Source organism: Flexivirga sp. YIM B11880 (genome assembly GCF_058148645.1).
The window spans coordinates 225880-279528 of record NZ_JBMAMH010000004.1 but is presented as its reverse complement, the minus strand read 5'-3'; the positions used below and the strand labels follow the sequence as shown (position 1 = coordinate 279528).

Annotated in this window: 59 protein-coding genes, 1 tRNA gene and 1 pseudogene (2 of these 61 cut by a window edge); 33 read left to right on the top strand and 28 right to left on the bottom strand. The window is 67.7% G+C overall.

Annotated features, from left to right (window positions below):
* Both ACN8HC_RS08995 and ACN8HC_RS08990 read left to right on the top strand, forming a co-directional pair.
* Window positions 1–594: the end of a class II fumarate hydratase gene (locus ACN8HC_RS08995; RefSeq protein ID WP_490074489.1), read on the top strand. 786 nt of this gene lie to the left of the window's left edge; the window shows 594 of its 1380 coding nt (coding positions 787–1380); its start codon lies beyond the left edge, outside the window; its stop codon occupies window positions 592–594.
* Window positions 595–735: 141 nt separating this feature from the next.
* Entirely contained in the window at window positions 736–1767 is a 1032-nt protein-coding gene (locus tag ACN8HC_RS08990) for a magnesium and cobalt transport protein CorA (protein ID WP_490074528.1), read from the top strand.
* 29 nt (window positions 1768–1796) lie between these two features.
* On the opposite strand, the gene ACN8HC_RS08985 is transcribed toward ACN8HC_RS08990, so the two are convergent.
* Window positions 1797–2711 (bottom strand): D-alanyl-D-alanine carboxypeptidase family protein, encoded by a 915-nt coding sequence (locus tag ACN8HC_RS08985; protein ID WP_490074488.1) that lies wholly within the window; start codon window positions 2709–2711, stop codon window positions 1797–1799.
* 76 nt (window positions 2712–2787) lie between these two features.
* A complete protein-coding gene (locus tag ACN8HC_RS08980; protein ID WP_490074487.1) occupies window positions 2788–3108 on the bottom strand; it encodes a rhodanese-like domain-containing protein in 321 nt (106 codons plus the stop codon).
* Window positions 3109–3239: 131 nt separating this feature from the next.
* Between ACN8HC_RS08980 and ACN8HC_RS08975 the strand changes: the two genes are divergently transcribed.
* On the top strand, window positions 3240–4127 hold the full coding sequence (locus tag ACN8HC_RS08975; protein ID WP_490074486.1) for a hypothetical protein: 888 nt from the start codon (window positions 3240–3242) through the stop codon (window positions 4125–4127).
* 128 nt (window positions 4128–4255) lie between these two features.
* On the opposite strand, the gene ACN8HC_RS08970 is transcribed toward ACN8HC_RS08975, so the two are convergent.
* Complete coding sequence (locus tag ACN8HC_RS08970; protein ID WP_490074485.1) at window positions 4256–4675, bottom strand: MarR family winged helix-turn-helix transcriptional regulator; 420 nt, start codon at window positions 4673–4675, stop codon at window positions 4256–4258.
* Window positions 4676–4782: 107 nt separating this feature from the next.
* Between ACN8HC_RS08970 and ACN8HC_RS08965 the strand changes: the two genes are divergently transcribed.
* Window positions 4783–6624, top strand: coding sequence for a chloride channel protein (locus tag ACN8HC_RS08965; protein ID WP_490074484.1), 1842 nt, complete (start codon window positions 4783–4785; stop codon window positions 6622–6624).
* Window positions 6625–6714: 90 nt separating this feature from the next.
* Here ACN8HC_RS08965 and ACN8HC_RS08960 read toward each other — a convergent pair whose 3' ends face one another.
* From ACN8HC_RS08960 to ACN8HC_RS08950, 3 genes are read right to left on the bottom strand one after another with little or no spacing between them, the layout of a single operon-like run.
* The gene (locus ACN8HC_RS08960; RefSeq protein WP_490074483.1) at window positions 6715–7833 is read right to left on the bottom strand and encodes an ABC transporter substrate-binding protein; all 1119 of its coding nucleotides are present in this window, start codon (window positions 7831–7833) and stop codon (window positions 6715–6717) included.
* 56 nt (window positions 7834–7889) lie between these two features.
* On the bottom strand, window positions 7890–8780 hold the full coding sequence (locus tag ACN8HC_RS08955) for an ABC transporter permease (RefSeq protein ID WP_490074482.1): 891 nt from the start codon (window positions 8778–8780) through the stop codon (window positions 7890–7892).
* On the bottom strand, window positions 8777–9625 hold the full coding sequence (locus ACN8HC_RS08950) for an ABC transporter ATP-binding protein (RefSeq protein ID WP_490074481.1): 849 nt from the start codon (window positions 9623–9625) through the stop codon (window positions 8777–8779). The genes ACN8HC_RS08955 and ACN8HC_RS08950 overlap by 4 nt, the downstream gene beginning before the upstream one ends.
* A 167-nt stretch (window positions 9626–9792) precedes the next feature.
* Here ACN8HC_RS08950 and ACN8HC_RS08945 point away from each other — a divergent pair, with 167 nt between their 5' ends.
* Together ACN8HC_RS08945 and ACN8HC_RS08940 are read left to right on the top strand one after the other, a co-directional pair.
* A complete protein-coding gene (locus ACN8HC_RS08945; RefSeq protein ID WP_490074480.1) occupies window positions 9793–11406 on the top strand; it encodes an ATP-binding protein in 1614 nt (537 codons plus the stop codon).
* On the top strand, window positions 11403–12098 hold the full coding sequence (locus tag ACN8HC_RS08940) for a response regulator transcription factor (RefSeq protein ID WP_490074479.1): 696 nt from the start codon (window positions 11403–11405) through the stop codon (window positions 12096–12098). Before ACN8HC_RS08945 ends, ACN8HC_RS08940 begins: the two co-directional genes overlap by 4 nt.
* Before the next feature lie 22 nt (window positions 12099–12120).
* Here the strand turns inward: ACN8HC_RS08940 and nagB are convergent, their stop codons facing one another.
* From nagB to ACN8HC_RS08925, 3 genes are read right to left on the bottom strand one after another with little or no spacing between them, the layout of a single operon-like run.
* Window positions 12121–12912 carry a glucosamine-6-phosphate deaminase gene (gene nagB, locus ACN8HC_RS08935; protein ID WP_490074527.1) on the bottom strand — a complete coding sequence of 264 codons (792 nt, stop codon included), beginning with the start codon at window positions 12910–12912 and terminating at the stop codon, window positions 12121–12123.
* Between the two features lie 25 nt (window positions 12913–12937).
* A complete protein-coding gene (mmuM, locus tag ACN8HC_RS08930) occupies window positions 12938–13831 on the bottom strand; it encodes a homocysteine S-methyltransferase (RefSeq protein WP_490074478.1) in 894 nt (297 codons plus the stop codon).
* Window positions 13828–14598 (bottom strand): type 1 glutamine amidotransferase, encoded by a 771-nt coding sequence (locus tag ACN8HC_RS08925; RefSeq protein ID WP_490074477.1) that lies wholly within the window; start codon window positions 14596–14598, stop codon window positions 13828–13830. Before ACN8HC_RS08925 ends, mmuM begins: the two co-directional genes overlap by 4 nt.
* A gap of 238 nt (window positions 14599–14836) precedes the next feature.
* On the opposite strand from ACN8HC_RS08925, the gene ACN8HC_RS08920 reads away from it, so the two are divergent.
* On the top strand, window positions 14837–16186 hold the full coding sequence (locus ACN8HC_RS08920; protein WP_490074476.1) for a S53 family peptidase: 1350 nt from the start codon (window positions 14837–14839) through the stop codon (window positions 16184–16186).
* Between the two features lie 85 nt (window positions 16187–16271).
* Here ACN8HC_RS08920 and ACN8HC_RS08915 read toward each other — a convergent pair whose 3' ends face one another.
* Entirely contained in the window at window positions 16272–16427 is a 156-nt protein-coding gene (locus ACN8HC_RS08915; RefSeq protein WP_490074475.1) for a DUF6131 family protein, read from the bottom strand.
* A 226-nt stretch (window positions 16428–16653) separates the two neighbouring features.
* Between ACN8HC_RS08915 and ACN8HC_RS08910 the strand changes: the two genes are divergently transcribed.
* Window positions 16654–17094: a DUF3040 domain-containing protein gene (locus ACN8HC_RS08910; protein ID WP_490074474.1), complete on the top strand. Its 441-nt coding sequence runs from the start codon at window positions 16654–16656 to the stop codon at window positions 17092–17094.
* Window positions 17095–17104: 10 nt separating this feature from the next.
* Here the strand turns inward: ACN8HC_RS08910 and ACN8HC_RS08905 are convergent, their stop codons facing one another.
* A complete protein-coding gene (locus ACN8HC_RS08905; RefSeq protein WP_490074473.1) occupies window positions 17105–17704 on the bottom strand; it encodes a hemerythrin domain-containing protein in 600 nt (199 codons plus the stop codon).
* A gap of 128 nt (window positions 17705–17832) precedes the next feature.
* Between ACN8HC_RS08905 and gntA the strand changes: the two genes are divergently transcribed.
* From gntA to ACN8HC_RS08870, 7 genes are all read left to right on the top strand, one after another.
* Window positions 17833–18570 carry a guanitoxin biosynthesis heme-dependent pre-guanitoxin N-hydroxylase GntA gene (gene gntA / locus ACN8HC_RS08900; protein ID WP_490074472.1) on the top strand — a complete coding sequence of 246 codons (738 nt, stop codon included), beginning with the start codon at window positions 17833–17835 and terminating at the stop codon, window positions 18568–18570.
* Entirely contained in the window at window positions 18570–19163 is a 594-nt protein-coding gene (locus ACN8HC_RS08895; protein WP_490074471.1) for a DUF1989 domain-containing protein, read from the top strand. Before gntA ends, ACN8HC_RS08895 begins: the two co-directional genes overlap by 1 nt.
* Window positions 19163–20179 carry a glycosyltransferase family 2 protein gene (locus tag ACN8HC_RS08890; RefSeq protein WP_490074470.1) on the top strand — a complete coding sequence of 339 codons (1017 nt, stop codon included), beginning with the start codon at window positions 19163–19165 and terminating at the stop codon, window positions 20177–20179. The genes ACN8HC_RS08895 and ACN8HC_RS08890 overlap by 1 nt, the downstream gene beginning before the upstream one ends.
* 98 nt (window positions 20180–20277) lie before the next feature.
* Entirely contained in the window at window positions 20278–20949 is a 672-nt protein-coding gene (locus tag ACN8HC_RS08885; protein WP_490074469.1) for a hypothetical protein, read from the top strand.
* A 41-nt stretch (window positions 20950–20990) separates the two neighbouring features.
* Window positions 20991–21410 (top strand): phage holin family protein, encoded by a 420-nt coding sequence (locus ACN8HC_RS08880; protein WP_490074468.1) that lies wholly within the window; start codon window positions 20991–20993, stop codon window positions 21408–21410.
* On the top strand, window positions 21407–21994 hold the full coding sequence (locus tag ACN8HC_RS08875) for a DUF3618 domain-containing protein (protein WP_490074467.1): 588 nt from the start codon (window positions 21407–21409) through the stop codon (window positions 21992–21994). Before ACN8HC_RS08880 ends, ACN8HC_RS08875 begins: the two co-directional genes overlap by 4 nt.
* Before the next feature lie 58 nt (window positions 21995–22052).
* Window positions 22053–23060, top strand: a complete 1008-nt coding sequence (locus tag ACN8HC_RS08870) for a YihY/virulence factor BrkB family protein (RefSeq protein WP_490074466.1) — start codon at window positions 22053–22055, stop codon at window positions 23058–23060.
* Window positions 23061–23072: 12 nt separating this feature from the next.
* On the opposite strand, the gene ACN8HC_RS08865 is transcribed toward ACN8HC_RS08870, so the two are convergent.
* From ACN8HC_RS08865 to ACN8HC_RS08855, 3 genes are read right to left on the bottom strand one after another with little or no spacing between them, the layout of a single operon-like run.
* Complete coding sequence (locus ACN8HC_RS08865) at window positions 23073–23540, bottom strand: MarR family winged helix-turn-helix transcriptional regulator (RefSeq protein ID WP_490074465.1); 468 nt, start codon at window positions 23538–23540, stop codon at window positions 23073–23075.
* Complete coding sequence (locus tag ACN8HC_RS08860) at window positions 23540–24151, bottom strand: UbiX family flavin prenyltransferase (protein ID WP_490074464.1); 612 nt, start codon at window positions 24149–24151, stop codon at window positions 23540–23542. The genes ACN8HC_RS08865 and ACN8HC_RS08860 overlap by 1 nt, the downstream gene beginning before the upstream one ends.
* A gap of 5 nt (window positions 24152–24156) precedes the next feature.
* Window positions 24157–25116 carry an isochorismatase family protein gene (locus ACN8HC_RS08855; protein ID WP_490074463.1) on the bottom strand — a complete coding sequence of 320 codons (960 nt, stop codon included), beginning with the start codon at window positions 25114–25116 and terminating at the stop codon, window positions 24157–24159.
* On the opposite strand from ACN8HC_RS08855, the gene ACN8HC_RS08850 reads away from it, so the two are divergent.
* The 11 genes from ACN8HC_RS08850 (at window position 25115) to ACN8HC_RS08800 (ending at window position 36384) form a co-directional block, all read left to right on the top strand.
* Window positions 25115–25945, top strand: coding sequence for an ABC transporter ATP-binding protein (locus ACN8HC_RS08850; protein WP_490074462.1), 831 nt, complete (start codon window positions 25115–25117; stop codon window positions 25943–25945). The two genes, ACN8HC_RS08855 and ACN8HC_RS08850, sit on opposite strands and share 2 nt — an antisense overlap.
* A complete protein-coding gene (locus ACN8HC_RS08845; protein ID WP_490074461.1) occupies window positions 25917–26774 on the top strand; it encodes an ABC transporter permease in 858 nt (285 codons plus the stop codon). Before ACN8HC_RS08850 ends, ACN8HC_RS08845 begins: the two co-directional genes overlap by 29 nt.
* Window positions 26775–26803: 29 nt before the next feature.
* A complete protein-coding gene (locus ACN8HC_RS08840; protein ID WP_490074460.1) occupies window positions 26804–27775 on the top strand; it encodes an ABC transporter substrate-binding protein in 972 nt (323 codons plus the stop codon).
* A gap of 2 nt (window positions 27776–27777) precedes the next feature.
* Entirely contained in the window at window positions 27778–29244 is a 1467-nt protein-coding gene (locus ACN8HC_RS08835) for a UbiD family decarboxylase (RefSeq protein ID WP_490074459.1), read from the top strand.
* Window positions 29241–30062, top strand: coding sequence for a GntR family transcriptional regulator (locus tag ACN8HC_RS08830; protein WP_490074458.1), 822 nt, complete (start codon window positions 29241–29243; stop codon window positions 30060–30062). Before ACN8HC_RS08835 ends, ACN8HC_RS08830 begins: the two co-directional genes overlap by 4 nt.
* Complete coding sequence (locus tag ACN8HC_RS08825; RefSeq protein WP_490074457.1) at window positions 30059–31048, top strand: amidohydrolase family protein; 990 nt, start codon at window positions 30059–30061, stop codon at window positions 31046–31048. The genes ACN8HC_RS08830 and ACN8HC_RS08825 overlap by 4 nt, the downstream gene beginning before the upstream one ends.
* Window positions 31045–31863, top strand: a complete 819-nt coding sequence (locus ACN8HC_RS08820; RefSeq protein ID WP_490074456.1) for an alpha/beta fold hydrolase — start codon at window positions 31045–31047, stop codon at window positions 31861–31863. The genes ACN8HC_RS08825 and ACN8HC_RS08820 overlap by 4 nt, the downstream gene beginning before the upstream one ends.
* A gap of 99 nt (window positions 31864–31962) precedes the next feature.
* Window positions 31963–32442: a (2Fe-2S)-binding protein gene (locus tag ACN8HC_RS08815; RefSeq protein ID WP_490074455.1), complete on the top strand. Its 480-nt coding sequence runs from the start codon at window positions 31963–31965 to the stop codon at window positions 32440–32442.
* A complete protein-coding gene (locus ACN8HC_RS08810) occupies window positions 32439–34763 on the top strand; it encodes a xanthine dehydrogenase family protein molybdopterin-binding subunit (protein ID WP_490074454.1) in 2325 nt (774 codons plus the stop codon). The genes ACN8HC_RS08815 and ACN8HC_RS08810 overlap by 4 nt, the downstream gene beginning before the upstream one ends.
* Entirely contained in the window at window positions 34760–35647 is an 888-nt protein-coding gene (locus ACN8HC_RS08805; RefSeq protein ID WP_490074453.1) for an FAD binding domain-containing protein, read from the top strand. Before ACN8HC_RS08810 ends, ACN8HC_RS08805 begins: the two co-directional genes overlap by 4 nt.
* Before the next feature lie 17 nt (window positions 35648–35664).
* Complete coding sequence (locus ACN8HC_RS08800) at window positions 35665–36384, top strand: SDR family oxidoreductase (protein ID WP_490074452.1); 720 nt, start codon at window positions 35665–35667, stop codon at window positions 36382–36384.
* A gap of 60 nt (window positions 36385–36444) precedes the next feature.
* Here the strand turns inward: ACN8HC_RS08800 and ACN8HC_RS08795 are convergent, their stop codons facing one another.
* From ACN8HC_RS08795 to ACN8HC_RS08775, 5 genes and pseudogenes are all read right to left on the bottom strand, one after another.
* Window positions 36445–36966 carry a flavin reductase family protein gene (locus ACN8HC_RS08795; RefSeq protein WP_490074451.1) on the bottom strand — a complete coding sequence of 174 codons (522 nt, stop codon included), beginning with the start codon at window positions 36964–36966 and terminating at the stop codon, window positions 36445–36447.
* A gap of 42 nt (window positions 36967–37008) precedes the next feature.
* Window positions 37009–37467 carry a low affinity iron permease family protein gene (locus ACN8HC_RS08790; protein WP_490074450.1) on the bottom strand — a complete coding sequence of 153 codons (459 nt, stop codon included), beginning with the start codon at window positions 37465–37467 and terminating at the stop codon, window positions 37009–37011.
* Window positions 37468–37534: 67 nt separating this feature from the next.
* Window positions 37535–37982 (bottom strand): annotated as a pseudogene (gene dtd, locus ACN8HC_RS08785) (D-aminoacyl-tRNA deacylase).
* A 36-nt stretch (window positions 37983–38018) separates the two neighbouring features.
* Window positions 38019–39014, bottom strand: coding sequence for an LLM class F420-dependent oxidoreductase (locus tag ACN8HC_RS08780; RefSeq protein ID WP_490074449.1), 996 nt, complete (start codon window positions 39012–39014; stop codon window positions 38019–38021).
* Window positions 39015–39090: 76 nt separating this feature from the next.
* Complete coding sequence (locus ACN8HC_RS08775) at window positions 39091–39420, bottom strand: hypothetical protein (protein WP_490074448.1); 330 nt, start codon at window positions 39418–39420, stop codon at window positions 39091–39093.
* Window positions 39421–39527: 107 nt separating this feature from the next.
* On the opposite strand from ACN8HC_RS08775, the gene ACN8HC_RS08770 reads away from it, so the two are divergent.
* The gene (locus tag ACN8HC_RS08770; protein ID WP_490074447.1) at window positions 39528–40049 is read left to right on the top strand and encodes a DUF6584 family protein; all 522 of its coding nucleotides are present in this window, start codon (window positions 39528–39530) and stop codon (window positions 40047–40049) included.
* 103 nt (window positions 40050–40152) lie between these two features.
* On the opposite strand, the gene ACN8HC_RS08765 is transcribed toward ACN8HC_RS08770, so the two are convergent.
* The 3 genes from ACN8HC_RS08765 to ACN8HC_RS08755 form a co-directional block, all read right to left on the bottom strand.
* A tRNA-Pro gene (locus ACN8HC_RS08765) sits at window positions 40153–40226 on the bottom strand.
* A gap of 211 nt (window positions 40227–40437) precedes the next feature.
* Window positions 40438–41271, bottom strand: a complete 834-nt coding sequence (locus ACN8HC_RS08760) for a fructosamine kinase family protein (protein WP_490074446.1) — start codon at window positions 41269–41271, stop codon at window positions 40438–40440.
* A complete protein-coding gene (locus ACN8HC_RS08755) occupies window positions 41271–42212 on the bottom strand; it encodes a metallophosphoesterase (protein ID WP_490074445.1) in 942 nt (313 codons plus the stop codon). Before ACN8HC_RS08755 ends, ACN8HC_RS08760 begins: the two co-directional genes overlap by 1 nt.
* Window positions 42213–42280: 68 nt before the next feature.
* Here ACN8HC_RS08755 and ACN8HC_RS08750 point away from each other — a divergent pair, with 68 nt between their 5' ends.
* Complete coding sequence (locus tag ACN8HC_RS08750) at window positions 42281–42733, top strand: GatB/YqeY domain-containing protein (protein ID WP_490074444.1); 453 nt, start codon at window positions 42281–42283, stop codon at window positions 42731–42733.
* Window positions 42734–42741: 8 nt separating this feature from the next.
* Here ACN8HC_RS08750 and ACN8HC_RS08745 read toward each other — a convergent pair whose 3' ends face one another.
* Window positions 42742–45072 carry a transglycosylase domain-containing protein gene (locus ACN8HC_RS08745; RefSeq protein WP_490074443.1) on the bottom strand — a complete coding sequence of 777 codons (2331 nt, stop codon included), beginning with the start codon at window positions 45070–45072 and terminating at the stop codon, window positions 42742–42744.
* Window positions 45073–45288: 216 nt separating this feature from the next.
* Here ACN8HC_RS08745 and ACN8HC_RS08740 point away from each other — a divergent pair, with 216 nt between their 5' ends.
* Complete coding sequence (locus ACN8HC_RS08740) at window positions 45289–45603, top strand: WhiB family transcriptional regulator (RefSeq protein ID WP_490074442.1); 315 nt, start codon at window positions 45289–45291, stop codon at window positions 45601–45603.
* Window positions 45604–45680: 77 nt separating this feature from the next.
* Here ACN8HC_RS08740 and bagB read toward each other — a convergent pair whose 3' ends face one another.
* The 3 genes from bagB to ACN8HC_RS08725 are packed head-to-tail and all read right to left on the bottom strand — an operon-like array spanning window position 45681 to window position 48592.
* Window positions 45681–46847 carry an ATPase BagB gene (gene bagB, locus ACN8HC_RS08735; RefSeq protein ID WP_490074441.1) on the bottom strand — a complete coding sequence of 389 codons (1167 nt, stop codon included), beginning with the start codon at window positions 46845–46847 and terminating at the stop codon, window positions 45681–45683.
* On the bottom strand, window positions 46844–47848 hold the full coding sequence (bagA, locus tag ACN8HC_RS08730; RefSeq protein WP_490074440.1) for an ATPase BagA: 1005 nt from the start codon (window positions 47846–47848) through the stop codon (window positions 46844–46846). Before bagA ends, bagB begins: the two co-directional genes overlap by 4 nt.
* A gap of 21 nt (window positions 47849–47869) precedes the next feature.
* Window positions 47870–48592 (bottom strand): alpha/beta hydrolase family protein, encoded by a 723-nt coding sequence (locus tag ACN8HC_RS08725; RefSeq protein WP_490074439.1) that lies wholly within the window; start codon window positions 48590–48592, stop codon window positions 47870–47872.
* A gap of 104 nt (window positions 48593–48696) precedes the next feature.
* Here ACN8HC_RS08725 and ACN8HC_RS08720 point away from each other — a divergent pair, with 104 nt between their 5' ends.
* The 4 genes from ACN8HC_RS08720 to ACN8HC_RS08705 are packed head-to-tail and all read left to right on the top strand — an operon-like array spanning window position 48697 to window position 51471.
* Window positions 48697–49980 (top strand): NAD(P)/FAD-dependent oxidoreductase, encoded by a 1284-nt coding sequence (locus tag ACN8HC_RS08720; RefSeq protein WP_490074438.1) that lies wholly within the window; start codon window positions 48697–48699, stop codon window positions 49978–49980.
* A gap of 16 nt (window positions 49981–49996) precedes the next feature.
* Entirely contained in the window at window positions 49997–50155 is a 159-nt protein-coding gene (gene sp36, locus ACN8HC_RS08715; RefSeq protein WP_188836412.1) for a Sp36 family protein, read from the top strand.
* A 3-nt stretch (window positions 50156–50158) separates the two neighbouring features.
* The gene (locus tag ACN8HC_RS08710; protein WP_490074437.1) at window positions 50159–50620 is read left to right on the top strand and encodes a RidA family protein; all 462 of its coding nucleotides are present in this window, start codon (window positions 50159–50161) and stop codon (window positions 50618–50620) included.
* Between the two features lie 11 nt (window positions 50621–50631).
* Window positions 50632–51471: an NUDIX hydrolase gene (locus tag ACN8HC_RS08705; RefSeq protein ID WP_490074436.1), complete on the top strand. Its 840-nt coding sequence runs from the start codon at window positions 50632–50634 to the stop codon at window positions 51469–51471.
* Window positions 51472–51497: 26 nt separating this feature from the next.
* Here the strand turns inward: ACN8HC_RS08705 and ACN8HC_RS08700 are convergent, their stop codons facing one another.
* Both ACN8HC_RS08700 and ACN8HC_RS08695 read right to left on the bottom strand, forming a co-directional pair.
* On the bottom strand, window positions 51498–52331 hold the full coding sequence (locus tag ACN8HC_RS08700; RefSeq protein WP_490074435.1) for a lysozyme: 834 nt from the start codon (window positions 52329–52331) through the stop codon (window positions 51498–51500).
* Between the two features lie 150 nt (window positions 52332–52481).
* Window positions 52482–53649: the 3' portion of an amidohydrolase gene (locus ACN8HC_RS08695; protein WP_490074434.1), read on the bottom strand. Its footprint extends 476 nt past the window's final position; the window shows 1168 of its 1644 coding nt (coding positions 477–1644); its start codon lies beyond the right edge, outside the window; the stop codon is at window positions 52482–52484.

Here is a 53649-nt window from a genome sequence, read left to right as displayed (position 1 = left end):
GATGCGCTCGTCGAGTTGTCCGGCGCGCTGCGGACGATCGCGGTGAGCATGACGAAGATCGCCAACGACATCCGCTGGATGGGCTCGGGCCCGCGCACGGGGCTGACCGAGATCTTCCTGCCCGACCTGCAGCCCGGTAGCTCGATCATGCCGGGCAAGGTCAATCCTGTGCTGGCAGAGGCGGTTTGCCAGGTCGCCGCGCAGGTCGTCGGCAACGACGCAGCGGTCGCATGGGGCGGAGCGGCCGGCAACTTCGAGCTCAACGTCATGCTGCCGGTCATCGCGGACAACCTGCTGCAGTCGGTCGGACTGCTGGCGAAGGTCAGCGTCCTCTTCGCGGACCGTTGCGTCGACGGCATCACGGCCAACGTCGAGCGGTGCCGGGAGTTCGCCGAGTCGTCGCCGTCGATCGTCACGCCGCTCAACCACTACGTCGGGTATGACGAGGCGGCCGCGATCGCCAAGCAATCCCTCAAGGAGGGCAAGACCATCCGCGAGGTGGTGGTCGAACGCGGCCACGTGGCGAACGGCTCGATCAGCGAGGAGGACCTGGATCGCGTGCTGGACGTCCTCGCGATGGCCCGGCCGCACTGACGCCCTCGCGGCTAGGCTGCGACCGTGCCGAACTGGAAGAACCGGCCGTTCCGGCCGACAGCGGTGCTGCCCGGCCGAGCCGCCAAGCAGCCGCGCGAGGACGCGCCCGAACGCGTCCTGCAGCCGCGCCGCGAGGAGCAGGTGCCGGTCGAGGCCTCCGTGGTGGAGAAGGCGCTCTACTGCGACGGCCACCGGGTCGAGGCCCCGCAGTCGCTGCGCGAGGCGATGCACCGGCTCCGCTCGCCGGACAACCCGATGGCCTGGATCGGCCTGGTGCGCCCCACCGAGGCCCAGATCAACGACACGGCAGCGGTTTTCAACCTTCACCCACTGGCGGTGGAGGACGCGATCGTCGCGCACCAGCGCCCCAAGCTGGAGCGGTATGACGAGACGCTGTTCGTGGTGCTGCGTCCGGCGATCTACCTCGACGAGTCGGAGACGGTGCAGATCGGGGAGGTGCACATCTTCATCGGGCCGGACTTCGTGCTCACCGTCCGGCATACCGACCGGATCAGCCTCGGCACCGTGCGCGAGCGCCTGGAGGCCGATCCCACCCTGCTCGCGCGCGGCCCCGAGGCCGTGCTCTACGCGCTGATCGACTTCGTCGTCGACGCCTACGCTCCGGTGATCGCCGGACTGGAGAACGACATCGACGAGATCGAGAACCAGGTCTTCGAGTCCGACCCGGCCGTGTCCCGCCGCGTCTACGAACTGTCTCGGGAGGTCGCCGAGCTGCAGCGCGCGACCAAGCCGCTGCTGCAGATCGTGGATGGTCTCGAGGCGGGTTTCGACAAGTACGGCACCGACGAGGAGCTGCAGCGCAACCTGCGCGACGTCAAGGACCACGCGACGAGCGTCGTGGAACGGGTCGACGGCTTCCGCAGCAACCTCGCCGACATCCTCACCCTCAACGCGACCCTGGTCGCGCAGACCCAGAACGAAGAGATGCGCCGGCTCGCGGAGGCCGGCATGGATCAGAACGACGAGGTCAAGAAGATCTCGGCATGGGCGGCCATCCTCTTCGCGCCGTCACTGATCAGCGGCATCTACGGGATGAACTTCGACAACATGCCCGAACTGCACTGGATCGCCGGCTATCCCTATGCGTTGGTCCTGATGTTGGTCGTCTGCAGCATCCTCTACGTCATCTTCCGCAAACGAAAGTGGTTGTAACGCAGTCATTCTCGGGCGGCACGCGATGATCAACCGACGAAATTGAAGTGGTAGTCCTCGCCCTCCTGGAGTGTGTCGGCATAAGGGTTGTCGAAGCCGAAAACGCCCTGGTGCCTGAGTAACCAGTCGTTGCAGACTGCGCCCCAGGAGTAGAGCCACCGGCTGTCGCGCTCCTCGAAATCGACCGCGAGACCGTAACCGTGGTTGGAGTGTCCGGGCGCCGCCGCCCGTGGACTGCCGAACTTGTCGAACCAGAACTGCTGTTCGTCATACGACCGGTAGGTGAGGTCGATGGTGGCGTAGTGCCCGAAGCGCTGCTTGAACGCGGTTTGCAGACGGTGCAGCGCGTCGAGCGCGGCACGGTTGAGATATCGCGGCGTGGTCGGCTCGTAACCGGGTTCGAACGATCCCTTGGCGTTGTAGCACAACGGGATTCGCGCCAAGAGGTGCTTGGGGATCCGGCCGTTGAGCGAGGTCGGATCGGGTGCGTGGATGGTGAGCGTGCCGCTGTTGACGTAGCCGCGCTCGGTGCGGATCCACGGCCCGTCGTCGACGAGACTGCCGGTGACTCGCTGATCGTGCTGGTAGCGACCCGCCACCGGATGGGTGAAGCTCGGGCCGGACCGGATGTTGGCGTACTGGTCACGGCTGGTGACCCGCCCGGTGATGAGCGGGCACGGTGTGACCGGCGCCGCCCGCGGCGCCTGCGTGGTCAGGTAGGCGCCGCACACCCAAGTGCCGGTCAGCGACCCGGACCTGACTTCCAGCCAGCCACCGGAGTCGACACCGGTGAGCCGTGCGCCAGGCACGAGCCGGCCGGCGACCGGGTATGACGTGCTCGGTCCCATCCGGACGTTGAGCCCGTCGATGTCCGGCGCGACGTAGCGTGTGGTCGCGGCAGCAGCCGTGCCCGAGGCTGCGGAGTCGGTCGGTGCGGTCGTCATGCTCGCCCTCCCCTCGCGATCTCCCGGACCATTCCACCAGACTTTCCCGACCCCGGTGGGCAGCTTGCGGATCAGATCACGGTCGGATCCGCATCTCCCGCGCTTCCATCGGCTTGCCCGCCGCCTGCCATGCCTTCATGCCGCCGGTGACATTGACGGCTGAATAGCCGTTCTCGTTGAGCCACTTGGTGGCTCGGGCGGAGCGGCCGCCGCCGCGGCATACGACAGGGACCGCACCGCCGGTGGACGGCAGCTCCGCGAGGCGGGCCGGCAGTTCCTCTATCGGGATGTGGACGGCGGTCGGCGCGTGTCCGGCATCCCACTCGTCCTGACGGCGGACATCGAGAATGACCGCGTCGTCGGCCAGTTGCTCGGGGCTGGTGTTCACGGTGCTCACGGTGCCGATCCTGTCAGAGCGTCCTTCGGCGACCGGTCCAGCGCCGCTGCGATGTATCACGGCGGTTACTTCGTGCTCCTCACCCGATGTGGCCAGCAGGTCGCGCCGATCCGAGATGTGAAGGACTACTGATGGACGCCAGCTCATTGCGCACCAACACTTTTCACCGGCACACCGCGCCGGCGGTTGTCGGGCCGGACGACCCGGGAACCCATTCGACGGCGACGGTTGCGAGCCCGCACCCGAGCGACCGGCTCCTCGCGGGACAGCAACTGTGGCGGGGTGACCGGATCGACTCGCCGAACGGCCGGGTGCGCCTCGTGATGCAGGCCGACGGCAACCTGGTGCTCTACCGCAACGACGACAACGTGGCGTTGTGGTCCAGCCACACCTGGAACACCATGGTCGTGCGCGCCGTCATGCAGACCGACGGCAACCTCGTCTGCTACGACGTCCTCAACCGCGCCCTCTGGGCATCCGGCACGAACGGCAGGGGCGGGGTGACCGCGGTCCTGCAGGACGACGGCAACTTCGTCGTCTACACCGCGGCGGGAAGCCCGGTCTGGGCATCCAACACGTGGCACAACTGGTCGCCGACGTCCGCGAACACCGACGACCAGCACCTGGACACCGGCCAGTGGATGAACAGCACGGCGAGTGCGGCAGGCACGGGCCTCATCTCGGGACACACGCGGATCTGGACGACGAACGAATTCACCGGCTTCCACGGCAGTGTCTTCCCGGCGCTGTTCGACGACCAGAACAAGATGATCTGGCCGGCGGACATCGATGCCGCCAAACACCAGTACGGCGTGGACGGAACGTGGATCCCGGGATTGCCGAGTGACCGCACCTGCTACTGGACCAACCAGGTGCCGGCGGACGTCCTGGCCGGCTCCCACGGCCTCGGCCTCTTCCAGTACAAGGACCCCAAGAACATGCTGATGCGCGACCTGGATCTCATCGGTCGTGCCTGGAAGGACGTGGGACCCCTCGTGCAGGCCTTCGTCGGCAGCTAACGCCGAGTGGCACACCTAATGCCGAGTGGCACACGTGCAGGTGTGCGACTCGGCATTAGGTGTGCGGGTCGACGCGGGGTGTGTGAGTCGTCCGGCACCGCGCAACGGACCGGATCGGGGCGGGTGCCTCAGGTCCGGTGCAGCGTGTCGAACAGCTCGTCCACGACCTCGGCCAGCCGGGCAAGCTCCTCGAGGTGGTCGGCGGACAACGCGTTGAGGCGCTTGCGACCCTCCTCGGTGAGCGACAACCGCACCACCCGGTGGTCGCTGCTGTCCCGGTGGCGGTCGATCAGGCCGAGCTCCTGGGTGCGGTTGACGAGCTCGACGGCGGTGTTGTGCCGCACCAGCAAGTAGTCGGCAACGTCACCGATCGTCGGGCCGTCCGAACCACCGTGCCCCCGGATGGCGAGCAGCAGTTGGTGCTGGCTCGCGGTCAGGCCCATCTCCGCGGCCTGGGCAGCGCTCCAGTGCTCGAACTTGCGCAGCCGGGTGCGCAGCCGCAGCAGGCGTGAGTAGTCGGCGTTGGTGACGCGCGGGCGCGAGGTCACGGGGTGAGACCCTCCTGTCGGGATTCCGGCCCACCCTATATTATGTCGCCGCACGACATAGTCGTGTCACGACATAAACGCCCGCACGCACCGACAGAGAGTGACCCTTGAGCTCCACGCAGCCCATTGCGCCGAATGACGTCCCACGCGACGTGCACCACCTGGGCGACTTCCGCGCGACTCCACGTCTCGTGGTCATCGCCGCCCTCGCCATACCCGTCGGGGCCATCGCCGCAGTCGTCGCCTGGGCGCTGCTGCGGCTCATCGGGCTGATCACCAATGCCGTGTTCTACCAGCGGGTCAGCACGCAGCTCGTCGCGCCCGGTGGGGGTCACGACCGCTGGTATGTCGTGCTGCTCGCGCCGGTGGTCGGTGGCCTCGTCATCGGCTTCATGGCCCGCTACGGGTCGGAGAAGATCCGCGGTCACGGCATGCCCGAGGCGATCGAGGCGATCCTGCTCGGCGGCAGCAAGGTGCAGCCGCGCGTCGCGGTGCTCAAGCCGATATCGTCCGCGATCGCCATCGGCACCGGCGGCCCCTTCGGCGCCGAGGGGCCGATCATCATGACCGGTGGGGCGATCGGCTCCCTCTTCGCCCAGTTCCTCCGCCTCACCGCCGACGAGCGCAAGACGCTGCTCGTCGCCGGCGCCGCGGGCGGTATGGCGGCAACCTTCAACACGCCGTTCGCGGCGATCATGCTGGCCGTCGAGCTGCTGCTGTTCGAATGGCGACCGCGCAGTTATGTCCCGGTCGCGACGGCCGTGTGCATCGCCACCGTCATCCGGCACCCGTTGCTGGGCAGCGGGGTGCTCTTCCCGGTGCACGGCGCCCTGCATATCACGCCGTTCGCCGAGCTGCTGTGTGTCGTGAGCGGCATCATCGCCGGTCTGCTCGCGATCGCCGCGACCATCCTCGTCTACGCAGCGGAGGACGGCTTCCGCCGCCTGCCGGTGCACTGGATGTGGTGGCCGGCCATCGGCGGCGTGATCATCGGCATCGGCGGTCTGATCGTGCCCCAGGCACTCGGCGTCGGCTACAACATCATCGGCGCCGAGCTCGACGGCAGCATCACCACCAGCTTGGTGATCGGCATCCTGGTCGTGAAGACGCTCATCTGGTCGCTCTCGCTCGGCTCCGGCACCTCCGGCGGCGTGCTCGCCCCGATGTTCATGATCGGCGGCGCGCTCGGCGCCCTCGAGGCGCACATCTTCCCGCATGTCGGAGCCGGCTTCTGGGCGCTCGTGGCGCTCGCCGGCGTGCTCGGCGGCGTCATGCGGTCACCGTTCACAGGAGTCATCTTCGCGCTGGAGCTGACCGGTCGCTTCGACGCCATACTCCCGTTGATCATCGGTGCCTCAACGGCTTTCGCGCTGTCCACCTTGCTGCTGAAGCGGTCGGTGCTCACCGAGAAGATCGCGCGCCGCGGCTACCACCTGACGCGTGAGTATGACGTCGACCCGCTCGAGATCTACTTCGTCGGCGAGGTGATGTCACGCGACATCCTCAGCTACGAGAGCGACCTGTCGGCGGCCGAAGCGCTGGCGGTCATCTCCGGCACCGAGCCGGACAAGGTCGAGACCCGCAGGCAGATGCTTTACCCCGTCGTCGAGGACACGGACACGCTCGTGGGGGTCGTGACCCGCACCCAGCTGGAGACGGCCGTCCACCAGGGCGCCGGCGACCGTCCGGTGCAGGAGTTGTGCATCACCGCCCCGATCGTCACGCATTCCGACCAGACCCTGCGGGAGACGGCAAATGCCATGGCTGCCAACGCTGTCGACAAGATGCCGGTGGTCGACCGCGAGGACTCCACCCGCCTCGTCGGCTTGGTGTCGTTGACCATGCTGCTCGAGGGGCGCGTGCGCGACGTGCGCGAGGCCCAGGAGTCGGAGCGGGTCCTGCGGCTGCGCGTCGCCCGGCCCAGCTGGTTCGGCCGCCAGCCGCGCTGACGCAACCACGTCAAGAGCCGGACAGCACGGTGTCCTGCAGATGGTGCGCCATACCGCACCATCTGCAGGACACGAGTGTGACCAGGCCGATCAGCCGGCGGCACCCGCCGGAGTCGTGGTCGTCTTGAAGCCCTCGAGCTTGTTCGCCTTCTCCGCGTAGCTGTTGGTGAAGGTGTTGGACAGCGTCACCTTGCTGGTGTCGACCCCGATCAGCTTCTCCATCGCCAGAACGGTCTTCGGACCGCCCGCCGGCATGATGCCGTCCGGAAGGAACTGGCCCTTGTCGGTCTTCAGTCCGGCGATGTACTGCGCCTTGGTGATCGTGCTGTTCTGCACGAAGTCCTTGGGCAGTGCGTTCGCGATGTCGGCTGCCGAGTGGGTCGCGATCCAGTGCATGGTGGCAACCAGCGCGTCGACGACAGCCTGCGCGGCTGCCGGGTGGTCCTTGGCCCACTTGGCCTGGGTCAGCAAGCCGGCAGCCGGCCAGGCACCGCCGAGAGCGGCGGTGGCGCCCTTCGTCGTCGCCAGGTCGATCACCGAGGTGGCCAGCTTCTGCTGTTCCAGAGCCCCCACGGTCGGCTGCGTCGTCATCACACAAGCAGCCGTATGGCGCTGAATGGCGGCGATGGCCGTGGAACCGGCACCGACCCCGAGCGTGTGGTACTGGTTGTGCTTGATGCCGGCCTTGGCGGCGATGAACTGGGTCAGTTCGTCGGTGCCGGAGCCGATGTCGGTGACGCCGAGCGTCTTGCCCTTGAAGTCCGCCGCGGAGTGGACGCCGCTGTTCACGCCGCACATCTCGCGCTCACCGGGAGCGCCGGACAACTGGACCAGGTTGATGACGTCCTGTCCCTTGGCCTGGAAATCGATGGTGTGGATGTACCACGCGCCGGCGAGGTCCACCTGGCCGGAAGCCATCGCCTGCTCGGCGCCGACACCACCGTTGGTCTCGGTGGAGAGCTTCACGTTGACGCCGTACTTCTTGTAGAAGCCGAGGTTCTGCGCCAACTGGTACGGCAGATAGATCTGCTTGTCGATGCCACCGACCATCAAGCTGACGGTGGGGATCTTGCCGTGGGAAGAAGCGCCGGAGCTGTTGCTGCTCCCTCCCGAGGCGGCGGACCCTCCTCCGCTGCTGCCCCCGGAACAGGCGCTCACTCCGAGGGTGAGGGCCACCGCGGCCGCGAGGCCGATAGCGGACTTGTACATGTGTTTTCCTTTCGTTGGTATGACGAGTCGTGGTATGTCGATGCGTCGGCGCCGGGTCAGATGACCTGCGTCTCGGAGCGGCTCGGCGGTCGCCAGCCGAGGACGCGCTTCTCCAGCAGCGTGAGCAACAGTTCGGCGATCAGCGTGACGATGGAGATGACGAGCATGCAGGCGAAGACGGTGTCCATGTCGAAGGTGTTCATGGCGTGACTGATGAGCAGTCCCATCCCGTGCTGGGCGCCGAGGATCTCGCCGACGAGCGCACCGATGATCGCGAATCCGAAGGACGTGTGCAGGCTCGCGATGATCCAGGTCAGTGCCGACGGGATGGTGACATGCCGCGCCATCTGCAACGGCGAGGCGCCGAGCACGCGGATGTTCGCGACGAGGTTCTGGTCGACCTCACGGACACCCTGGAAGGCGTTGAAGAACACGATGAAGAACACCAGGACCGCGGCGAGCAATGCCTTCGGGAACATCCCCAGGCCGAAGGCGACCAGGAAGATCGCGCCGAGGATGATCCGGGGGATGGAGTTGACGATCTTGATGTACGGGCCGAACACCTCGGCGAGATAGCGGTTCAGGCCCAACAGAACGCCCAGGACGATGCCCGCGGCGGTGCCGATCAGGAAGCCGTAGAGCGCCTCCTGCACGGTGACCCACAGGTTGTCCCAGAGCGAGCCGAACGGCGTGCCATCGGCTCCTCCGGTGACCATGTGGACGAGGCTCTGCCAGATGCCGGTCGGCTGACCGTAGAAGAACTTCTTGACCAGTCCGATGTCGGTGAACCATTGCCAGCCGCCGATCACCACGACGAGCAGCACGAGCCGGCCCAGCCAGACCAGGGCTACCCGGCGTTTCCGCGCCCGCAGGGCCGCAGACCGGATCGCGGCTTCCGACTGCTCGGCGGTGCCAGGCACGGGGGACTTCGCAGCGATCGAGCTCATGCCGCACCTGCCGTCTGCGCGTAGGCGCGGTCGACTTCGTCCTTGAGCGATGCCCAGATCTGGTCCTGCAACTCCAGGAACCGCTTTTCGTGACGGATGGCTTGCACCTCTCCTCGTGGCCGGGGCAGGTCGATGTCGAACGCCTGCTTGATGGAGCCGGGGCTGCTGGTCATGACCAGCACCTTGTCGGCGAGGGCGACGGCCTCGTCCAGGTCGTGGGTGATGAACAGAACGGACGGACGGACCTGCTCCCACAGACCGAGCAGCTCGGTCTGCATGATCGCCTTCGTCTGCACGTCCAGTGCACCGAACGGCTCGTCCATCAACAGGATCCGCGGCTCGTTGATCAGCGCAGCTGCCATGGCGACGCGCTTGCGCATGCCACCGGACAGCTGGTGGGGGTAACGGTCCTCGAAGCCGGCGAGGCCGACCCGGCGCAGCCAGTCGCGGGCGAGGGTGATCGCCTGCTTCTTGTGCATGCCGGCCAGCGTCGGCCCGATCATGACGTTGCCGAGCACGCTCTTCCAGGGGAACAGCGCGTCGGCCTGGAACATGAAGCTGACGCCCTTGGTGATGCCGGTGACCGGCCGGCCACCGACCTTCACCGACCCGGCGCTGGGTCGCTCCAGCCCGGACACCTGTCCGAGCGTGGTCGACTTGCCACAGCCGGTCGGTCCGACGATCGCGCAGAACTGCCCAGGCTCGACGGTGAAGGTGACATCGCGGATGGCGGTGAACGGTTCGCCGGTGGGGGTGATGTAGCGCTTCGTGAGTCCGGTGATCTCGATCCGGGCGGCGTCATCGCTGTCCGGTAGCGGCGCGCCCGGCGTTTTCCTGCCGGTCATGTGTTGCTCCTTTCGTCGTGCTGAACACCGACCGTAGGAAGTGACCGGCGTCACGTCGCTGTTGCGAAAGAAGCTCGCGATTGGGCTCTTAGATGCACATTTAGCGCGTTGTGCTCACCGCTGCGGGCCTTGTCGGCTTTCAGAGTCCGAGGCGACAATGAACGCAAATGCGATACCGGATGCGGCGGCTCTCCAGCCAGATCTTCGTGGCGCAGCTGCTCATTCTGACGGCGACGACGCTCGTTGGATTCCTGCTGTTCGCCCGCGCCGAACGACAGCATCTGGACAACCAGTTCGAGGCCCGGGCGGCCGCGATCGCCGAAGCCGCCGCGGGTGTGCCGCGCATCCGCAGTTGTATGGCGCACGAGACGCCCGGCTGTGCGTCCGCGATCCAGTCCATTGCCTCCGGCATCGCCGATCGATCCGGCGCGTCATACGTCGTCATCATCGACATGCACCGGGTCCGCCACTCCCACCCCGACCCCGCGCTGATCGGGCAGCAGGTCACCGAGCCGATCTACACGATCGACGGCAAGGTGCACACCGGTGTGGACAACGGCAGCACCGGGCCATCGGCGAACGGCCGGGTGCCGCTCTACGGGCCGGACGGCGGAATGGTGGGGGAGGTGTCCGCCGGCATCAAGGAGAGCTCGGTCTCGAGTGCCCTGTGGCATGAACTCCCTTCATACGCAGTATGGTTCGCGATCGCGCTCGGGATGGGCGCGGTGGCGTCCTGGCTACTGGCGCGGCGGCTGAAGCGCCGTACCTTCGGGCTGGAACTCGACGAGATCGCGCATCTGCTGCAGGAGCGAGAAGCCACGCTGCACGGTATCCGCGAAGGTGTGATCGCATTCGACGCCGACGGGCGGGTCACCGTCGTCAACGACGAGGCGCAGCGGTTGCTCGGGCTTCCGGTGGGCGCCGTCGGCCACCGGCTCGAAGAACGTATGCCGGAGGGCCGCCTGCGCGACGTGCTCACCGGAGGGTCAACCCGGCCGGACGACATCGTCTTCACCGACGACCACTGCCTGATCGTCAACCGGATGCCGGTCTGCATTGCGGGCATCTCGCACGGCGCAGTCGTCACCCTCCGCGACCGCACGGAGGTCACCGGCTTGCTGCAGGAGCTGGACGGCGTGCGCGGGCTGACCGACTCGCTGCGCGCCCAGCAACACGAGTTCACCAACCGGATGCACACCGTCGCCGGCATGCTGGAGCTCGGATTGTCGGACGAGGCACTGCAATTCGTGCTCGAGGTGCAGGGAACGTCGGTGGATTTCGACAACGTGCTGCGGACTCACATCGGCTCGCACCAGATCGTCGGGCTGCTGCTCGGCAAGGGTGCCGAGGCCAGCGAGCGCGGCATCGAGCTGATCATCGATCCGCGCACCCGGCTGGGTGAAGTGCCCGAGAAGGTCCAGGCGCTCACGACCATTCTCGGCAACCTGATCGACAACGCTTTCGACGCGCTCGCTGTGGTCCCTGCGCCCCGCCGCGTCACCGTCGCCGTCGTGGAGGACGACGACGCGGTGTCGGTGGTCGTGGGCGACAACGGCCCCGGCGTGCCGTCGGGCTCGCGGGAGCTCGTGCTGCAGGACGGCTACAGCACGAAGACGTCCACTCGGGACCGTGCCCGCGGGCTCGGGCTCGCGCTGGTCCATCGGCAGGTGACGCGAATGGGCGGCAGTATCGAAGTGTCCGACGGTCCGGGCGCGTGCTTCTCCGTCCGGTTGCCGCGCCGTGCGCCTCGGGAAGCATTCACCGCGGACGGTCCGGTATGACGAACGACGCGCTCAGCGTGCTGGTGGTCGACGACGACTACCGAGTGGCCGACATCCACGCGGCGATGGTCTCGCGCGTGCCGGGTTTCGCGGTGGTCGGAACCGCTCACGGAGCGGTCGAGGCGTTCACGATGGCCCGGGCGAGCGAGCCGGACCTGGTGCTCATGGACATCTACCTGCCGGACGGCAACGGACTCGAGGTCGTGAGATCGTTGCGCGGAGAGCCGGATCCGCCGGACGTGATCGTGATCTCGGCAGCGCGGGACACCGACGCGATCCGGGACGCGATGCGGCTGGGCGCGGTGCACTATCTGGTCAAGCCGTTCGGTTTCAAGGCCCTCACCGAGCGGCTCACGGCATACCAGCGGATGCGGCAGCAGCTGTCCGATCTGCCGGACAACGCCCGGCAGACCGACGTCGACGAGTTGTTCGGACTGCTACGGCCGCCGACGGCAGTGGCGCCGCCACCGGCCAAGGGTCACTCGGCGGCCACCCTGGAACTGGTGCTCAAGGCCGTCCGCGGATCGACCTCGGACCTGTCGGCGACCGAGGTCGCCGACGAGATCGGGATCAGCCGGGCGACCGCCCAGCGCTACCTCAGCTATCTGGAGCAGCGCGGCATGCTGAAGCTGCAGCTGCGCTACGGGTCGGCCGGCCGCCCCGAGCACCGCTACCGGGCGGCGCGCGAGTGACGCGAGGAGCTGCGGCAGAGACTCAATCCCGATCGAAGCGTTGCCAGTCCGGCTTGTTGAGATACGTGTAGCGGTAGTAGTCGCGCAGCTGCAGCTTCGACGCGGCGAGGTCGTCGACGACGACAGCGGCGTGCTCGTGCAGTTGCAGCGCCGACGCCGGGACGAACGAGCTGAGGGGTCCTTCGACAGCGGCGGCGATCGCGTCCGCCTTGCCCTCACCCTGGGCGACCAGCACCAGCTCACGAGCGTCCAGGATGGTGCCGAGCCCCTGCGTCATACAGTGTGTCGGCACGTCGTCGAGTGAGTCGAAGAAGCGCGAATTGTCTTCTCGTGTCTGGGGAGCGAGCGTTTTGATCCGGGTGCGGGACGCGAAGGACGACGTCGGTTCGTTGAAGCCGATGTGCCCGTTGGCGCCGATGCCCAGGATCTGCAGGTCGACGCCGCCGGCAGCGGCGATCGCGCTGTCGTAGGAGCGGGCGGCGAACTCGGGATCGGCCGCTCGCCCGTCGGGAACGTGGACGCGATCCGGGCTGAAGCCGAGCGGCTCCACCACGTCACGGCGGATCACGCTGAGGTAGGACTGCGGGTGATCGGCCGGGATCCCGAGGTATTCGTCGAGCGCGAACCCGCGCGCCGCGGCGAACGACAACCCCTCGCTGTCGACGCGCCGCTTCAGGTCGGCGTAGATGCCCTGCGGGCTGGAGCCGGTCGCGAGGCCGATCACCGCCGTGGGCTTCGAGGTGACCAGCGCCGCGATCTTGGCTGCGGCGACGCGGCCGACCTCGGCTGCGGTGGGCAGGATGATGACTTCGATGGCGATGCTCCGTTCGGGTGAAGGGTCAGCTCACGTGCGCCGCGAGCACGGCGATGTCGGAGGGGCCGAGGCCGCAACAGCCGCCGATGTATGACGCCCCGGCCGCGATCCACTCGTCCACGAGTCCCAGGTCCAGCGGGGCGCCCTCCGACCAGGTCTTTGTGGCACTGTCCCAGCCGCCGCCGCGGTTGGGGTAGGCGACCGCCGGCAGTCCGGTCGTCGCGACCGCGGTCTGCACGGCGCCCAGAACGTCTTGCGGAGCAGAGCAATTCACTCCGGCAGCGATCAGCGACCGATGCCCGGCGAGAGCGGCATACGCCTCGCCCAGCGGTTGCCCCGCGCACGTGGTCCGGCCGCGGACCGAGTAGCTGAACCAGGCGGGGAGCCCGAGCTCGTCGAGCAGCTCCACCAGGACGAGCGCCTCGTCGAGGTCCGGAATGGTTTCGACGGCGAGCAGGTCGGGTGCCGCGGCGGCGAGGAGCTCCAGCCGTGGAGCGTGGAATTCCCGGAGCTGTGCGGGAGTCAAGCCGTATCGGCCACGGTATTCGGATCCGTCCGCGAGCGTTGCGCCATACGGCCCGACCGAGGCGGCGACCTGCAATGGTGTTGCAGCGCCGGTGAGTTGGTCGCGCACCTCGGCCGCGAGGCGCACGCCACGAGTGATCAGCCGCTCCGCTTCTCCGCGGTCGTATCCGCCCGCGACGAAGCCGGCGACACTCGCCTGGTAGGTCGCGGTGGTGGCGACCTCGGCGCCCGCACGGAAGAAGTCGCGGTGCGCCTGTGCGATGGCGTCCGGGCGCTCCGCGAGCAGCCGCGCGGTCCACAGCTCGGTGCTCAGGTCCGCGCCGCGCAGCTCCAGCGCGGTGGACAGACCGCCGTCGAGGACCACCGGAGTCGGAGTGGCGGGCAAGGCTGTCACCGGGCGACCGGCTCACTCGCCGGGTTGTCGGCCCGGTCAACAGCCGCGAGGACGGTCGCGGCGAACCGGGTCGCCAGCGTGGCGGCGACCTGTTGCACGGCAGGGTCGGCAGTCGTCAGGTCGTCGATCCCGCGCGTGACCCGCCGCGCCTCGTCGGCATCAGTGCTGGTGTGGGTGGCCGCCCATGCCGCATAGGTGGTGGGCGCGATCTCGGGGTGGAACTGCACGCCCCACGCCTGGGGAGCCGCCAGGAACGCCTGGTGCGGGTAGGTCTGCCCGGTGCCGAGCAGCACCGAGTCCTCGGGCAGCACTGCGATGGCGTCGCCGTGCATGGAGGGGACCGGAATGTCGGGCCCGAGACCGTCGAAGAGCGGGTCGCCCGCTGCCTCGGCCGTCAGTGTGACGGCGACGAGCCCGGCCTCGGTCCCGGACGCCCCTGTGACGACGTTGCCGCCAAGGGACTGCGCCAGCAGCTGGGCGCCGAGACAGATGCCGAGCGTCGGCCGATCGTGCTGCACCGCGTCGCGATAGAGCGCCCGAATGTCCTCGAGCCACGGGTACTCGGCGTCATCGTTGGAGCTCATGTCGCCGCCGAGCACGATCAGTCCGTCGGCCGCCAGCCGCGCCGGGACGGCGTCCCCGAGGTAGGGCCGCACGGTGCGCAGCGCGATGCCGTGCTCGGTCAGCCAGCCCTCGAACCGGCCGAGCGGGTCGTCGTCGCATGGCTGGATGACCAGGACCTCGGCTGCGGTCGGCTGCGTCGTCATGGCGGGTCCTTCCGGTATGGCGGGCCGCTCGCGGAAGCGGCGGCTGGAGCCATCATCCCGCCCCGGCCGGAAGGCCGTGCACCGGCAACGGTTCCGGTTCACCGTAGGCGATCTCGGCGAATCGCCCCGGCGTGCTGGCCTGCGGGTATAGGTTGCCGATGCGCCGGCCAACCCCGAGCCGCGCACAGGTAACGACTGAGCCGCCCGTCGGGTGTCGCTCAGGACGGAGGACCCATTCATGACCCACACCTCATCCCGCACCGGACGCAAGGCTGCCGCCCTCCTGGCGATGGCCGGGTCCGCTGCTCTCGCCGTGGCGGCTGCCGCACCTGGCACCGCCGCGCCCGCCGCGCGCACTGCCTCGGGAGCGATGACCCCGGCGGTCGGCGCCCAGCCGCACCACAAACGGGTCGGCGCCGCCGGTCCCACGGGCACGGTGTTCAGCTGCCAAACGACCGTCCCGGCCAGCTGCTACGGTCCCGCACAGATGCGGGCGGCATACGGCTTCGACAAGCTCGCCGCCCAGGGCCTGGACGGACGCGGTCGCACGATCGTCATCGTCGACTCTTATTCCAGCCCCTCACTGGTCAAGGACCTCACCGTCTTCAACACGCTCTTCGGGTTGCCTGCTGCCGACCTGCAGCAGATCGCCCCGGACGGGCTCACGCCCTTCGATCCCCAGGACCCCAACCAGGTCAGCTGGCAGGGCGAGATCACCCTGGACGTCGAATGGGCGCACGCCATCGCACCGGCCGCGAAAATCAAGCTGGTGTTGGCCAGGTCCAACAACGACGCCGACATTCTCTCGGCCACGAAGTACGCCGTCGACAACAACATCGGCGACGTCATCTCGCAGAGCTTCGGTGAAGCCGAGCAATGCATGGACCCGGCGCTGATCGCGGGGCAGCACCGGATCTTCGATGCGGCGACGGCCAAGGGCATCACCCTGCTCGCCTCGTCCGGTGACCAGGGCTCGGCGCAGCCGACCTGTGACGGCGCATCGTTCTTCAAGGCGGCGAGCACGCCGGCGACCGACCCCAACGTCACGGCCGTCGGCGGCACCCGCCTCGACGCGGACGGCATCACCGGCGCCTATCACGGCGAAACCGTCTGGAACGAGCCGAATTTCGAAGCGGCCGGCGGCGGCGGGTTCTCGGTGCTGTATGGCACACCGCCATACCAGAAGGGCAACCTGCACCTGCCGTCTCGTGGTGTGCCGGACGTCGCCTACAACGCGGCCATCATCGGCGGGGTTCTCACGGTCTACTCACCGGGCGGTTCCGGCCAGGCCGTTTACCTGTTCGGCGGGACGAGTGCGGGTTCTCCGCAGTGGGCGGGCCTGGTGGCGCTCGCCGACCAGGGCGCTGCGGGTCGGATCGGAGCGATGAACCAGACGCTCTATGCGCTGTCGCACTCCAAGAAGAACTATGCGAACGACTTCCATGACGTGACCGCGGGCGACAACCACTACCCGGGCACCCCTGTCGTTTCCGGGTTCTCGGCGACGCGGGGCTGGGACGCCGCGAGCGGCCTCGGCACCCCCGATGCGGGCGCACTCGTCCCGGCGTTGATCCAGCACGCGGACTGACGTTCCACGGCCGCCGAGAGGCGGTTGTCGTCGTTCCCCGGCACGTACGACGACAACCGCACCCTCTCGGCGGCCCTGCGGACCGTCAGTACCAGTGGGCGCGTCCGCCGATCGCGCGTCCGGTGGCACCCAGGAGGGCGAGGATCAGGCCGATTACCAGCAGCACGATGCCGATCCACCACAGGACCGGGATGCCGACGATGAAGCCGATGATGATGAGGATGATCCCGAGAATGATCATGTCTCTCTCCTTCAGTGATGCCCGTCGGCGCCGGGGTGCGCCGCAACGGGGTCAGAGAGGGAAAATACCCCATCGGCAGATCGCGCAAACCTCTTTGCCGGCAATGCGATTCGGCCCAGAATGGAAAGTAACCCAGCCGGCCGGGTCGGACGGTGGGTCGCTACCCGATTCGGTGCCCCCGCTTTCGGGTATGCCGCAGCCGATTGGTGGATGAGGAGGGCGCGCGATGGGCCTGACGCCGCATGAAGAACGGCAAATTCATGAGATCGAGGCGTCGCTGCTGGACAGCGACCCCGGGTTCGCCCAGCGGATGAACCGGCTGCTGCGTCCGCGGCGAAAGCTCATGGTCGGTGCGGTGTGCCTGCTGGTCGGCGGTGTGGCGTTGGGAGTGTCCCGGCCGGAGAACCCGGTCGTGAGTGTGGCGTGCACCGCGCTCGTGGCGTTCCTCGCCGGCTGGTGTTTCGGTCGGGTGGGGACGCTCGACCCCAGGAGCTGGCCACGGTACGCCCGCAGCGGCACTCTGCGCGGGACGCGCGTCCTGATGAGGTGGGCGCGAGCGGTGGTGCGGCCGGCGCGTGGCCTGGGGCAGCTGCTCCTGCAGCTACCTCGGCTGGTTCTGCAGCTGCCGCGACGGGCGCTGCAACTGCTGCGCCGCCGGCACCAGTAGCGCGTCGTCGTCAGCTCGAGGCTGACTCGCCAGCAGTCTTCGAGTGCTCCTGGGGGCCGGGGGACTTCTCTGCGGCCGACGGCTTGTCGCCCGACTCCTCGTGCTCCTCCACGTACTTGTCCGGGTCCTTGTCGGCCGGCTTGACGCCCGACGTAGCGTTCATCGCCTCCAGCCGCAGGAACTGGATCGCGATGTCGTGCCGCAACTGGAGACTGGTCTGCTGCCGGAAATCCGCGAGATCCTGCCGTTCCTCCTCACCCATGTGCGTGCTGTTGTGCACGTTGCAGTCGATGACGGCTGTCCACCACTCGTCGGTCCCGGTCTTGCACCGGTCGGCCTTGCGGATCGCCGCGCGGATCTCGTTGTGGTCGTGCACCGCGTCCTGGGTCTCCTCCTGGGCATCCTTGGCATCCGCCGCGCCCGTGCCGAGCTTGAGCAGCTCCGGGTAGAAGTAGCGCTCCTCCGCCTCCGCGTGGTTCTCCAGCAGGATCGCGAGCCGGCGCCACATCGCCGCCAGACCCTCGGTGTCGTCACGTGGCCATTCCTCCAGGGCCGCGAAGCCACGGCGCTGCTCTTCGTGCTGCTGCTGAATGATCTCTGTGATGTCCATGCCGAAGGGCTACCCGCTTCGCTTCCCCGCCAAGCATCGGCGGGACGCGGCTCAAATGCTCGGCAACGAGTGGCATTTCGCCCCACGGGGTACTCCGGTGACCACTTGAGCGTGAGGAGAGCATGCCCATGACAGCTGAGCCAACCGTTGCCGATGCGCCACACACGACGTGGACGCCTCGGCCGCCGGACGATGCCGACGCCGCCGAGCTCGCGGAGGCGTTCCGCCGGATGATCCTGCATCCCGACTATCCGTGCCTCGGCGCGCGGTCCGTCATGAACCGGCATCGCGCCTCGGTGCTCGTGCTGCCACGCCTCGGATCGCGCGACGCCGGACGACAACTGCTCGGCGCGCTGACCGAGTTCGCCGCGACAACGGACGTCGACGACGGGTTCGCCTCCTTCGTCGCGATCTTCCGACAGCCCGAGCGCACCGACGAAGAAGGCTTCGAGCGTCTGCTGTGGCGGCAGCTGCAGTGCATTGCCGACGCCGACAGCGCACCGTGGAGCGGCCTGGTGTCGGACGACCCGGACGATCCGCACTTCTCGTTCAGCGCGGGCGGCACGCCATACTTCGTCGTCGGACTGCACCCCGATGCCTCGCGCGTCGCGCGCCGCGCGCCTTGGCCGACGTTGGTGTTCAACCTGCACGAGCAGTTCGAGAAGCTCCGTGCAGAGGGAACTTTCCCCACGATGCGCAAGCGCATCCGGGAGCGGGACAGCCGTTTGCAAGGCTGCCCGAATCCGATGGTGGAGGACTTCGGTGATGCGTCGGAGGCGCGGCAGTACTCCGGCCGCGCCGTCGACCGGGGGTGGACGGCGGACGCGAACTTCGCGTCGGCGCGGCACGAAACGGAGGTGGAGTGATGCACCGACTCGAACCCCAGACGGGAGCCGGGGTGCGACTGCGCGCAGGGGACCGGCTGGTGTTCGTGGACCCCACCGGGGGGCAGGTCAGCGACCTCTTCTGTGTCGCCGGCGACGGGGGAGACGACTGGCTGAGCAACGGCCGCAGCATCGACTACGGCAACAAGATCTACTTCTCCACGGGTGACACCCTCTACAGCAACCTCAGCCGGCCCATGCTGACGATCGAGGAGGACACCTGCGGCCGGCACGACTTCCTGCTGACGCCGTGCAGTCAGGCGACGTTCGACCTGCTCTATCCCGATCTCCAGGGCGCGAGTCACCCGAGTTGTTACGACAATCTGGTCGGTGCGCTGGGTCCCTTCGGCGTGCCTGCGGGGATGATCTCGACCACGTTCAACATCTTCATGAACGTGTGGTTCGAAGCCGATGGCGCCATGCACATCGACCCGCCGACCTCGCAAGCCGGCGACCGGTTCGTCGTCCGGGCGGAGATGGACCTGCTGGTCGGAGTGACGGCGTGTTCGGCGGAGAAGTCGAACGGCGGCGTCTGCAAACCCATCGACTTCGAGGTGATCGAACAGGTTGGCTGATGTCCACGAGGTACGAGCTGGAGTACGTCCTCCCGCTGGCCTGGAGCCGCGAGACCAGTTTGCGGGATGCGGACCGGCTCGGTTGCTATCTGCGCCTGCTCGCCGAGGTGGTGGACGTGACGGTCGTCGATGGATCACCTGCTGACCTCTTCGACCGTCATCACGAGCGGTGGGCCGGCGCCGTCCGTCACGTGCGTCCCGCGCCGCGCCACGGGGCGAACGGGAAGGTGGCGGGCGTCGTCACCGGAGTGCAGCTGGCCCGCCATGATCGGGTGATCGTCGCCGACGACGACGTGCGGTATGACGCCGCCGCGCTCGCCCTCATGGCGCGCGCCCTGGAGACCGCCGACATCGTGCGCCCGCAATGCGTGTACAACAGCGGAAGCTGGTGTGCCCAATGGGATTCCGCGCGGATCCTGGTCAACCGCTCCGTCGGTCACGACTATCCCGGAACGTACGGCGTTCGCACCGCGACCTTCCGGCAAGCGGGTGGTTACGACGGTGACGCGCTCTTCGAAAACCTCGAGATGGTGCGCACTTTGCTGGTCGCGGGCGCCGTCGTCAGCGACCGTCCGGATCTCTTCGTGCGCCGCGCCGCACCAACGCCCGCACAGTTCTGGAGCCAGCGCATCCGCCAGGCCTATGACAGCTTCGCTCAACCGGGGCGTCTGCTGGGCGAGTGCGCGCTGCTTCCGGCATTCGTGCTCAGCGTCCGCGCACGGCCGCGGCTGATCGCCCTCTGGGTGGCGGCACCCGTGCTGCTGGCCGAGATCGGCCGCCGGCGGCACCGCGGGCGGACGGAGTTCGGCTGGACGTGCTCACTGTGGGCGCCGGTCTGGGTGGCGGAGCGCGCCGTGTGCGTATGGCTCGCGACCTGGCAGCGGCTCCGGGGTGGAGTGCGGTACCGCGGTCGCCGGGTCCGGCTGGCGGCGCACTCGACCGCGCAGTTGCGGGCTCGCCGGCTAGACACCCAGCAGCGTTCTCCGCTACCAAAAAATCCGTCCGCTCCGGGTTAGTGCTGGACCGTCGCGGGTATGGCGTGGCGACGCCGCTGAAGCGCTTCGCCGGCCGAGCCGAGAATCCTCTCGGCATACCCGGAAAGGAAGAAGAGATCATGAGCCAAACACCCATATCCGGTGGCGACCAGTCGTCGGGATCCAGCACGGATTCGATGCAGGAGAAGGCGACTCAGGTCGCGCAGACCGCACAGGAGTCCGGCACGCAGACGGCCCGCACGGCCGCCGACGAGGCACAGAACGTTGCCGCGGAGGCGACCGCTCAGGCTCGGGACCTCGGTCAGGAGGCGCTCGGTCAACTGCGTGAGCAAGCGGGCGCGCAACAGGACAAGCTCGTCAGCGGGCTGCGCGATCTCGTCGACGAACTGCGCGCGATGGCCGACCGAGGTGGTCAGTCCGGGCTGGCCACCGAAGCCGCCCGGCAGGGCGCCGACAAGGCGCATCAGGCCGCGGACTGGCTCGCGCAGCGCGAGCCCGGCGATCTACTGGAGGAGCTGCGCAGCCTGGGTCGTCGACGTCCCGGCGCGTTCCTGGCCGGTGCTGCCCTCGCGGGCGTGCTGGCGGGCCGCCTGACCCGTGGCATCGCGTCCGCCGGCCATGAGGACGATCACAGCCGTGCCGTGGTCGAACGCTCGCAGGCGACAGTGGCCGCCCAAGCGCCGTCGCCGCTCGGAGAGCCGGATCCGCTTGCTCCACGAGCCAATCCGACCATCGGTGAGGGCGCGTACCCGCTGCCCGGCACCGTGGACAACCCGGTGGTGGGGCCATGACGCTGTATGGCGAGGATGTGCCGGTGCCTGAGCAGGTTCCCATGGCACAGGCCCCACCCCGACGCGAGAGCAGCTCGGAGGCGTCCGTCGGCGAGCTGATCCAGGAGATCAGTCGCGACCTGTCCACCCTGATGCGGCAGGAGGTGGAGTTGGCCAAGGCGGAGATCAAGGACGAGGCGACCAAGGCCGGCAAGGGAGCGGGCATGCTCGCCGGCGCCGGATTCGCCGGCTACATGGTGCTGTTGTTCGCCTCGATCGCTCTGTGGTGGGCGCTGGCCAACGTCATGGACCAGGGTTGGGCCGCCCTGATCGTGGCAGGCGTCTGGGCCGTCATCGGCGCCATCCTGGCACTGACCGGCCGCAGCAAGCTGCGCACCGTACACCCGAAACCGGAACGCACCATCGACACCATCCAAGAAGTACCCGACGCCCTCAAGGGCCAGGACGGGAGGACCCCATGAGCACCAACGACCCGGAACAGATCCGCCAGGACATCGAACGCACGCGGGCAGAACTCAGCGACGACGTCAACGCGCTGGGCGAAAAGGTCAGCCCCCGGCACATCGCCGGGCGCCAGGCCGGCCGCGCCCGCGACGCAGCGACCAGCCTCAAGGACCGCGTCATGGGCAGCGCGCACGACGACGACTCGATGACCTCGTCGGCAGTCGACACCATGAGCAGCGGCGCAGACGCAGTCCGGTCCGCGCCCAGTACGGTGCGGCGGCAGGCGCGGGGAAACCCGGTGGCTGCAGGGCTGATTGCGTTCGGCGCCGGATGGCTGCTGTCGTCCCTCCTCCCGGCCAGCCAGGCCGAGCAGCAGGCCGCCGGGCAGCTGCGGGAGAAGGCCGGCGAGATGTCACAGCCGGTCATGGACCAGGCCAAGCAGGCCGGCCAGGAGATGGTCGACAACCTGCGCGAGCCGGCCCAGAACGCGGTCGACGAGGTCCGCTCCACCGCCCAGGACGCTGCGGCGCACGTGTCCGGCCAGGCCCAGCAGGCCACCCAGGATGTCAAGCAGACAGCGACGGAGCAGCGGACGCAGTAGGTCGGGACGAGACGGCGCGTGGCCCGAGGGCCACGCGCCCCCGACGGGAGGATCCGAGATGAGTTCGACACCCCAGGACCGCGAGCAGAGTTCGGGCGAGCCCGGCGAACTCAGCGATATCCGGAAGGCCGGCTGGCGGGACATCCTGGTCCGCGCCTTCCGGGAGTTCCGGCACGACAACGTCACCGATCACGCGGCGGCGCTGACCTACTTCGGAATTCTGGCGATCTTCCCGGCGCTGCTCGTGCTGGTCTCGATCATGGGACTGTTCGGGAAGTCGACCACGACGAGGGTCCTCGACAACGTCGACAAGCTGGCTCCCGGCGGTGTCGCGAGCTTCCTGCACATCGTCATCACACAGGTGCAGGGCCGGGCCGGTATGGCGGGCGTCGGCGCCGTCGTCGGTCTGATCATCGCGCTGTGGTCCGCGTCAGGGTATGTCGCGGCGTTCATGCGCGCGGCCAACGCGATCTACGAGATCGGTGAGGGCCGGCCCATCTGGCGGACGATCCCCGTCCGGATCCTCACCACTCTCGCGGTGGTCGTGATGCTGGTCATCTGCGTCGTCATCATCCTGGTGACCGGCCCGATCGCCACCCAGGTCGGCAAGGCCTTCGGCATCGGCAACTCGCTCGTGCTCGTCTGGCAAATCGCGAAGTGGCCGGTGCTGCTGATCGTGGTCAGCCTGCTGTTCGCGGTGCTCTACCGCTTCACCCCCAACGTCAAACAACCAGGGTTGCGGTGGATCACGCCAGGTGGTGTGGTCGCCGTGGTGGTCTGGCTGATCGCCTCCGGCGCGTTCGCGCTCTATGTGTCCTTCTCCAGCTCCTACAACAAGACCTACGGGTCGCTGGCCACCGTGATCATCTTTCTGGTCTGGTTGTGGATCAGTAACATCGCGGTCCTGCTCGGGCTGGAGTTCGACGCGGAAACCCAGCACCAGCGGGCGATTCACGCCGGCCTCCCGCCCGACGTGGAGCCCTTCGCCGAGCCGCGGGACACCCGCAAGATGGACGACGAGCAGAAGGAGCGCGTGGAGGCGGCCCAGCGCGAACGGGACACATGACGCGATCGGCTTTCAATGAGCCGGCGCTTGGGTCGTCAGGTGCTGATTCAGTTGGTCAAACAGGCCGAGCAAAGCGATTAATTGGTCCGGTGGCATCGCGGTGAGTCGCTCCGGAGGATCGTTGAGGATCTGGTCTGCGATTGCCGCAGTTCGGATGCCGGAGGAGGTGAGTTCAACCAGCTTGCAACGGTTGTCGTCCGGATGTGGGCGACGGGCGACAAGCCCCAGACGTTGGAGGGTGGTCGCGGCTTTTGTGGCCGCCGGAGCATCGATGTGGCTTACCTCGGCGAGTTCGCGGAGGGTCATGGGCCGCTCTGCGAGACCGATCAACACGCGTGCTTTTGTCACACCGAACCCCAGCCGAGCACGCAGTTCGGGGCGTGGGTCCGTGCTCGCCACAAACAGTTGAATCTGCACCCACGCGTGCATGGCGGCCTCAGCCGCGTCCGCACAACAGCCAATGTCGCGTCGAGACAGCATCAGAACACCGTGCCGCCGTCGGGAGTGGCAGCCAGCCGATCGTGCTGTGCATGTGAGTGCAAGGCTGTGGCGATCCCCGGCCATTCGGCACCGCGACCGGTCTCGATACCCACGCGCTGCAGAGCACGCACGACCGTGTGATCGACGATCTCCGCCACGGACGATGGCCGGTTGTACATCGCCGGTGCCGGAGGCATGATCACTGCGCCGATCTCGGACGCTGCCAACGCTGCACGGAGATGCCCGGTGTGCAGCGGTGTCTCCCGAAGGAGCAGTAGCAAGGGGCGCCCTTCCTTCAACTGGACGTCGGCGGAACGCGAGATCAAATCGTCCGTGTGCGAGTACGCGATTGAGGACAGCGTTTTGATCGAGCACGGCATGACCATCATGGCGTCGACTCGGAACGACCCGGACGCGATGCTGGCGCCGATTTCGCCGGGTCGATGGACCACCTCGGCGAGCGGGTTCAGATCGCGCACCGACATCCCGCACTCCTCCTTGAGAGTGAGCTTCGCGGCGGAGGACACCACGAGGTGGGTCTCGACGGCCGGCATGCTTCGGAGCAGCTCGAGCGTGCGGATGCCGTACACCGCCCCGCTCGCGCCCGTCATGGCCACTATGACACGCATGTGCGGCTCCCGAAGTAGTCGGTGGCTTCAGCCGCGTCGATGACGTCGGCATACTTCTGATCGAGGTCGAACAGCGACTGGAGGTGGCTGGATTCGAAGCGGTCGAAGGTGGCGTCTTCCACCACGGCGATCGCGAAACCTTCGCATCGCCCGTCCACGACACTGGCACGAATGCATCCGCTGGTCGCTTCACCGACCACCACCACGGTGTCGCAACCCGTGCTGCGCAGGATGCTTCCGAGGGGCGTGGTGGTGAAAGCGCTCGGCGTGCCCTTCCGCAGGACGACCTCGTCGTCTGCGGGAGTGCACTCCGCAACAAAATCCCATGCACCGTCGGGCTGGCCCGCGCGCGGTGTGCTGCCGGGTCTCTTCTTCGGATTCCACGGGCTGTACCCACCGTCCAGCCCGGTGGCGTGCAGGACCGGAATTTGCCATGCCCGTGCCGTGGCGAGGAGCTCGGCGATGACCGCCACCGCCCGCCATGCGGCGGGCCCGGCGGCGGAGGGGTGCGTGCGGACTGCATCCAGGAGTGAGACGTCACGCGGGCCGACAGCGGCTTCATACATGTCGACCACGAGCAGAGCAGGCCGCCCACCGAGTCCGAACCAGTCCTGTTTGGCCCACGGCGTCGAGGCGAGCAGCGCCCGATCCTGCTCGGTCAGCTGGGAAGCCCACGGGTTGTCCGCCATCGGGTAGAGCCGCTCAGGCCGCCAAAGTGTCGACAGACACAGGTCTGTCGTGGCGGGATTCCCGGCGATGTTGTCCTTGCTTTGGAATGCGACGCGCCGATGAACAGCGTCGAAAATGCTTGTATGAGTAGTGATGTAGCGCGAACCGTGCATCGGGAAGGCTTCCTTTCGGGGAAAGTTCGTCCAACTCCTTGACGCTCCATTATGAACCATGTCACAGTGAAGTGTCGACACTTTGCCACTCACAAGGACGACCATGACAGTAGAAACCAAACTCGCCGTCGAAGACCTCGCACTCGGTCATACCTCGGGTCGGCACTCGACCTTCGCGCTGGCGGTCGACGGACTGAGCTTCCAGGTCGCGGCCGGCGAATTCATCGCCATCGTCGGGCCCAGCGGCTGCGGCAAGACAACCTTTTTGAGTGCTGTCGCCGGTCTCGTGCCGGTGCACAGTGGCACTCTCGCGCTTGACGGCCAGCAGCTCACCGGCCCGGGCACCGACCGATCGCTGGTCTTTCAGCACGCGTCGCTCTTTCCTTGGCGCAACGTTCAACGCAACGTCGAGTTCGGGCTCGAGGCTCAGGGCAAGCTGGACGCAGCCGGAAAGGCCAAATGTGTGGAGCTGGTCAATCTCGTCGGGCTCGAAGGCCGGGGGAAGAAGTATCCCCGCGAGCTCTCCGGCGGTATGAAGCAACGCGTCAATCTGGCGCGCGCACTCGCCACCGATCCGGAACTGATCCTGTTGGACGAACCCTTCGCGGCGCTCGACGCGCAGACCCGTGAAGTGATGCAGGAAGAGCTGACTCGAGTCTGGCAGTCCAGTGAGGTGTCCAGCGGCAAGACAGCGATGTTCATCACGCACGACGTCGATGAAGCGGTCTTCCTTGCGGATCGCGTGCTGGTCCTCTCAGCGGGACCGGCGCACCTCGTCGCCGATGTCCCGATCGACCTCGAGCGCCCCCGGACGCGCGGGGTCAAGCGCACCCCGCGCTTTCTCAGATTGTGCGAGCAGATCACCGAGCTGGTCGTCCAACAGGCACACCCGAAGGAGGCCCGAAATGAAGAGCGCAACAGTCGTCAGGGCTGAGCAGTCGATGGCGACACGTACGTCCCGGCGCCGCGCGCCTGCAGAGCAGGTGTACGCAACCACGCGAAGCCGTTTCACAGTCGGCACCACCTGGCTCGGCATCATCGGCCTGGTCACCGTGCTCGCGTTGTGGCAGGTCGGCACCTGGATCGGACTGGTGAACCCGAGCTTCACCAGCAGCCCCATCGGTGCGGTCACCGCGCTGATCGACATGATCCGAGACGGCTCGATGCTCGGACCCACGATGCAGACCCTGGAGACGGTTTTCCTCGGTATGGCGATCACCGTCGTGGTCGGGATACCGATGGGCCTGATCATCGGCCGGAGCCGGGTGCTGGACGGCCTCAGCGAACTGATCGTCAGCATCATGTACTCAGTGCCGTTCGTCGTCTTCCTGCCAATCATCATCTCCTGGTTCGGGATTGGCGGCAGTGCTCGCCTTGTAATCGTGGTCTGGAGCGCGATCTTCCCGCTGATGATCAACGTCATCACGGGCTCGAGGAACGTCGACGTGGACTACCTCAATGTCGCCCGGGTCTTCTGCGCTTCGCGCACCCGCACACTGGCTGCGGTCGCGCTGCCGGCCACGATGCCGTACATCCTCGCCGGCGTCCGTCAAGCCGTCGGCCGCGCGCTGGTGGGTGCGATCGTCGCCGAACTGTTCATGGGCAGCTCCGGTCTGGGCTATGTCGTCCAGCTGCAAACCTCCAACTTCCAGCTCGACAAGGCGATGGCAGCCATCGTCGTGATCGCTGTCATCGCTGTTGTGCTCACCCGGACGGTGGCCGTCGTCGAACGCCGGTTCACCTTCTGGTCCGCATCCGTCTGAACCACTCACCCGTGCAGGAGTAGCAAGTCATGAGATATCGCAACGTCGTCGCCGTCGCGGCCACGGCAGGATTGCTGGCCGGTTGCAGCACCTCTGGAGGCAGTGGGTCAGCCGGGAGCGATCCCAAGGTCACCATCGGCTATACCGCGGTGGGTGCGGCATACACCGATCTGTATGTGTGCAACGACCAAGGCATCTTCAAGAAGCACGGCCTCGACGCGAAGATCGAGTTGCTCAACAGCAGTTCCCAGCTCTTCTCCGCGCTGGCTAGCGGCAGCGTTCAGATCGGAGCGGGCGTCGCGTCGTCCAGCGCCGCCGGAGCGCTCGGCGCCGGCACCAACGTCAAGTACATCTCGCTGCCGATCGACAGCTACTACATGGAGATGTGGGGCAAGAAGAACATCACCGCGCCCGACCAGATCAAAGGTAAGCGGATCGGGCTCTCGTCGCCCGGCTCGCTGGGCGACGCCGCTGTGGACGCGTTCCTGAAGGACAAGGGTTGGAGCGAGTCGGACGTCAAGAAGGTCTATCTCAAGAGCAGCCCCGCCGAAGTCACTGCGCTCGACCATGGCTCCGTCGACGCCATCGTGACTCAGCCGCCGAACGGCACCAAGGCCAGGACCAAGGGCTTCATCAAGGTGATGGACTTCACGAAGTATAAGGCTGCCGCGAACGCCTACACGGCGATGGGTTCGTATGTCGCAAAGAACAAGTCCACGGTGGCGAAGTTCGTTGCGGCCGACACCGAGTGCCTGAAGCTGATCAAGGCCAACAAGAAGGTCGCGCTGAAGAGCATCCGGAAGTGGAGCGGTACCGACGACGAATCGCTCAACGAATACGCGTACAACTTCTTCCGGCCGCTGTGGCGCTCGAAGCCGACGGTGGATCCGGCATTGATCTCGGACGCACTCAGGACCGGAGCCAAGAAGGCGGGAAAGTCCGCCCCTAGCAATCCGGACGCATTCGTCGACAACTCGTTCATCCCCAGCGCGAAGGGCTGATCGTGGGGGCAGTTGAGGAGCTGTTCACCGACCGGCTCGATGACCTCAGGGCATGGCTCGCCGCCGCGGAGGAACTCGGTGAGGTTCGTTGCTTGACGGACGCGCACTGGGATCTCGAGATCGGGGCGGCATGCGAGGTGAACTATCGCAGGGCCGATCCGAAAGCCCTTCTGTTCGACGACATCGTCGGCTACCGACATGGTCAGCGTGTGCTCGCCGGATCGATGTCCAACGCGCGCCGGCTCGGCCTCACACTCCGCCTAGGCTGCGACCTTGATGACGCGCGGCTCGTCGACGCGCTGAGATCCCGACCTGCCGGCTGGATAGAGGACGCACCGCACTTCGCCGCAGCCGAAGTGAGCGAAGGTCCGGTCGTGACGAATGTCGTCACGGGTGAAGACGTGGACCTCAACGCATTTCCCGTGCCGCGATGGCACGAGCACGACGGCGGCCGGTTCATCGGCACCGGTTGCGCGGTCTTCACCACCGATCCGGCAACCGGCGTGCCGAACGCCGGCGCCTATCGGATGCAGATCCAGGCCGACGGCCGGGAAGCAACGGTGAACATCGAGCACGGTAAGCACGGCGCCGCGCACTTGCGTGAATGGTTCGCGCGGGAGGGCCGAGCTCCGATCACCGCTAGCCTCGGCCAGGATCCACTGTTGCTGATGGTTGCTGGCACCGAGATTCCCCGGGACATCAGCGAATTGGACTACGCCGGGGCGATCCTCGGCAGGCCCGTCGAGTTCATCCGAGGCGAGTCGACCGGACTTCCGATACCAGCGAACGCGGAGATCGCGGTGGAGGGCTGGCTTTATCCCGAGCACAAGCTGCCCGAGGGGCCATTCGGTGAGTGGACCGGCTACTACAGCGGTGGCACCGACCCGGTGCTGTCGCTCAAGATCGACACTCTCTACCACCGGGACGACCCGATCATGCTCGGCGCGCCACCCGGCAAACCGCCGCACGACTACTCGTACATGCGCAGTGTCATGAAGTCGGCGATGATCCAGGACAGCTTGCACGCAACCGGCCTGCCAGGGGTGCGCAGCGTGTGGTCCCACGAGGTCGGCGGCGGCCGGCAGTTCGTCGTGGTCGCGGTCGAGCAGGGCTACCCCGGACACGCGCGGCAGGCAGGACTCCTCGCATCGCAGCTGCCGACATCGGCATACATGAACAAGTTCGTGGTGGTCGTGGACGCAGATGTCGACGCTCGCAGCCTGACCGAGGTCATGTGGGCGATGTGTACACGCACCGAACCGGGTGAGGACATCGAGATTCTGCGCAAGACGTGGGGGAGCCGGGTGGACCCGTTGCGCGCGCCAGGTGCGCCGGTCTACAACACACGGGCGGTGATCGACGCAACCCGACCGTTCGAGCGCATCACCGATTTTCCGCGGGTCGCGGAGTCGAGCCGGGAGTTGATCGAATCGGTGGCCACAAAGTGGCGTGAGGAGCTGAGCGTATGACCGATCAGGGGAACCAGGAAGCCGCCACGAGCGGTGACGGAGGCGCCGCGCCCGCCGGCTCGGTGTTGAAAGTGCCGGACATCGCCCGCAGCGAAATCCTGCGAGTGCTGAATCACGGTGGCGCCAAAGGCGACAGCGGGAGCATCGCGGAAGAGGTGGTTGTCAGTCTGGGCGTCGACATCATCGAGGGTCGCCTCCTTCCGGGGGCCGACCTCAACACGGTAGAGCTGGCTCGTGCCTTCGGGACGAGTCGGACACCGATCCGTGAAGCACTGCTGACGCTCGAGCGCGAAGGCTTCGTCGAGACCATCGCGCACAAGCGCCCGCGGGTCGCGATGCTGGACATCGACGAGGTCCGCGAGCTGTATTACGTGCGAGCGAACCTCTATGCAATGGTTTCGCGCTGTGTCGTGGACCAGGCGAGCGACGCCGACCTGGACCGGCTCCAGATCCTGCAGGACCAGCTCGCCGACGCCGCGCGGACCGACGATCACGAGGGCTATTTCTGGACGAACGTCAGGTTCCGCCAGCTCGAGGCCGAGATCGGGCGCAACCGCACCCTTGCCAGGGTCGTCGATTCGCTCAGCTTGCGGATGCTGCAATTTCGGCACCTGAGCCTGTCGATGCCGGGCAGGCGTGAGCAGTCGGTGACCGACCACGCACGACTGGTGCTGGCCTACCGTGAACGCAACGCCGATCTGGCCGCGGCGCTCACGTCATCGTTGGTGCTGGGCGGCCTCGCCGCCATCGAGCGGGATGGCTGGAAGAAAGTCGCGTCCTCGCTGGACGACAACACTGGCGGTGAGGTCGCCGGATGAGTGTCGTCGACTGCCACGCTCACGCGGTGCCGCCGCGGATCGTCGACCGCCTCAAGGACGGCTCACACGGCTTCCGGGCCGAGCCGGTGACCGGTGACTCCGGCTGGTGGGTGACAACGCCGTCCGGGATGCGTCGACGACTTCTGCCGGCGATGGTCGATCCGGATGCACGGCGGGCGAAAATGGGCCGTCAGGGGATCGATCACCAAGTGCTCAGTCCGTGGTTGGAGTTGCTGCCACCAGCCGATCTTCCGGCTGCAGAAGCCGCCGAGTGGGTCGGGCTCGTCAATCACGAGTTGCGTGCCTTCGCAGAGAGCTTCGATGCAGCCGCGCCCGGCGTGATCGCTGCCCTGGCGACCCATGACCCGAAGCGTGCAGCTGCTGACCTGATCGAGCTGTCCAGCGCCGACGACGTCTTCGGCGTTCTGCTGCCGAGCAGCCCTGTCGGAGCGGACGATCTGGCCGACCCACGGCTGGAGGTGCTGTGGGAAGCTGCATCGTCCTCGGGGATGCCGATCATGATTCACCCGCCGACCGACGGTCCTTCCACCGCGATCCCCGACAGCGCCGAATACGGCAACACATGGTGCCGGCTGGTGGACACCACCTTCGCGATCAGCCGGCTACTACTCGCCGGAGTCGTCGACCGTCACCCGGAGTTGCGGTTGATCGTCGTCCATGGTGGTGGATTCCTGCCCTATCAGGCCCGACGGCTGGACGGCGGCCACCGGGCGGACGGCCTCAAGGCCCATGTCATCGAACGTCCACCCTCCGCGTACTTGTCGGCGCTCTACTACGACACCGTGGCGATGTCGGAGGATGCGGTCCGCTACCTCGCCCAGGTCGCTGGCGTGGACCGGGTGCTGTTGGGGACCGACTATCCGTTCCTGCTGGGTGACCCGGACCCGGTCGGCACGATTTGCCGATCCGCCGTCGGCTCAGCGGTTTTGGGCGACAACCTCGCCGCACTGAGGAGAGCGGTATGACGCGTGAGAGCGACTTCCGGACACTTCGGACCCTGCACGCAGCCGGCGGCGTGATCGCGTACCGCCGTGCGGGCACAGGCCCGGTTCTCGTCCTGCTCCACCCGCTCGCCTTGAGCAGCGCCGTATGGGAGCCGGTCATAGACCGTCTGACCGATTCGTTCGACGTCATCGCGCCCGATGCGCGCGGCCACGGCGGCACCTCCTGGAACGGCGCCCCCTTCACGATGGAGGATCTCGCCCGGGACGTCATCACGCTGGTGGACAACGTCACGACGGGACCGATCTCACTGGGTGGCGCTTCGATGGGCGGCAGCACCGCGATGGTTGCAGCGCCGCAGTTGGGCGAGCGATTGTCGGCCCTGGTGCTGCTGGACACCACGGCGTGGTACGGGCCGGACGCTGAGGAAGCGTGGGCGGACCGAGCGGCGAAGGCTGCGTCGGTGCCCCGCACGGAGCAACTCCCGTTCCAGCTGGAGCGGTGGTTCACACCGCACGCCGCGCAGAACCTGCCCGAGATCGTCACGCCGGTCGTGCAGGCATTCCTCGCCACCGATTCCAGCGCACACGCCGCCGCCTCCATTGCCATGGGAGCGCTCGACGCGCGTGCCGGGCTCCGTCGGATCCTTGCGCCGACATTGGTCATGACCGGCGCGGATGACTATGCCACGCCGCCCGCGATGGGCCGCCTGATCGCGGAGACCGTGAAGCGTGGGGAGTTCCGTGAGCTCACCGGATTGCGGCACCTGGGTGTGCTGGAACATCCGCCTGTCGCCGATGAGATCGGCACGTTCGCAGAGCATTGCGTCCGACAGTGACGCATCCATGACACGCCCGACCGGGCACTTTCGGCACGTAGCGATCACCCGGAGTGGTGATCGTCGACGGACACACACAGTGAATGGAGGACGAACGTGGTGTCGTTTGTTTTGAACGGGGATCCGGTGGAGATCCCGGGAGACGCAACCCGGACCCTCTTGGAGGCACTCCGGTATGAGGTGGACCTGCGGGGAACCAAGTCCGGGTGCGAGATCGGCTACTGCGGAGCCTGCACGGTGATGGTGAACGGCCGAGCCGTCCCCTCCTGTCTGCAGATGGTCGGCCTCGTCGAGGGCGCCGAGGTGACAACGATCGAGGGCATCGGCTCCAGCAGCGAGCTGGACCCGGTGCAGAAGGCGTTCGTCGAGTGCGCGGGCCTGCAATGCGGTTTCTGCACGCCCGGGCACGTCATGGCAGTGAAGGCGCTGCTGGAGGACAACCCGGATCCGTCGGATGAGGAGATCGTGTCGACGGTCGACGGCAACTTCTGTCGCTGCACGGGTTACGTGAAAATCGTCGACGCTGCGAAGCAAGCCGCCAGATGGTCTCGGGACAACCTGGAGGGGGCTGTCAAATGAGCATCGAGCACGATCTCGCCCGGATCTCGCGACCCGTCGAGTTCCCACCGCTCATTGGAACCTCGGTAGACCGCATCGACGGCTTCGAGAAAGTGAGCGGACGCACCGACTATTCCGGCGACATCCGGCTGCCCCGGATGCTGCAGGCTGCGGTGCTGCGCTCGCCATACCCGAGGGCACGGGTGCTTTCGGTCGACACCTCGGCGGCGGAACGGCTGCCCGGGGTCTACGCCGTGATCACCGCCGATGACACCCCGAAGATCAAGTGGGGTGCCTTCCGACCCGATCTCTATCCCCTTGCGGTCAGCGAGGTGAGGTATGTCGGCGACGAGGTTGCTGCCGTTGCGGCCGTTGATCGCGACACAGCCCGGCTGGCCGTCGAGCTGATCCGCGTGGAGTACGAGCAGTTGCCGGCGGTGCTCTCCATGGACGAGGCGCTCGCCGACGGCGCGCCGCTCGTGCACGCGGACGCTGCCGGAAACCTGGCGCACGAGGTGAAATTCGAGCGCGGCGACGTCGACGACTGGTTTGCCAAGAGCGACATCGTGATTGAGGGCTCGTGGCAGACGCAGCGACAGTGGCACTCCGCCATCGAGACGATCGGCTGCACCGCGGACTGGACGGGCGAACGCGTCACGCTGTGGGTCAACACGCAGACGCCGTTCCTGGCGCGGCAACGTTACGCCGGTGCGTTGGGCATGCACTTGCGGAACGTACGCATCGTGCAGACGGAGGTCGGCGGTGGTTTCGGGGGCAAGTCCGGTGACGACAACACGTCCGTGATCTGCGCGCTCCTCGCGAAGAAGTCCGGTCGCCCGGTCCAGCTGCTCAACACCAGGGAGGAGGAGTTCCTGGCTACGCACCCGCGGCCGGGTATGCGCTTCGACGTCCAGATCGGTTTCACCGGGGAAGGAATCGTCACCGCCAAGGACATCCGGGTGCTGGCGGACAACGGCGCGTACACCGGCAAGACCGTGGCGGTGATGGCTGCCGCCTCCGTGCGACACGACGCTGTGTTCAAGTACCGCGCCGTGCGTGCGCATTCCCGGCTGATCTACACCAATCTGGTACCCACCGGAGCCTTTCGTGGCTTCGGCAACCCCGCCGCGGACTGGGCCGTGGGCCAGGCCTGGGACCTGGCGGCAGATCGCTTGGGGATGGAGGTTCCGGATCTGATGCTGCTCAATGCCGTCGAAGCCGGAGCCGTCTCTCCGCACAACCACCGAATCGGCAGCTGCGAACTCAAACAATGCATCACCAAGGTCCGCGAACTGTTCGACTGGGACGCCAAACGCTCGGCCCGGAAACCGAATCGTGGCATCGCGATGGGCTGCAGCGTGCACGTCTCGGGTCGCAGAAGTTTCGGCGACTATGACGGCAGTTCGGCGATGGTGCGCCTTTCCGACGACGGTCGGGCGACCGTCATCACGGGGGAAGCCGAGATCGGAACCGGCGCGCGGACGGTCCTGGCCCAAATTGCCGCGGCTGAGCTGGGATTGCCGATCTCGGACGTGACGGTCACTCGGCCCGACACCGATGTCGGCCTGGACGTGCTCGGTTCGTACGGCAGCCGCACGACGTACGTCGCCGGCAACGCTGTGAAGCGTGCAGCCCAGGATGCATGCGAGCAGCTGCTCACGTCGGCCGCTCGGCAGCTGGAGATTCCGGCCGAGCAGTTGTGGATCGACCACGGGATCATCTACGGAAGCGACGAACGGAGCGACGCCGGGCTGAGGAAGCTTCCCGTTGCCGACGCGGTGCACGCGGAGTTGTATCGCCACGACGGACAGCCCATCGTCGGTGTCGGAGCATGGGACAACCCCTCGGAGTTTCCCGATCACTCGCTCTTCGGCAACGAATCGGGTTCGTACAACTTCGTGGCGGAAGCAGCCGAGGTCGAGGTCGATCCCGAAACGGGGGCGGTCACGGTTCTCGAGTTGGCGGCGGTCGCGGACTGCGGCACGGTCCTCATCCCGAAGCTGGCGGAGGGACAGGTCGAAGGTGCCTTGGCGCAGGGGCTCGGATTCGCACTCACCGAGCGCTTCGACTGGGACAACGGCGCGCCCACGGAACCGAACTTCAAGGACTACAAGCTCCCGACCGCAGGAATGATGCCGGTGATCAAGGTCGGGTTCGCCGACTCCTACGAGCCGACCGGACCGTTCGGTGCGAAGGGCATCGGCGAGATCGCCCTGGATCCGGTTCCCGCACTGATCTCCAGTGCAGTGGCAGACGCGACAGGTCATCGCACCTTCGAGATGCCGATCACGGCGGAAAAGATCTACTGGAGCATGCACGAGAAAGACGAGGTGCAGGAATGACGCAGACCTTGCCGGAACGGGGAACAGAAACGCCGACGCGGATCCATCGGCCCCGGGAATTGGCGGAAGCGCTCGCTCTTGTCGCGGATGGCACACGGATGGTGATCGGCGGCGGTGTCCGCTATCTGCTCGAGCGACGGGACGGCGGACACCGTGCAAGTGCCGAGTTGGTCTCGGTGCAGAGCATCGCGGGTCTCAAGGACGTCGTTGAGACTGCTGACTGCTTGACGATCGGTGGCGCGCTGTCCTTGGAGGACGTCGCGGCCGATCCGGCCGTCGCGCGAGATCACCAGGCAGTGTGCGAGGCGGTGGGCCTGGTCGCGACATCGCGGATCCGGCGCCTGGTGACGCTTGGCGGGAACATCGCCGCGCGAGACTGGAGCCACGACCCGCCGGTCGCCCTTGCCGCGGTGGGCGCACATGCGATGGTGACCGACAGTCGTGGGAGCCGCCTCGTGCCGCTGGACGCCTTCGGCGAAATTGCCCCGAACGAGATCCTCACCTCCGTCTCGCTCGCCACACCACCGCGGCACTCCGGCTCGGCGTTCGAGAAGTACCTCGTGCGCGGTGTGTGGGAATACGCCTGCGTCAACGCGGCCGCCCAGGTCGAGTTGCACGAGGATGCCTCCCTCTCCGTCGTCCGCGTCGGCGTGGGAACAGGAGAAGGGCCGATCGCGCATGCTTTCGACCGGTTGGCGGGAGCATCGACGGAGGAGGTGTGCGCGAATGCTGCGACCTGGGTGCGGGATGTCGCGCAGATGCGTGGCGACGTTCGCGGCTCAGCCGCTTACAAGCAGCGGATGGCAGCCGTCTACGTGCAGCGTGCCATCCGCAGAGCCTTCAGCAGAGCCGCGGACCGCGTGCGCGCTGACACCACGGCATGACCGTTTCCGGTCGACGCGTGGCACTGGTCACCGGAGGATCGGGTGGCATCGGCGGCGCCGTCGTACGACGACTGGTCAATGACGGCTACGCGATCGGCGTGCATTACGCAGGACGTCAGGCCAAGGCCGAACAACTCGTCGGTGAGATCGTCGGGGCCGGAGGCAGGGCGATCGCGGTCCGAGCGGACGTTGCGGAAGAGAGCGCCGTTGCCCGCGCCTTCGATGCTGTCGAGGATGCATTCGGCGGTATCGACGCCGTCGTCCACACCGCCGCCATCAAGCGCCTCGGCATGATCCGCGAGCTGGACCTGTCCGACCTCGACCAGGTGTACCGCACGAACATCCGCGGTACGTTCGTCGTGGACCAGCAGGCGGCACGACGCCTGCGCGCCGGCGGGGCCGTCGTCAACTTCTCCACGTCGGTCGTTGGCCTGCAATTCCCTTCTTATGGCGCATACGTCGCCAGCAAGGGAGCTGCTGAAGCGATCACGATGATCCTCGCTCGGGAGCTGCGCGGCCGGGACATCACCGTCAACTGCGTGGCCCCAGGGCCGACGGAGACGCCGCTCTTCAGGAGCGGAAAGGACGAGGAGACCGTCGCCCGTCTGGCCAAGCAGCCCCCACTCGAGCGCTTGGGACAGCCGGAGGACATCGCTGAACTGGTGGCCTTCCTCGCGGGGCCGGCAGGTCATTGGGTGAACGGGCAGAACATCCGGGTCAACGGCGGAATGGTCTGAGACACGCTGATCCAGTGAGCCGCAACGGCAGGAACCTGCCCATAGCCGTTCGGAGGTGCATCAGCGGGCGCGTTCGGTGGGCGGCAGCGGGCGTTCCTCGTTGCCGTGGCCCGGCTCCAGGTCGCGCGCCCGCGACAGCCGCAGCGGCCGAAACGAGCCGGCGGACCAGGAGTCGATCACTTCGCCGGTGATGCAGAGGTGGTCCCCGCCGTCGTCGAGCAGCGTGTGCTTGCGCAGCACGAACCCGGCCGGGCAGGCCGCCAGGAGGGGCACGCCGTCCGGTCCCTCCCGGATGTCCAGGCCCGCGAACTTGTCGGTGTCGTCGCCGGTCAGCGTGCCGAAGCGCTCCGCCAACGCAAAGGCGTCCTGCGGCACCGGATGGACGCAGAGGTAGTCCGCGCGCTGGGCGACCCGGGCAGTGTGGTTGGCCTTGGACAGCCAGACACAGTAGCGCTCGGGTTCCATGCTCGACTGCCCGTGGAAACCCACCACGCACCCGGCGCGTTCGCCGTCGATTGCCGTGGTGACGATGATGAGCGCGGGGTCGAGCGCTGCGGCGATGTCGCCGAAATCATCTGGCATTGCGTGGTTCTCGCTGCTCGGTCGGTTGCCGGCGTCGCATCGTCACGACGACGACTCCTTGTCCTCAAGGCCGACCGCCTGGCGCAACTCGCTCACGGACTGCTGATCCACGTCGTTCTGGGTCATCAGTTCTGCGAGCGCGGCCGAGATGGCGTTCAGCTTGTCCTGCAACGCATCGTCCGCGCGGGTCTGACTGTTCTGCAACAGTGCCACCATGAGGAACGTCACGATCGTCGTGACGGTGTTGATGATGAGCTGCCAGGTGTCGATGTTGCCGAGCACGAAGTATGACGGCGCCCAGAGCAGCACCAGCAGGACGCAAAAGGCGAAGAACCACGCGTTGGAGAAGAACCTCGACGCATGCGTCGCGAACGTGTCGAAGATGCCGATGCTGTCGCTGACGTCCGACGGCATGTGCGCCGTCGTGCCGGTCTCCCGGTCCGGCCCGTCCTCGGGCGAGCACGACGAGCTGTCATGGGTCGACGGTGATGTCTGGGTCATCGGCTCAAGTCCTTCCCGCAGTAGGGCGTTCGTTCGTTTTTCTCGCTCTACCCGGGCATTGGTCAGGTCAATCGACCTCGATCGGCTCCGGCGTCTCCAGCCACACCGTGAACGGCCCGTCGTTCACGGAGGAGACGAGCATCTGGGCTCCGAAGACGCCGCGCTCCACGGACGCGCCGAGTGCCTGGAGGGCGAGACACACACCGTCGTATGCCGGCTCGGCAACCGGCCGCGGAGCGGCGGCGGTCCAGCTCGGACGGGCGCCCCTTGCGGACATCGCCATACAGGGTGAACTGGGAGACGAGCAGGATCGGGGCGCCGAGATCGGCGGCGGACCGTTCCTCGGGGAGGATTCGTAGGCCCCAGATCTTGCGCGCCATCCAGTCGATCTGGGCGGGGCCGTCGTCGTGCGTCATGCCGAGATAGACGAGCAGTCCCGGGCCGTCGATCGCACCGACCACCTCGCCGTCGACCTCGACCGCCGCCTCACCGACCCGCTGCACCACCGCTCGCACAGGTCCAGCGTCGCAGACGTCCGATGAGCTGCGACCTCAGTGGTCTGCGTCGGCTGCGTCGCGGAGTCGGCGCAGTAACGGCGTCGCGATCTCGTCCAGGAAGGGGCGGGTGGACTCGTCGCCGACCTGAACCAGCGCGATGTCGGTGAAGCCCGCCTGCCAGAACGGTCGGACGGCCTCGACGATCCGGTCGAGGTCCGGGCCGCAGGGGATGGTGGCTGCGACGTCCTCTGGCCGCACGAACTGACTCGCCCCGGCGAAGCCCGCCGTCGTCGGGAGGTCGGCGTTGACCGACCAGCCACCCGCGAACCAGCGGAACTGCTCGTGCGCCCGACGCTGCGCGGCCTGCGCATCAGGGTCCCAGCACACCGGGAGCTGGCCGATGGCGCGGGCTCCGGCTCCGATCTCAGGGCGGTCCGGGAGTGAGTTCCAGGCGGCGACGATGGCGCTGTCCGGAGCGGTGGCGATGAGGTGGTCGGCGAGGGAGCCGAACGTCTCGACCGCACGGGGTCCGCCGGCGGCCACCGCGATGGGAACGCCGCCGTCGGGCAGGTCCCAGATCCGCGCGGAATCCACCTCGAAGAACTCACCGCGGTGGTCGACCAGTGCGCCGCTGTGCAGTTCGCGGATCAGTTGGATCGCTTCGGCAAGCATCAGCTGCCGGTCATGTACCGTCGGCCAGCCGCCGCCGACGACGTGCTCGTTGAGGTTCTCGCCGCTGCCGAGGCCGAGCGTGAAACGGCCCTCGGCGAGCAGCTGCAACGTCGCCGCCTTCTGCGCGATCACCGCCGGGTGGTAGCGCATGGTCGGGCACGTCACATAGGTCATCAGGCCGATGCGTTCGGTCGCCTGGGCGACCGCGCCGAGCACTGCCCAGGCGTATGGCGCGTGGCCCTGCGCGCTCAGCCATGGTGAGTAGTGGTCGCTCGAGACGAGGAAGTCGAAACCGGCAGCCTCCGCCCGTGCGGCCTGGTCGACCAGCGAGCGCGGCCCGGATTGTTCCGTCATCAGGGTGTAGCCGAAGTTCGTCATACCCCCGCGCTACCCGGCCCGACTCCCGCTAACCGCCCCGGCTCCATCTCCATGGGCGTCCAGCGAGCGTTCGGGTTCAGCCGGCCGACCGTTCGTCCGCTGGATCGAGCGACGCAGCCGCGCCGAAGAGGCTGGCCGCCTCAGCCGCGCGGTTTCCGGCCGTCAAACCGTGCGCGTCGGGCGTGAATCGGCCGGCGACGCGCTGATCGACATACCGCAGATGGTCCGCCCGATCGTGACCGGACGCCATGGTGACCTCACGGCACGCGACGCCGTGCGCGGCGTAGAGGTTGAGCGCCTTCTTGTCCTGCGCCACCCAGCCGGCCTCGGTCAGCTGGCGGTCGATCAGCACACGCGCCCGCGCCTCGGCAGCAAGCCGAGCCTCGTCCCCTGGCGGTGCATTCATGAGTTCGCAGGTTATCGCTCGCGTGCTCGCAGGTCCGCCGGATCCGGGCCTTCGCTTGGTTCTCGCTGGCCCCCTCACTGTCTCGCGACTCCACGACAAAGCGGTCGATGAATCACCGCGCGGGTGGCACTATCTCCGGGATGAGTGACGGATTGGCGCGCGCAAGCGCCGACCTGGCCGCCGGTCGCCCCGGGAGTGCGCGCAATCGGCTCAATGGTGTGCTCGCGCATCGGCAGGACAGGGAGGTACTCGACCTTCTGGCGACCGTTCACTACGAGATGCACGATCTGCCCGCCGCAGGCGCTCTCTGGTACGTCCTCGGTCGTGACGATGATGCAGCGCAACGCTCGATCGAGGCCTGGACACTGCAGTACGGGAACGAGATCGCTCGCTGGCGCAGCATCCCTGCGCCGGTGCGGCGCGCTGTTGGCACCGAGCAACTGGAGGGCTTGAGGCGCGCGGCCGGGCAGGCAGGTAAGGGCGGAACCCGCGACCTGGTTCCGGCTGGCCAATCTGAAGCGTGGTGGGAGCCGATCGTGTTCGGCGGGTGCGCCATCGTCGGTGTTGCCTGGCTCGTCGCGATGGTGGTCATCGGGATGTGGACCGTCTTCTGGTGGATCTGGCGGTGACAGGAGCCGCGTATGACGCTCCTCCTTCGTGGGACCGCGCACGCACTCCCAGCATCGCGTCACCGCGACAAAAAAACCGCGAGCAAGCTCGCGGTTCCATTTGTCGGGGTGACAGGATTTGAACCTGCGACCTCTTCGTCCCGAACGAAGCGCGCTACCAAGCTGCGCCACACCCCGTGGCATGCCGCGAACACCCGATGGATACGCGCGGCGAGAAGCAACGATACAAGCAGTGTCGGTGATTCGCCCAATCGGGTCAGGACGGGCACGAGGGGTGCGTGAAGTGACCGGGATGGGCCCCATGTCTGACGGTCCGATTGACGGGTGACGGTCCAATTCGAGCGTCAACGGTCAAGCCGGCCGTCAGACATGCCAGTGCCCGCCGCGGTCAGCGGTAGCGCTGCAGGATCCGGCGGGCTTGCTCGACATACCCGCCGCCGAAGAGGACGGCGTGCAGCAGCACGAGGTGGAGTTGCATGAGCGGCACCCGGTCCGGCCAGCCGTCGACCAAACCGGCTACTTCGTCGTATGCAGCCAGGATTCGCTCGAGATGGGGCGCGCCGAAGAGCGCCAGCGCCGCCAGGTCCGACTCCGGATGGCCGGCGTGCGCGGCGGGGTCGATCAGCACGCCACCGGACGCCGTCCACACGACGTTGCCCGACCACAGATCACCGTGGAGGCGGGCCGGCGTGGCACACGACTCGTCGAACTCGCCGTCGCGCAGGCGTCGCAACAGCGGCTCCGCGGGTCTCGATACACCTCCCCCGCTGCGCTCCTCCGGCACTCGACCAGCGCGGGGTGGGTTCACGGGTTTGGATACACCTCCTCCGCTACGCTCCTCCGGCACTCGACCGGGGGAGAGGCGGTCGAGCAGCGGTGCGATGCGTAGGTCGGCATACATGGCACCCCATGTCGCGTAGGGCCGCAGCGGCAACGCGAGCAGGTCGTCCGCCGGCCCCTGGTAGCCGTCACCGTCCCAGTCGTCGGGTCCCACGCCGTAAGCCGATGCGCCGGACGCATGCGTCGCCGCCAGCGCGCGGGCGAACGCCTCTGCAGCTGCGGCCGACGGCGCCGTGGGCGAAAGCCGTTCCAGCTCCAGGGAACCCGCGTCGACGGAGAGCAGGTCGACGACCGATGCACCACCGTCCACCCGGAGCCAGTCGAGCCCCGCCGCCTCCCAGGCGGCCGCACGTGCCGAGGCGGCGTGCTTGACGAAACTCATCAGGCGCCAGGTACGAGCGTCAGCAGCGTCGCCTCGGGCCGGCACGCGAGCCGCACCGGGTTGTACTTGTTGTGGCCCAGCCCCGCGGACACCTCGAGCCACGCCGCGTCGGCCGGTGCGTCCGCGTCGGAATGGCCCAAGGCACCCGGCCACCACCGCGAAACGCCTTTGGCGCGAGCGTTGTCCAGGTCGCAGTTGGTCGTGAGTGCGCCATACAGCGGCACGCAGACCTGGCCGCCGTGCGTGTGGCCGGCGACGATCAGTCCGGCGCCGTCGGCAGTCATCGCGTCGAGCACCCGAACGTATGGCGCATGCACCACTCCGACCGTTGCAGCGACGTCGGAGGCGGCGTGACCGGCGACCGACCGGTAGTCGTCCAGTTCGATGTGCGGATCATCGACGCCGACGAACTCGACTGGAACGCCGCTGACCTCGAGCTTCGTGCGCACGTTGTTCAGGTCGACCCAACCTCCGCCGGTGAAGCCATCGACGAGCTCGTGCACCGGCAGCGTCGGTGTCTGGAGGTCTGCGGCGCGCTTGTGCGGCGCGCCGAGGCCGACATACCCCAGCGGGCTCTTCGGAGCCGGTGCGTAGTAGTCGTTCGAACCCAGCACGAACGCGCCGGGAAACTCCAGCAGCGGCTCCATTGCACGCAGCACCGACGGGACAGCCTCCAGGTCGGAGCAGTTGTCGCCGGTGTTGATCACGAAATCCGGCTCCAGCGCTGCGAGTCCGCGCACCCAATCGATGCGGCGCGCCTGCCGGGGAACCAGATGCAGGTCGCTGAGGTGCAGCACCCGCAGTGGCCGCGACCCGCGCGCCAGCACGGGCAGCTCGAAGCGGCGCAAGGTGTAGAGGTGCCGCTCGACGAGGGACGCCCACGCCAACGTCCCGAGGCCCGCGCCCGCGACGGCGGCTGAAGTCTTGGTGAGTACACGCATGAGGCTGTCAATTATGCGGTCCGGCAACTGTGCGGGCCGGATCGACCCGCGGTGCGACACTGGGGTCCATGACGAGCAAGCAGAGCCTGCGTGAGGACATGACCGCCGCCATGCGCGCCCGCGACAAGGTGCGCACCGCCACCCTCCGGATGGCGCTCGCCGCGGTCACCAACGCCGAGGTTGCCGGCAAGGAGGCCAAGGAGCTCAGCGACGACGAGGTCCAGCAGGTCATCGCCAAGGAGGCGAAGAAGCGTCGGGAAGCGGCGCAGGCGTATGACGAGGCCGGCCGCACCGAGCTGGCCGACTCCGAACGGGCCGAGCTGGCCGTGCTCGAGGAATACCTGCCCACGCAACTCACCGACGACGACTTGGCGGCCCTGGTGGCCGACGCGATCACGGAGACCGGTGCGGAGGGCATGGCCGGCATGGGTCAGGTGATGAAGGTCGTCCAACCGAAGGTTGCCGGACGGGCCGAGGGCGCACGGGTCGCCGCAGCGGTGAAGCGGGCACTGCAGGGCTGAGCCCTCCGTCAGCCGGGGTGCTTCGTCGGCGGGCTGTGCTTCGGGGGACCGGTCTTGGTCTTTCCCGGGGGCGGCGGGTTGGTCGTGCTCGTGGGCGGTGGATTGGTCGTCGCCGGAGGCTGAGTCGTGGACGGGGGCGGCGGCTGCGTGGTGGTGGCGGGCGGCACGTAGGTGGAGGTGTAGGTCTGCGTCGAAGTGGTGCTCGGGGGCGACGACGGCGTCTCCTTGCGGATCGTGCCGTCCGGGTTGCGGAAGTAGGCGATCGGCTCGCCCTTCAGGGCGCCGTCCATGATGCCCTTCCAGATCGGTGCGGCGAGGTCGCCGGCGAAGACGTAACCCTTGTAGAAGTGGCCGGCCAGCGTGATGTCCTTCATCGGCTTGAAGCTGTCCGCGTGACCGACCCAGACGGCGGTCGCCATCTGCGGGGTGTAACCGCCGAACCAGATGTTCGTCGACCCGTCGTTGGTGCCGGTCTTGCCCGCGGCGGGCCGGTGGTCGGCCAACAGGACCCGGCCACCGGTGGTGCCGGTCGGATCGGTCAGCACCGTCTCGAAAATCTGGGTGGTCTCCGCGGCGACCTTCTTGCTGATGATCCGCTTGCACTTCGTCCCGGTCAGCTTGAGCTTCTTGCCGTTGCCGTCGGTGATGGACACCACGGGGCGCGGCGGGCAGTAGAGGCCACCGGATGCCACGGTTGCGTAGGCGTTCGCGAGGTCGAGCGGGGTGACGTTGGAGGTGCCCAAGGTGATCGAGGCCGGCGTCGGATCGATCGTCTTGCCGTTGCCGTCCTTGATGCCGAAGTCGGTCGTGGTCTTCATGACGTTGCAGGCACCGAGCTGACTCACGACCGTCGCGAAGACGGTGTTGACCGAGCGGGCTGTCGCCGTGGTCAACGACATCGCTGATCCGGCCCGCGGGTAGGGCTTGTCGTTGGGCAGCGTCCACTTCTCGCCGCGGCCCAGACCACAGCGGCCGGGGAAGTCCTGGTGGGTGAAGACGTGGGCCGGCGCACCTGCCGTCGACTTGCCGTTGTATGTCGGCACCGTGATCGTCTTGTCCGGCTTCCAGCCGGCCTGCAGCGCGGTGATCACCGCAAAGAGCTTTGCGGTGGAGCCGTAGGGGTAACCGCGCCCGGACACCGTGAAGTCGGACGCGTTGAGTCCTCGGCCGGAGGAGTTGGAGTACTTGGTGTTCTGGCCGCTGCCGAGGATCAGCCCGGTGCCCGGCTGAATGGTCACCGCGGCCGAGTCGATGCCCTCGCTGTTGCCCTGCGGCACCTTGGCCCGGATCTGCTTGTCGATGACGTCGGCGATCCTCGGCTGGAAGCTGGTCTTGACCGTCAGACCGCCGCTCTGCAGCGTCGCCAGCCGCTCCTTGGGCGTCTTGCCCAGTGCCGGCTGGGTCTCCAGCCAGCTCACCACGTAGTAGCAGAAGTAGGGGTACTTGGAGTTGGCGCAGCTGTTGGACGCCGTCTGTGTGGGGTGCAGCCCGAGCTTGGAGTTCTGCGCCGCGATCAGTTGCTTCCGGGTGATCATCTTCTGCTGGTACATCTTCTGCAGCACCACGTTGCGGCGCTGCAGCACACCGCTCGGGTTGGTGAACGGGTTGAGCAGCCCTGGCTCGTTGACGATGCCGGCCATCATCGCGGCTTGCGCCAGGTCGAGCTGTGAGGCGTGGACGCCGAAGTAGGTGCGGGCCGCCGCCTCCACGCCGTAGATGTTGCCGCCATACGGCACCAGGTTGAGGTAGCCGTCGAGGATCTGGTCCTTGGTGTATTTCTGCTCCAGCGACACCGCGTATTTCAGTTGCTGCAGCTTACGGACGTAACCCTCCATGCCGGTGCGGCTGACGGCGTCCTTGGCAGCCTGCGTGTTACCGGCATTGAGCGCTTGGTTCTGCAGCGCGATCTTGACGTATTGCTGGGTCAGCGTCGACGCGCCCTGCGTGCCGTTGCTGAAGATGTTGGAGGTGATCGCGCGCGCCAGGCCACGGGAGTCGATCGCACCGTGGCTGTAGAACCGCTCGTCCTCGATGGCGACCTGCGCCTGCTTCATGGGCTTGGAGATCTTGTCGAACGGCACCACGATGCGGTTCTGGCTGAACGGCGTCGCGAGCACTGTGCCGTCCGCGGCGAGGATGCGCGACTGCTGTGCCAGCGGGTTCATCGCGAACGAGCCGGGCATCTCGTTGAAGAGCTTGATGCTGCCGTTGGTTGCCTGTCCCGCAGCGCCCAGGGCGGGCAGCGCCAGACAGGCCGCGATCAGCCCCATGGCCACCGCGGTGGCGATCAAAGCTCCGAGGAGGCTGAGCACGGTGCCGAGACGGGTCGCAACACGCATGGTGGGCAGCGTAACTGCCGAATCTGTCAGGAGCCGCATTCGGTGGGTCCGCATGATAGACGAATCGCGGAACGCGCACGTATAGTGCGAAAGGACTATTTGGGATTAGTCCTCGAGGATCTGGCGGCCGACCCGAACGGTCAATACAGTGACGACAGAACACGGGGCGCGAGGACGTAAAAATCCAAGCTGGGTGGGGAAGGCCGAGAAGAGAACATGACTGCTGTACTGCCGGACAAGGCGACCTGGGACGACAACTGGCCGGCGCGCGCGATGTGTCGGAGCGGATCCTCACCCGACGAACTCTTTGCCAAAGGTGCCGCCCAACAGTCCGCCAAGGCGATTTGCCAGCGGTGCCCCGTTGTTGCCGAGTGCCTTGCCGACGCGCTGGACAACCGCACCGAATACGGCGTCTGGGGCGGTATGACGGAGCGCGAGCGACGCGCGCTGTTGCGCCGCCGCCCCGACGTGCGTTCCTGGGCGCAGCTGTTCAAGCTCGCGCGCGCCGACGAAGCGCGAACCACCGACTGAGCCGAGGGGACAGGCGAACCCGAGCCAGGCGGACGCCTTCCTCGGCCACCGCTGATCAGCACCCTCCTCGAACGCAGCTAATCGGCCAGTTGTGCGCCGATGTCGCGCAACTGCTCCACGTCGTTGACGTCCTGGGCCGCCGCGGCGACCAGCACCTGGGGGATGGTCGGATGCGCGGCGGTGAACCGGCCGATCGCCGCCTCCTGCCGCACCGCCTGTGCCGCGTGCTCGGCGTGCAACCGCAGCAGCGCCGCCGTGTCGGCCGGTTGCCAGCCGGCGCCGGGGCGGTCGGCGAGTCCGTCCGCCTCCTCGGCTGCCGCCTCCGCCCGGCCCTCGCGCAGTGACGGCACCCGGGTGCGCTCCACGCGGTTGACGACCAGACCGGCCAGCGGCATACGCTCCTCGGCCAGCCGGCCGGCGAAGAACGACGCCTCGCGCAGCGCGTCGCGCTCCGGCGTGGCGACCACGACGAACGCCGTCGCCGCGTCGCTGAGCAGCGCGTAGGTCTGGTCGGCGCGCTCGCGGAAACCGCCGAACATCGAGTCCAGCGCCGCGACGAAAGTCTGCGCGTCGCGCAGCAGTTGGCCGCCGAGCACCTTCGACATCACCGCGGTCATCGTGGTGACACCGACCGACATGACCTTCAGATAGGCACGGCCGCCCGCCTTCGCCGGTGACATCAGCAGCCGGATGAACTTGCCGTCCAGGAACGACCCCAGCCGCTTCGGCGCGTCCAGGAAGTCCAGCGCCGAACGCGACGGGGGCGTGTCGACCACGATGAGATCCCAGCGGGCCGCGCCATCGGCCTGCTCGGCGTGCAGCTGGCCGAGCCGCTCCATCGCCATGTATTCCTGCGTGCCGGCGAACGAGCTGGAAACCGCTTGGTAGAAGGGGTTTTCTAGGATCTGCTGCGCCTTCTCCCGAGCGGCGTGCCGCAGCACCAGCTCGTCGAAGGTGCGCTTCATGTCGAGCATCATCGCGTCGAGCGAACCGCCCGCCGAAGCGTCGATCGACTCCACCGGTGCCGGCTCGTTGTCGAGGTGCTCGAGGCCCAGTGCCTGCGCAAGCCGCTTGGCCGGGTCAATGGTCAGCACCGCCACCGTGCGGCCCTGCTCGGCCGCTCGGATGGCGATCGCGGCCGCCGTCGTGGTCTTGCCGACGCCGCCGGAGCCGCAGCACACGATGGTGCGCACGGAGTCGTCGCGCAGGAGGGTGTCGATGTCGAGTGCGGGTGCCTGTGTCATGCGCCTGTCCCGTCTTCGGTCAACGCTGCGGTCAGCTCCAGCAGGCCGCCGGCATCCATGCCGCCGGGAATCATCGGCAGGTGATAGGTCGGCAGGCCGAGCTCCTCCAGTGCAGCGCGCTCGCGGTCCTGCAGGGCCAGCCGCTGAGTGAGGTCGAGACCGGTCTGCGTCAGGCCATTCAGCAACCGCGGCCCGACGCGCAGCCCGACCGCGGCGAGATCCTCGGCGAGCGGCGCCTCGTCGAAGCCGTCGGCGTTCAGCAGTTCCAGCGTCTTGTCGGTCACCGGGGGAGTGACCTCTTGATTGATCACGAGTGCACCGAGCGGCAGGGACAGCGCGCGCAGCTCCGCCGCCGCCTCGACCGTCTCCTGCACCGGCATCTCCTCCAGCAGGGTGACCAAGTGCACCACGGTCTGCGAGGACTGCAGCAGCGCGGTGATGGCGTCCGCCTGGTTCTTGATCGGGCCCACCTTGGCCAGGCCGGCCATCGCGTGGTTGACCCCGAGGAACTGGGCGACCCGGCCGGTGGGCGGGGCGTCGAGGACGACCGCGCCATACAAGTGGTCGCTGCGGGTGCCCCGTCGGCTGGGGCGGCGGCGGACCGCCTCGTAGACCTTGCCGATCAGCAGCACGTCGCGCAGGCCCGGGGCGACCGTGGTCGCGAAGTCGATGACGCCGAAGCGCTCCAGCATGCCGCCGGCCATGCCGAGTTTGTAGAACATCTGCAGGTATTCGAGGAGTGCGGCCTTCGGCTCGACGGACAACCCCATCACCTGGCCGCCGCCCGGGCCGGTGGCGACCTGTACCTCGTCGTCGCCGCGCAGCCGCGGCACGTCGAAGACACCGCTGATGCCTTGACGGCCCTCGACCTCGGCGACCAGCACCCGCTTGCCCTCGGTTGCCAGCGCCATCGCGAGGGCGGCGGCGACGGTGGTCTTGCCGGTGCCCCCCTTGCCCGTCACGATGTGCAGGCGCACGCCCTCCCAGTCGCCGATGGTCATGACCTCACGGTATCGGGGTGCTCAGGGCAGGATCGCGTCGACGGCCGCCACGGTGTGCGCGAAGTATGCCGAACGCGGATCGATCAACTCGAAGTGCCCGCAGCCGGCAAGGACCTGCAAGGACACTCCGTTGCCCACGGCCGCCTGGTAGCTCTCCGACACCTCGACCGGCACCCGGTCGTCGGCCGCACCGTGCACCAGCCGCACCGGCACCGGCGGTCGTCCGAGGAGGGCCGGGTCGGCGGCTCGCCATACGGCTTCCGGGGCGGAGCCGAACAGCGCTGCGGCTGCTCTTTCCCCCAGTCCCAGATCGCGCGTCAGGTGCAGGTCGACGCAGCCCGCCAGCGAAACGGCACCCGCAACGCCGAGATCCTGGTGCACCGCCCACGCCGCCAGGTGCCCGCCCGCCGAGTGGCCGAGCAGCACGATGCGGTCCGGCAGCTCCGGGTCGTGGCCGACGGCATCGGCCCCCGCCACCACGTCGGACGCCATGGCCGGCCAGTCCCCGGGGATGCGGCGGTATTCGATCGTCACGACGTGAAAACCATGCGCTGCCAAAGCCACCGACTGCATGCCGGCATGCGCGCGGTCGTATGCCGGCCGCCAGAACCCACCATGCAGCACCACGACGGTGACGTCGCGAGGAGTGCCGGAGGGCGCGCGCACGTCATACAGCTGGTCGGGAAGCCGGCCGTAGGCGACGGTGCGATCCGGCGGCGGCGCCGTCATCGAGAGGATGGACACGGCCTCCGACCCTACTGGCTGGTTGTGAGCCAGTTAACGTTCGAAACCGAAAGATTGCTACCGTCCGACGGCAGGTAACGAATCATCCGGAAAGAGGTTGCCACATGGTGCTCGAACCCCTTCGGCCCACCAAAGGCCAGGGCACCCCACACGTTGTCGTCATCGGAGCGGGCATGGTCGGGCTGTCGACCGCCTGGCACCTGCAGGAGCGCGGTGTGGAGGTCACGGTCGTGGAGCGGTCGGGGGTCGCTGCCGGCAGCTCGTGGGGCAACGCCGGCTGGGTGTCGCCCGGTCTGTGTGTGCCGCTGTCGGATCCGTCGGTGATCAAGTACGGCCTGAAGGCCCTGCTCGACCCCGACTCCCCGCTCTACATCCCGATGAAGCCGGACCCCAAGCTGGCCGCGTTCCTGCTCGGGTTCGCCCGGCGGTGCACGCCGGCGCAGTGGAAGCGGACGATGGACAAGTTCGTGCCGGTCAACCGCCGCGCGATCGAGGCCTACCAGTTCCTGGAGGACCACGGTGTGCAGGCGACGTCGCACGAGGCGCCGATCATGGCGGCCTTCCGGCGCGCTCAGGACGCGGCCGGGCTCGAGCACGAGGTGCGGCTGATCCGGGAGGCCGGGCTGGAGCTCGAGGCGACCGAGGTCGACAACGCGACGTTGCGCGCCGAGTTGCCGATCGTCAGCGCCGATGTCGAGAAGGCGATCCGGCTCGGCGGTCAGCGCTACATCAACCCCGGCGAGTATGTCGATGCGCTCGCGCACGCGGTCGCCGAGCGGGGCGGTCACATGGTGATCGGTTCCAATGCGCGGGCGCTGCGGCATGGTCCGGGCGGCGTGACGGTGGAGATGGTCAGTGGTGAGCCGATCTCCGGTGACGCCGTGGTGATCGCGACCGGTGCCTGGCTGCCCGAGCTGGCCAGGGTGTGCGGGGTGAAGATCCCGGTGCGGGCGGGACGCGGCTACAGCTTCTCGGTGTCGATCACCGACCCGGCGAACCGTCCGGTGCCCTGCCCGGTCTACTTCCCGTTCGAACGGGTGGCGTGCACGCCGCTCGGAGACCGGTTGCGGGTGGGCGGCACGATGGAGTTCGCCGGCACCGAGGAACCCCTGCACATCGAACGCGTCGACGCGATCGTCAAGAACGCCAAACCGCTGCTGTCCGGCGTGGACTGGGACGACCAGCAGGACACCTGGGTGGGTGGCCGCCCGGTCAGCGTCGACGGTCTGCCGCTCGTGGGTGCCACCCGGGTCCCGCGGGTGTTCGCCAACGGCGGCCACGGCATGTGGGGCATCACCCTCGGGCCGCTGTCCGGCCAGCTGCTGGCCGAGCAGATCGTCACCGGCGTCACGCCGCCCGAACTCCTCCCCTTCGACCCGACTCGGTGAGGAATAGGGTGACGGCATGACGACCTGGGAGTATGCAACCGTTCCATTGATAGTCCACGCCACCAAGCAGATCCTCGACCAGTGGGGCGAGGACGGCTGGGAGCTCGTCCAGGTGGTGCCCGGCCCCGACGGCAACAGCCTCGTTGCCTACCTCAAGCGTCCCAAGGAGCAGTGACAGATGTCCGCAGTTGAAGACCGTCTCGCCGAGCTGGGCCTGCAAGTGCCCGATGTCGCGGCACCCGTCGCGGCATACGTGCCCGTCGTCAAGGACGGCTGCCTCGTCTTCACCTCCGGCCAGTTGCCGATGGTCGACGGCAAACTGCAGGCGACGGGCAAGGTGGGCGCCGAGGTGAGCCAGGAGGATGCCGCCAAGCTCGCGGAGATCTGTGCCCTCAACGCGATCGCCGCCGTGAAGTCGGAGATCGGCGACCTGGACCAGGTCACCCGCGTCGTGAAGGTGGTCGGGTTCGTGGCCAGCGACCCGACCTTCACCGGGCAGCCGGCCGTGATCAACGGCGCCAGCGAACTGCTAGGCAAGGCGTTCGGGGAGCGGGGCGCGCACGCCCGTTCCGCCGTCGGTGTCGCATCCCTGCCGATGGACGCACCGGTCGAGGTCGAGATCACCGTCTCGGTGCAGTAGTTCCCGACGTCGTGACCTCGACGCACGACCTCGAGTTGCCTGGAGTCCTGCGGGACAACGCACTTGCCTGGCTGTCGACGCCGCCGCCGGAGCGCACCATCGCTCCGGCGCGCTTGGCGTCGACAGTCATGTTGTTGCGCGAGTCCTCTTCCGGTGCGGAGGTCTTCATGCAGCGGCGGGTGTCGTCCATGAAGTTCGCGCCGTCGATGTGGGTCTTTCCCGGTGGCGGGATGGATCCCCGCGACGAGGCACGGGATGTGCCGTGGGCCGGACCGTCCCCGCAGGACTGGGCACGGTTGATGGGCCTGCCCGAGCCGATCGCCCAGGCGCTCGTCATCGCCGCCGTGCGTGAGGTGTTCGAGGAGTGCGGCGTGCTGCTCGCCGGCCCGAGCACCGAGACGGTCGTGCTCGACGTCGCCGAACCGGACTGGCAGGCGGCCCGCGCCGCGTTGCTCGACCGCAGTGTCGCCTTCGGCGAACTGCTGGAGCACCGCGAACTGCGCCTCCGGTCGGACCTGTTGGCGCTCCAGGACCACTGGATCACGCCCGAGATGGAGCCGCGCCGCTACGACACCTGGTTCTTCTCCGCGCTGCTGCCCGAGCGGCAGGTCGCCGACGCCCACACGACGGAGGCGGAGGAGGCCGTATGGCGCCGCCCGGCCGACGTCCTCGCGCAGGCGAGGGCCGGGCAGGCCCGGATGTTCCCGCCGACGCGGGTTCAGCTAGAGCGGTTGGCGGCGTGGCCGGACCTGGCGCCGGCAACGGTGAGCCGCGCAGGGCTCACCGCCGTGATGCCTCAGCCGGTGCGGCTGGGCGAGCGGGTGGTGCTGCGCGCCCAGCTCAACGACTGAACCCGGCGCAACGGCCGGGGCCCCGGTCAGCCGTAGGCGAGAGCGCGAACCCGGGACAGGTCGCCGTTGAACCAGTCCTGGTCGATCGGTGAGTCGGTGTATTGCCACATCGTGTAGTAGAGCCAGCTGCCGGGCAGCGTTCCGGCCGTCGAGGCGTAGCGCGCGATCCACAGCGCGTTGCTCTGACTGAAGGCGGTCGAGTTGCCGGTGCACGTCTTCCACCAGCCGGTGGTCGTGTAGATGACGGCGTCCCGCCCGGTCCGGCGCTTGTATTCGGTGAGGAACGACCGGATCCAGCCGACCATGGACGACTGGGAAAGGCCGTAACACGTTGCGCCGTAAGGGTTGTACTCGATGTCGAGCATCCCCGGCAGCGTCTTGCCGTCCGCCGACCAGCCGCCTCCGTGCGACACGAAGTAGTCGGCCTGGGTCGTCCCGGAGGAGTTCGCGGGGTTGGCGAAGTGGTAGGCACCGCGGATCATGCCGACCTTGTAGCTGCCGTTGTACTGCTGCGCGAAGTAGGCGTTGGTGTAGTAGGTGCCCTCAGTGGCCTTCGTGTAGGCCCAGCGCACTCCGGCGCCCCACTGGGACGACCAGTTCACGTTGCCCTGGTATCCCGAGACGTCGATGCCCGGCGTCTGCGTCGCCGCCGCGTAGGGCCGCACCAGGGCAGCGCTGCGATTACTGCCGGCGTGCTGCTCCCAGCCGGCATACGCGCCGCCGGCTTCGGTGATGCCGGCGGCCCGGGCGGCCTTGGTCGGCTTCGGGTGATGCGGCGTGGCCGCACCGGCGGGACTCATGGTCGCGAGGAGCGCCAGTGCGGTGACGGCGGCACCGACGGCGGGCAGAGCTCTATTCATCGAGGATCCTTTGCGCAAAGCGATGGTAAGCGGAAGAGAGGCCAGGGAACCTCAGCTTTACCAACTTGCACAATATTCACTTTTGGTCCAACGCGTCACCAGCGTTAGGTAAAATTTTGACAAGCGGGCGCGGCGCGTCGACGGAAAACGTCATGGGTGTCGGGAGGAAGCGCGCCGGGCGAGATCAGCGCAGTGCAGCTCCTCCCCGGCCAGCACCCTCGTCGTCACCCGGGCGGTGAGCAGCGCGTCCGGACCCAGGGTGAACGGGTTCTCGTCGAGCACGACGAAATCGGCGGATCGCCCCGTGGCCAGCGTGCCGGTGACAGCTTCCCATTGCCCCGAGTAGGCGGCGTCGGCCGTCGCGTGGGCGACCGACTCGGTCAGCGGCAGCGCGAAATCGGGCAGGTTGGGCGGCAGCGCGGGGTCCAGCGCCGACCGGCGAGTACTGGCCACGAACAGGTTCGGCAGCGGCGGGTATGGCGCCGTCGGCGCGTCCGTGCCGAAGGCGAGCCGGGCCCCAGCGCCGGTGAACTCCGGCCAGGGATAACCACGCTCGACGCGCTCGTCACCGAGGTTCGCGCGCCACGTGTCCTGGATCGCCGGGTCGGAGTGCACCGGTTGCATCGACGCGATCACGCCCAGCCGCGCCAGCCGGGCGACGTTCTCCTCGGTCACCGTCTCGAGGTGCTCGATGCGGTGCCGGCGCGGGCGCGGGCCATTGACCTCCATCGCGTGCTCGAGTGCGGAGAGGGCGATGTCGGAGGCCTCGTCGCCGATCGCGTGCATCGCGATCTGCAGACCGGCGGCATCGGCGGCGACCACCACGGGGGTGAGCGCCTCGAGCGACCAGATGGGCCCGGGATGGCTGCCGTCGGCGAAGGGCTTCTTCATGGCCGCGGTGCAACTGTCGATCACCCCGTCGACCATGAGCTTGATGCCGTTGATTCTCAGCCACGGTCCGGTGAGCCGCTCGCGCAGCTCGATCACGTGCTCCAGCTGGGCGAGATCGGCCCGCGTGGAAGCGGTCCGGTCGATCACCCAGTGACCGGCGACGCGGATCGGCAACCGGCCCGCGCCGGCGGCCAGGGCACGCTCCAGCGCGCAGACCTCCGGCTCGCCGAGACCCATGTCGATCGCAGCCATGACACCGGCGGCACAGTAGTGCTCGAACGCGGCTGCAAGTGCGGCGTCGGCACTCTCGGTGGTTTCCACGCTCTCCAGGAAGTCCCGCATCAGCCCTAGTGATGCCGTCTCGTGCAGCAGGCCGGTCGCGACGCCGTCGGCGTCCCGGGTGATGGTGCCGCCGATCGGGTCAGGA

Excerpts from the sequence above, each read along its gene's own strand:
- ACN8HC_RS08985 (WP_490074488.1), bottom strand. The coding sequence starts at position 2,711 with ATGACGACCGCACCGACCGACTCCGCAGCCTCGGGCACGGCTGCTGCC.
- ACN8HC_RS08975 (WP_490074486.1), top strand. The coding sequence starts at position 3,240 with ATGGACGCCAGCTCATTGCGCACCAACACTTTTCACCGGCACACCGCG.
- ACN8HC_RS08960 (WP_490074483.1), bottom strand. The coding sequence starts at position 7,833 with ATGTACAAGTCCGCTATCGGCCTCGCGGCCGCGGTGGCCCTCACCCTC.
- ACN8HC_RS08955 (WP_490074482.1), bottom strand. The coding sequence starts at position 8,780 with ATGAGCTCGATCGCTGCGAAGTCCCCCGTGCCTGGCACCGCCGAGCAG.
- ACN8HC_RS08950 (WP_490074481.1), bottom strand. The coding sequence starts at position 9,625 with ATGACCGGCAGGAAAACGCCGGGCGCGCCGCTACCGGACAGCGATGAC.
- ACN8HC_RS08945 (WP_490074480.1), top strand. The coding sequence starts at position 9,793 with ATGCGATACCGGATGCGGCGGCTCTCCAGCCAGATCTTCGTGGCGCAG.
- ACN8HC_RS08940 (WP_490074479.1), top strand. The coding sequence starts at position 11,403 with ATGACGAACGACGCGCTCAGCGTGCTGGTGGTCGACGACGACTACCGA.
- ACN8HC_RS08925 (WP_490074477.1), bottom strand. The coding sequence starts at position 14,598 with ATGACGACGCAGCCGACCGCAGCCGAGGTCCTGGTCATCCAGCCATGC.
- ACN8HC_RS08920 (WP_490074476.1), top strand. The coding sequence starts at position 14,837 with ATGACCCACACCTCATCCCGCACCGGACGCAAGGCTGCCGCCCTCCTG.
- ACN8HC_RS08915 (WP_490074475.1), bottom strand. The coding sequence starts at position 16,427 with ATGATCATTCTCGGGATCATCCTCATCATCATCGGCTTCATCGTCGGC.
- ACN8HC_RS08910 (WP_490074474.1), top strand. The coding sequence starts at position 16,654 with ATGGGCCTGACGCCGCATGAAGAACGGCAAATTCATGAGATCGAGGCG.
- ACN8HC_RS08905 (WP_490074473.1), bottom strand. The coding sequence starts at position 17,704 with ATGGACATCACAGAGATCATTCAGCAGCAGCACGAAGAGCAGCGCCGT.
- gntA (WP_490074472.1), top strand. The coding sequence starts at position 17,833 with ATGACAGCTGAGCCAACCGTTGCCGATGCGCCACACACGACGTGGACG.
- ACN8HC_RS08895 (WP_490074471.1), top strand. The coding sequence starts at position 18,570 with ATGCACCGACTCGAACCCCAGACGGGAGCCGGGGTGCGACTGCGCGCA.
- ACN8HC_RS08890 (WP_490074470.1), top strand. The coding sequence starts at position 19,163 with ATGTCCACGAGGTACGAGCTGGAGTACGTCCTCCCGCTGGCCTGGAGC.
- ACN8HC_RS08885 (WP_490074469.1), top strand. The coding sequence starts at position 20,278 with ATGAGCCAAACACCCATATCCGGTGGCGACCAGTCGTCGGGATCCAGC.
- ACN8HC_RS08880 (WP_490074468.1), top strand. The coding sequence starts at position 20,991 with ATGGCACAGGCCCCACCCCGACGCGAGAGCAGCTCGGAGGCGTCCGTC.
- ACN8HC_RS08875 (WP_490074467.1), top strand. The coding sequence starts at position 21,407 with ATGAGCACCAACGACCCGGAACAGATCCGCCAGGACATCGAACGCACG.
- ACN8HC_RS08870 (WP_490074466.1), top strand. The coding sequence starts at position 22,053 with ATGAGTTCGACACCCCAGGACCGCGAGCAGAGTTCGGGCGAGCCCGGC.
- ACN8HC_RS08865 (WP_490074465.1), bottom strand. The coding sequence starts at position 23,540 with ATGCTGTCTCGACGCGACATTGGCTGTTGTGCGGACGCGGCTGAGGCC.
- ACN8HC_RS08860 (WP_490074464.1), bottom strand. The coding sequence starts at position 24,151 with ATGACGGGCGCGAGCGGGGCGGTGTACGGCATCCGCACGCTCGAGCTG.
- ACN8HC_RS08850 (WP_490074462.1), top strand. The coding sequence starts at position 25,115 with ATGACAGTAGAAACCAAACTCGCCGTCGAAGACCTCGCACTCGGTCAT.
- ACN8HC_RS08855 (WP_490074463.1), bottom strand. The coding sequence starts at position 25,116 with ATGGTCGTCCTTGTGAGTGGCAAAGTGTCGACACTTCACTGTGACATG.
- ACN8HC_RS08845 (WP_490074461.1), top strand. The coding sequence starts at position 25,917 with ATGAAGAGCGCAACAGTCGTCAGGGCTGAGCAGTCGATGGCGACACGT.
- ACN8HC_RS08840 (WP_490074460.1), top strand. The coding sequence starts at position 26,804 with ATGAGATATCGCAACGTCGTCGCCGTCGCGGCCACGGCAGGATTGCTG.
- ACN8HC_RS08830 (WP_490074458.1), top strand. The coding sequence starts at position 29,241 with ATGACCGATCAGGGGAACCAGGAAGCCGCCACGAGCGGTGACGGAGGC.
- ACN8HC_RS08825 (WP_490074457.1), top strand. The coding sequence starts at position 30,059 with ATGAGTGTCGTCGACTGCCACGCTCACGCGGTGCCGCCGCGGATCGTC.
- ACN8HC_RS08820 (WP_490074456.1), top strand. The coding sequence starts at position 31,045 with ATGACGCGTGAGAGCGACTTCCGGACACTTCGGACCCTGCACGCAGCC.
- ACN8HC_RS08810 (WP_490074454.1), top strand. The coding sequence starts at position 32,439 with ATGAGCATCGAGCACGATCTCGCCCGGATCTCGCGACCCGTCGAGTTC.
- ACN8HC_RS08805 (WP_490074453.1), top strand. The coding sequence starts at position 34,760 with ATGACGCAGACCTTGCCGGAACGGGGAACAGAAACGCCGACGCGGATC.
- ACN8HC_RS08795 (WP_490074451.1), bottom strand. The coding sequence starts at position 36,966 with ATGCCAGATGATTTCGGCGACATCGCCGCAGCGCTCGACCCCGCGCTC.
- ACN8HC_RS08790 (WP_490074450.1), bottom strand. The coding sequence starts at position 37,467 with ATGACCCAGACATCACCGTCGACCCATGACAGCTCGTCGTGCTCGCCC.
- ACN8HC_RS08780 (WP_490074449.1), bottom strand. The coding sequence starts at position 39,014 with ATGACGAACTTCGGCTACACCCTGATGACGGAACAATCCGGGCCGCGC.
- ACN8HC_RS08775 (WP_490074448.1), bottom strand. The coding sequence starts at position 39,420 with ATGAATGCACCGCCAGGGGACGAGGCTCGGCTTGCTGCCGAGGCGCGG.
- ACN8HC_RS08770 (WP_490074447.1), top strand. The coding sequence starts at position 39,528 with ATGAATCACCGCGCGGGTGGCACTATCTCCGGGATGAGTGACGGATTG.
- ACN8HC_RS08760 (WP_490074446.1), bottom strand. The coding sequence starts at position 41,271 with ATGAGTTTCGTCAAGCACGCCGCCTCGGCACGTGCGGCCGCCTGGGAG.
- ACN8HC_RS08755 (WP_490074445.1), bottom strand. The coding sequence starts at position 42,212 with ATGCGTGTACTCACCAAGACTTCAGCCGCCGTCGCGGGCGCGGGCCTC.
- ACN8HC_RS08750 (WP_490074444.1), top strand. The coding sequence starts at position 42,281 with ATGACGAGCAAGCAGAGCCTGCGTGAGGACATGACCGCCGCCATGCGC.
- ACN8HC_RS08745 (WP_490074443.1), bottom strand. The coding sequence starts at position 45,072 with ATGCGTGTTGCGACCCGTCTCGGCACCGTGCTCAGCCTCCTCGGAGCT.
- ACN8HC_RS08740 (WP_490074442.1), top strand. The coding sequence starts at position 45,289 with ATGACTGCTGTACTGCCGGACAAGGCGACCTGGGACGACAACTGGCCG.
- bagB (WP_490074441.1), bottom strand. The coding sequence starts at position 46,847 with ATGACACAGGCACCCGCACTCGACATCGACACCCTCCTGCGCGACGAC.
- bagA (WP_490074440.1), bottom strand. The coding sequence starts at position 47,848 with ATGACCATCGGCGACTGGGAGGGCGTGCGCCTGCACATCGTGACGGGC.
- ACN8HC_RS08720 (WP_490074438.1), top strand. The coding sequence starts at position 48,697 with ATGGTGCTCGAACCCCTTCGGCCCACCAAAGGCCAGGGCACCCCACAC.
- sp36 (WP_188836412.1), top strand. The coding sequence starts at position 49,997 with ATGACGACCTGGGAGTATGCAACCGTTCCATTGATAGTCCACGCCACC.
- ACN8HC_RS08710 (WP_490074437.1), top strand. The coding sequence starts at position 50,159 with ATGTCCGCAGTTGAAGACCGTCTCGCCGAGCTGGGCCTGCAAGTGCCC.
- ACN8HC_RS08700 (WP_490074435.1), bottom strand. The coding sequence starts at position 52,331 with ATGAATAGAGCTCTGCCCGCCGTCGGTGCCGCCGTCACCGCACTGGCG.